Annotated in this window: 57 protein-coding genes (2 of these 57 running past the window's edge); 49 read left to right on the top strand and 8 right to left on the bottom strand. The window is 41.9% G+C overall.

Translation table 11 applies throughout. The annotated features are described in order from the left end of the window. The 11 genes from WDA22_08855 to WDA22_08805 form a co-directional block, all read left to right on the top strand. Positions 1–1,793, top strand: the 3' portion of a protein-coding gene (locus WDA22_08855; GenBank protein MFA5833574.1) for a cytochrome b/b6 domain-containing protein. Its footprint begins 991 nt before the window's first position; the window shows 1,793 of its 2,784 coding nt (coding positions 992–2,784); the start codon falls outside the window, past its left edge; it ends in the stop codon at positions 1,791–1,793. Positions 1,794–1,809: 16 nt separating this feature from the next. After that, a complete protein-coding gene (locus tag WDA22_08850) occupies positions 1,810–3,303 on the top strand; it encodes a NapC/NirT family cytochrome c (GenBank protein MFA5833573.1) in 1,494 nt (497 codons plus the stop codon). A gap of 74 nt (positions 3,304–3,377) precedes the next feature. After that, a complete protein-coding gene (locus WDA22_08845; GenBank protein ID MFA5833572.1) occupies positions 3,378–3,830 on the top strand; it encodes a ubiquinol-cytochrome c reductase iron-sulfur subunit in 453 nt (150 codons plus the stop codon). 17 nt (positions 3,831–3,847) lie between these two features. Continuing rightward, complete coding sequence (locus WDA22_08840) at positions 3,848–4,927, top strand: cytochrome bc complex cytochrome b subunit (GenBank protein MFA5833571.1); 1,080 nt, start codon at positions 3,848–3,850, stop codon at positions 4,925–4,927. Further along, positions 4,924–6,381 (top strand): cytochrome c3 family protein, encoded by a 1,458-nt coding sequence (locus WDA22_08835; GenBank protein MFA5833570.1) that lies wholly within the window; start codon positions 4,924–4,926, stop codon positions 6,379–6,381. The genes WDA22_08840 and WDA22_08835 overlap by 4 nt, the downstream gene beginning before the upstream one ends. A gap of 205 nt (positions 6,382–6,586) precedes the next feature. Continuing rightward, positions 6,587–7,096, top strand: a complete 510-nt coding sequence (locus WDA22_08830) for a cytochrome c family protein (GenBank protein ID MFA5833569.1) — start codon at positions 6,587–6,589, stop codon at positions 7,094–7,096. A gap of 2 nt (positions 7,097–7,098) precedes the next feature. Then, positions 7,099–8,376: a hypothetical protein gene (locus WDA22_08825; protein MFA5833568.1), complete on the top strand. Its 1,278-nt coding sequence runs from the start codon at positions 7,099–7,101 to the stop codon at positions 8,374–8,376. Beyond that, positions 8,376–9,587: a cytochrome c3 family protein gene (locus WDA22_08820; GenBank protein ID MFA5833567.1), complete on the top strand. Its 1,212-nt coding sequence runs from the start codon at positions 8,376–8,378 to the stop codon at positions 9,585–9,587. The genes WDA22_08825 and WDA22_08820 overlap by 1 nt, the downstream gene beginning before the upstream one ends. Next, positions 9,584–10,405 (top strand): CxxxxCH/CxxCH domain-containing protein, encoded by an 822-nt coding sequence (locus WDA22_08815; GenBank protein ID MFA5833566.1) that lies wholly within the window; start codon positions 9,584–9,586, stop codon positions 10,403–10,405. Before WDA22_08820 ends, WDA22_08815 begins: the two co-directional genes overlap by 4 nt. A 365-nt stretch (positions 10,406–10,770) precedes the next feature. Further along, positions 10,771–11,892 (top strand): ammonia-forming cytochrome c nitrite reductase subunit c552, encoded by a 1,122-nt coding sequence (locus tag WDA22_08810; GenBank protein MFA5833565.1) that lies wholly within the window; start codon positions 10,771–10,773, stop codon positions 11,890–11,892. A 138-nt stretch (positions 11,893–12,030) separates the two neighbouring features. Beyond that, a complete protein-coding gene (locus tag WDA22_08805) occupies positions 12,031–13,167 on the top strand; it encodes an alpha/beta hydrolase-fold protein (GenBank protein MFA5833564.1) in 1,137 nt (378 codons plus the stop codon). A gap of 191 nt (positions 13,168–13,358) precedes the next feature. On the opposite strand, the gene purE is transcribed toward WDA22_08805, so the two are convergent. Further along, positions 13,359–13,850: a 5-(carboxyamino)imidazole ribonucleotide mutase gene (purE, locus tag WDA22_08800; GenBank protein MFA5833563.1), complete on the bottom strand. Its 492-nt coding sequence runs from the start codon at positions 13,848–13,850 to the stop codon at positions 13,359–13,361. 70 nt (positions 13,851–13,920) lie between these two features. Continuing rightward, entirely contained in the window at positions 13,921–15,216 is a 1,296-nt protein-coding gene (locus WDA22_08795) for a 5-(carboxyamino)imidazole ribonucleotide synthase (GenBank protein MFA5833562.1), read from the bottom strand. Here WDA22_08795 and WDA22_08790 point away from each other — a divergent pair. Both WDA22_08790 and WDA22_08785 read left to right on the top strand, forming a co-directional pair. Beyond that, entirely contained in the window at positions 15,211–15,897 is a 687-nt protein-coding gene (locus tag WDA22_08790) for a hypothetical protein (GenBank protein MFA5833561.1), read from the top strand. The genes WDA22_08795 and WDA22_08790 overlap by 6 nt on opposite strands. Positions 15,898–15,899: 2 nt before the next feature. Then, a complete protein-coding gene (locus WDA22_08785; GenBank protein MFA5833560.1) occupies positions 15,900–16,511 on the top strand; it encodes a hypothetical protein in 612 nt (203 codons plus the stop codon). On the opposite strand, the gene WDA22_08780 is transcribed toward WDA22_08785, so the two are convergent. After that, positions 16,489–17,763 carry an NAD(P)/FAD-dependent oxidoreductase gene (locus WDA22_08780; protein ID MFA5833559.1) on the bottom strand — a complete coding sequence of 425 codons (1,275 nt, stop codon included), beginning with the start codon at positions 17,761–17,763 and terminating at the stop codon, positions 16,489–16,491. The genes WDA22_08785 and WDA22_08780 overlap by 23 nt on opposite strands. Before the next feature lie 143 nt (positions 17,764–17,906). On the opposite strand from WDA22_08780, the gene WDA22_08775 reads away from it, so the two are divergent. The 15 genes from WDA22_08775 to WDA22_08705 all read left to right on the top strand — a co-directional run bounded on the left by WDA22_08775 (position 17,907) and on the right by WDA22_08705 (position 33,415). After that, positions 17,907–18,749, top strand: a complete 843-nt coding sequence (locus tag WDA22_08775) for an isoprenyl transferase (GenBank protein ID MFA5833558.1) — start codon at positions 17,907–17,909, stop codon at positions 18,747–18,749. Between the two features lie 10 nt (positions 18,750–18,759). Further along, complete coding sequence (bamA, locus tag WDA22_08770; protein ID MFA5833557.1) at positions 18,760–21,132, top strand: outer membrane protein assembly factor BamA; 2,373 nt, start codon at positions 18,760–18,762, stop codon at positions 21,130–21,132. Positions 21,133–21,400: 268 nt separating this feature from the next. Next, positions 21,401–21,916, top strand: a complete 516-nt coding sequence (locus WDA22_08765; protein MFA5833556.1) for an OmpH family outer membrane protein — start codon at positions 21,401–21,403, stop codon at positions 21,914–21,916. Between the two features lie 106 nt (positions 21,917–22,022). Beyond that, on the top strand, positions 22,023–22,535 hold the full coding sequence (locus WDA22_08760) for an OmpH family outer membrane protein (protein MFA5833555.1): 513 nt from the start codon (positions 22,023–22,025) through the stop codon (positions 22,533–22,535). A 40-nt stretch (positions 22,536–22,575) separates the two neighbouring features. Further along, positions 22,576–23,637 (top strand): UDP-3-O-(3-hydroxymyristoyl)glucosamine N-acyltransferase, encoded by a 1,062-nt coding sequence (lpxD, locus tag WDA22_08755; protein MFA5833554.1) that lies wholly within the window; start codon positions 22,576–22,578, stop codon positions 23,635–23,637. Positions 23,638–23,685: 48 nt separating this feature from the next. Further along, a complete protein-coding gene (locus tag WDA22_08750) occupies positions 23,686–25,098 on the top strand; it encodes a bifunctional UDP-3-O-[3-hydroxymyristoyl] N-acetylglucosamine deacetylase/3-hydroxyacyl-ACP dehydratase (protein ID MFA5833553.1) in 1,413 nt (470 codons plus the stop codon). Positions 25,099–25,105: 7 nt separating this feature from the next. After that, positions 25,106–25,912, top strand: a complete 807-nt coding sequence (gene lpxA / locus WDA22_08745; GenBank protein MFA5833552.1) for an acyl-ACP--UDP-N-acetylglucosamine O-acyltransferase — start codon at positions 25,106–25,108, stop codon at positions 25,910–25,912. A gap of 6 nt (positions 25,913–25,918) precedes the next feature. After that, a complete protein-coding gene (locus WDA22_08740) occupies positions 25,919–26,695 on the top strand; it encodes a lipoate--protein ligase family protein (GenBank protein ID MFA5833551.1) in 777 nt (258 codons plus the stop codon). Continuing rightward, positions 26,692–27,510 (top strand): 3-methyl-2-oxobutanoate hydroxymethyltransferase, encoded by an 819-nt coding sequence (panB, locus tag WDA22_08735; protein ID MFA5833550.1) that lies wholly within the window; start codon positions 26,692–26,694, stop codon positions 27,508–27,510. The genes WDA22_08740 and panB overlap by 4 nt, the downstream gene beginning before the upstream one ends. A gap of 165 nt (positions 27,511–27,675) precedes the next feature. Further along, positions 27,676–28,314, top strand: coding sequence for a TetR/AcrR family transcriptional regulator (locus WDA22_08730; GenBank protein ID MFA5833549.1), 639 nt, complete (start codon positions 27,676–27,678; stop codon positions 28,312–28,314). A gap of 10 nt (positions 28,315–28,324) precedes the next feature. Continuing rightward, the gene (locus tag WDA22_08725) at positions 28,325–29,287 is read left to right on the top strand and encodes an efflux RND transporter periplasmic adaptor subunit (GenBank protein MFA5833548.1); all 963 of its coding nucleotides are present in this window, start codon (positions 28,325–28,327) and stop codon (positions 29,285–29,287) included. 19 nt (positions 29,288–29,306) lie between these two features. Then, on the top strand, positions 29,307–30,230 hold the full coding sequence (locus WDA22_08720) for an ABC transporter ATP-binding protein (protein ID MFA5833547.1): 924 nt from the start codon (positions 29,307–29,309) through the stop codon (positions 30,228–30,230). Further along, positions 30,227–31,159, top strand: coding sequence for an ABC transporter ATP-binding protein (locus WDA22_08715; GenBank protein MFA5833546.1), 933 nt, complete (start codon positions 30,227–30,229; stop codon positions 31,157–31,159). Before WDA22_08720 ends, WDA22_08715 begins: the two co-directional genes overlap by 4 nt. Next, positions 31,156–32,289, top strand: coding sequence for an ABC transporter permease (locus WDA22_08710; protein ID MFA5833545.1), 1,134 nt, complete (start codon positions 31,156–31,158; stop codon positions 32,287–32,289). The genes WDA22_08715 and WDA22_08710 overlap by 4 nt, the downstream gene beginning before the upstream one ends. Position 32,290: 1 nt before the next feature. Next, positions 32,291–33,415, top strand: coding sequence for an ABC transporter permease (locus WDA22_08705; protein MFA5833544.1), 1,125 nt, complete (start codon positions 32,291–32,293; stop codon positions 33,413–33,415). Here the strand turns inward: WDA22_08705 and WDA22_08700 are convergent. Then, positions 33,412–36,165 carry a patatin-like phospholipase family protein gene (locus tag WDA22_08700; GenBank protein ID MFA5833543.1) on the bottom strand — a complete coding sequence of 918 codons (2,754 nt, stop codon included), beginning with the start codon at positions 36,163–36,165 and terminating at the stop codon, positions 33,412–33,414. The genes WDA22_08705 and WDA22_08700 overlap by 4 nt on opposite strands. 2 nt (positions 36,166–36,167) lie before the next feature. On the opposite strand from WDA22_08700, the gene WDA22_08695 reads away from it, so the two are divergent. The 9 genes from WDA22_08695 (at position 36,168) to WDA22_08655 (ending at position 45,138) form a co-directional block, all read left to right on the top strand. Next, on the top strand, positions 36,168–36,542 hold the full coding sequence (locus WDA22_08695) for a hypothetical protein (protein ID MFA5833542.1): 375 nt from the start codon (positions 36,168–36,170) through the stop codon (positions 36,540–36,542). 143 nt (positions 36,543–36,685) lie between these two features. Further along, positions 36,686–37,591: an isoaspartyl peptidase/L-asparaginase gene (locus tag WDA22_08690; GenBank protein MFA5833541.1), complete on the top strand. Its 906-nt coding sequence runs from the start codon at positions 36,686–36,688 to the stop codon at positions 37,589–37,591. A gap of 9 nt (positions 37,592–37,600) precedes the next feature. Then, a complete protein-coding gene (locus WDA22_08685; GenBank protein MFA5833540.1) occupies positions 37,601–38,881 on the top strand; it encodes a methyltransferase domain-containing protein in 1,281 nt (426 codons plus the stop codon). Positions 38,882–38,886: 5 nt separating this feature from the next. Next, positions 38,887–39,375 carry a tetratricopeptide repeat protein gene (locus tag WDA22_08680; protein MFA5833539.1) on the top strand — a complete coding sequence of 163 codons (489 nt, stop codon included), beginning with the start codon at positions 38,887–38,889 and terminating at the stop codon, positions 39,373–39,375. Positions 39,376–39,429: 54 nt separating this feature from the next. Next, positions 39,430–40,290, top strand: a complete 861-nt coding sequence (locus WDA22_08675) for a DUF58 domain-containing protein (GenBank protein ID MFA5833538.1) — start codon at positions 39,430–39,432, stop codon at positions 40,288–40,290. 4 nt (positions 40,291–40,294) lie between these two features. After that, positions 40,295–40,828 (top strand): methyltransferase domain-containing protein, encoded by a 534-nt coding sequence (locus WDA22_08670; protein ID MFA5833537.1) that lies wholly within the window; start codon positions 40,295–40,297, stop codon positions 40,826–40,828. A gap of 136 nt (positions 40,829–40,964) precedes the next feature. After that, the gene (gene uvrA / locus WDA22_08665) at positions 40,965–43,862 is read left to right on the top strand and encodes an excinuclease ABC subunit UvrA (protein ID MFA5833536.1); all 2,898 of its coding nucleotides are present in this window, start codon (positions 40,965–40,967) and stop codon (positions 43,860–43,862) included. 24 nt (positions 43,863–43,886) lie between these two features. Continuing rightward, positions 43,887–44,540, top strand: a complete 654-nt coding sequence (locus tag WDA22_08660) for a carbohydrate-binding family 9-like protein (protein ID MFA5833535.1) — start codon at positions 43,887–43,889, stop codon at positions 44,538–44,540. Further along, positions 44,533–45,138, top strand: coding sequence for a hypothetical protein (locus WDA22_08655; GenBank protein MFA5833534.1), 606 nt, complete (start codon positions 44,533–44,535; stop codon positions 45,136–45,138). The genes WDA22_08660 and WDA22_08655 overlap by 8 nt, the downstream gene beginning before the upstream one ends. Here the strand turns inward: WDA22_08655 and WDA22_08650 are convergent. From WDA22_08650 to WDA22_08635, 4 genes are read right to left on the bottom strand one after another with little or no spacing between them, the layout of a single operon-like run. Next, on the bottom strand, positions 45,128–45,730 hold the full coding sequence (locus WDA22_08650; protein ID MFA5833533.1) for a DNA-3-methyladenine glycosylase: 603 nt from the start codon (positions 45,728–45,730) through the stop codon (positions 45,128–45,130). The two genes, WDA22_08655 and WDA22_08650, sit on opposite strands and share 11 nt — an antisense overlap. After that, positions 45,730–46,776 (bottom strand): Holliday junction branch migration DNA helicase RuvB, encoded by a 1,047-nt coding sequence (gene ruvB, locus WDA22_08645; GenBank protein ID MFA5833532.1) that lies wholly within the window; start codon positions 46,774–46,776, stop codon positions 45,730–45,732. The genes WDA22_08650 and ruvB overlap by 1 nt, the downstream gene beginning before the upstream one ends. Then, positions 46,773–47,762, bottom strand: a complete 990-nt coding sequence (gene obgE / locus WDA22_08640; protein MFA5833531.1) for a GTPase ObgE — start codon at positions 47,760–47,762, stop codon at positions 46,773–46,775. Before obgE ends, ruvB begins: the two co-directional genes overlap by 4 nt. A gap of 45 nt (positions 47,763–47,807) precedes the next feature. Further along, positions 47,808–48,875, bottom strand: a complete 1,068-nt coding sequence (locus WDA22_08635) for a hypothetical protein (GenBank protein ID MFA5833530.1) — start codon at positions 48,873–48,875, stop codon at positions 47,808–47,810. A gap of 75 nt (positions 48,876–48,950) precedes the next feature. On the opposite strand from WDA22_08635, the gene WDA22_08630 reads away from it, so the two are divergent. The 12 genes from WDA22_08630 to rimO form a co-directional block, all read left to right on the top strand. Continuing rightward, the gene (locus WDA22_08630) at positions 48,951–49,307 is read left to right on the top strand and encodes a hypothetical protein (GenBank protein ID MFA5833529.1); all 357 of its coding nucleotides are present in this window, start codon (positions 48,951–48,953) and stop codon (positions 49,305–49,307) included. Between the two features lie 310 nt (positions 49,308–49,617). Beyond that, the gene (locus tag WDA22_08625) at positions 49,618–49,905 is read left to right on the top strand and encodes an HU family DNA-binding protein (GenBank protein MFA5833528.1); all 288 of its coding nucleotides are present in this window, start codon (positions 49,618–49,620) and stop codon (positions 49,903–49,905) included. 150 nt (positions 49,906–50,055) lie between these two features. Next, positions 50,056–50,460, top strand: a complete 405-nt coding sequence (locus WDA22_08620) for an FKBP-type peptidyl-prolyl cis-trans isomerase (GenBank protein MFA5833527.1) — start codon at positions 50,056–50,058, stop codon at positions 50,458–50,460. Continuing rightward, positions 50,460–50,714, top strand: a complete 255-nt coding sequence (locus WDA22_08615; GenBank protein ID MFA5833526.1) for a 4Fe-4S binding protein — start codon at positions 50,460–50,462, stop codon at positions 50,712–50,714. The genes WDA22_08620 and WDA22_08615 overlap by 1 nt, the downstream gene beginning before the upstream one ends. Next, positions 50,711–51,880 carry an NAD(P)/FAD-dependent oxidoreductase gene (locus WDA22_08610; GenBank protein ID MFA5833525.1) on the top strand — a complete coding sequence of 390 codons (1,170 nt, stop codon included), beginning with the start codon at positions 50,711–50,713 and terminating at the stop codon, positions 51,878–51,880. The genes WDA22_08615 and WDA22_08610 overlap by 4 nt, the downstream gene beginning before the upstream one ends. Positions 51,881–51,885: 5 nt before the next feature. Next, positions 51,886–52,497, top strand: coding sequence for a M15 family metallopeptidase (locus WDA22_08605; protein MFA5833524.1), 612 nt, complete (start codon positions 51,886–51,888; stop codon positions 52,495–52,497). Further along, positions 52,497–53,525 (top strand): glycosyltransferase family 9 protein, encoded by a 1,029-nt coding sequence (locus WDA22_08600; protein ID MFA5833523.1) that lies wholly within the window; start codon positions 52,497–52,499, stop codon positions 53,523–53,525. The genes WDA22_08605 and WDA22_08600 overlap by 1 nt, the downstream gene beginning before the upstream one ends. Continuing rightward, the gene (locus WDA22_08595) at positions 53,512–54,324 is read left to right on the top strand and encodes a DUF3108 domain-containing protein (protein ID MFA5833522.1); all 813 of its coding nucleotides are present in this window, start codon (positions 53,512–53,514) and stop codon (positions 54,322–54,324) included. The genes WDA22_08600 and WDA22_08595 overlap by 14 nt, the downstream gene beginning before the upstream one ends. Further along, the gene (locus tag WDA22_08590) at positions 54,321–55,262 is read left to right on the top strand and encodes a type II CAAX endopeptidase family protein (GenBank protein MFA5833521.1); all 942 of its coding nucleotides are present in this window, start codon (positions 54,321–54,323) and stop codon (positions 55,260–55,262) included. The genes WDA22_08595 and WDA22_08590 overlap by 4 nt, the downstream gene beginning before the upstream one ends. Beyond that, positions 55,246–55,527, top strand: coding sequence for a hypothetical protein (locus tag WDA22_08585; GenBank protein ID MFA5833520.1), 282 nt, complete (start codon positions 55,246–55,248; stop codon positions 55,525–55,527). Before WDA22_08590 ends, WDA22_08585 begins: the two co-directional genes overlap by 17 nt. Continuing rightward, positions 55,517–56,479: a phosphatidate cytidylyltransferase gene (locus tag WDA22_08580; protein ID MFA5833519.1), complete on the top strand. Its 963-nt coding sequence runs from the start codon at positions 55,517–55,519 to the stop codon at positions 56,477–56,479. Before WDA22_08585 ends, WDA22_08580 begins: the two co-directional genes overlap by 11 nt. Further along, positions 56,479–57,671, top strand: partial view of a 30S ribosomal protein S12 methylthiotransferase RimO gene (gene rimO / locus WDA22_08575; GenBank protein ID MFA5833518.1) — the 5' portion only. It continues 109 nt past the right edge of the window; the window shows 1,193 of its 1,302 coding nt (coding positions 1–1,193); the start codon lies at positions 56,479–56,481; its stop codon lies beyond the right edge, outside the window. The genes WDA22_08580 and rimO overlap by 1 nt, the downstream gene beginning before the upstream one ends.

Here is a 57,671-nt window from a genome sequence, read left to right as displayed (position 1 = left end):
AAAAAGTTGATTGTGCCCAATGCCATACGGAAGTGGGTGACCAATATAAACTGAGTACGCATGGCAAATTTTTTGCAAAAAATGATCAGAATGCTCCAACCTGTAAGGAATGTCACGGAACTCACGGAGTGAAAGGGAAAGCTGATCCATCATCACCGATATTTTCCATTAATGTCCCGACTCTATGCGCACGCTGCCATCAGGAAGGAAAGAAAGCTGCGTTACGCTACAAAGGTGAGCAGCACGACATTATCAATCACTATGCGGAAAGTATTCATGGTAAAGGTTTGGCAAAGAGCGGATTGACCGTCACCGCTAAATGTACAGACTGTCACACGTCACATCGCGAACTACCAAAATCGGATACAACGTCGAGCGTCAACGCTAAAAATCTTCCAACAACCTGTGGCAAATGTCATCACGGCATTGAAGAAAAATTTTCGAAGAGCATACACTCTCGATTGGTTTCCAAATCGGATAAGCCTTTACCTGTTTGTAACGATTGCCATACCGCTCACACCATCAATCGCACTGATGCACAAGGGTTTAAACTTGGAGTAATGACAACCTGCGGAAAATGCCATGATGAGATTACCAAAACATATTTCGAAACATATCATGGGAAGGTGGCGCAACTCGGATATACAAAGACGGCAAAATGTTACGATTGTCATGGTTCGCACGATATTTTGCCGATTGCTAATCCGGAATCACATTTAAGCAGGCAAAATGTAGTGCAGACTTGTCAGAAATGTCATCCCGGTGCAAATAGAAGATTTGCCGGTTATTTAACACACGCTACTCACCACGATCCTGATAAGTATCCAATTCTCTTTTGGGTATTTTGGGCTATGACATCTCTTGTGGTGGGAACATTTGCTATTTTTGGAGTGCATACGCTTTTGTGGCTTCCCCGTGCATGGCAGATGAGGAAAGAGCATATTAAAGTTGAGCAAGAACATGCCAATGAACCACAGTATCAACGCTTCAGCAGATTAAATCGAATCCTGCACATCGTCATGGTTGTCAGTTTCATCTCGCTTGCATTGACCGGAATGACGTTGAAGTTTTCCTATACCGGCTGGGCAAGCATCGTATCAAGATTTTTTGGAGGATTTGAATCAGCCGGTTATGTCCATCGTGTTGCGGCAACATTTCTGGTTGGTATTTTTGTGACGCACATTTATGATTTGTTCCGAAGAAGGAAGAAAGAGTTCGGCACCTGGAAAAATCTTCTCTTTGGAAAAGATTCCCTCATACCGATGAAGAAGGATTTGTTTGATGCAATTGATTCGGTGAAATGGTTCATTGGAAAAGGCCCGCGTCCGCAATACGGCAGATGGACCTATTGGGAAAAGTTCGATTACTTTGCCGTCTTCTGGGGAGTTTTTGTCATCGGTTCGACCGGAGCAACTCTCTGGTTCCCGGAATTCTTTACAAAATTTCTTCCGGGATGGGCGCTGAATGTTGCTACAATTATTCACAGTGATGAAGCGTTACTGGCAACAGGATTCATCTTTACGATCCATTTCTTTAATACGCATCTTCGTCCGGAAAAATTTCCGATGGACATTGTCGTCTTCTCCGGCCGCATGTCGGTGGAAGAATTAAAACGGGACAAACCTGCGGAATATGAGGAGCACGTCAAGAATGGCACGCTCGAACAGCATCTTGTGGAACCGTATCAGCCGATTGTGATTCGTGCCATTAAAGTATTTGGCTGGACAGCCCTCACGTTGGGATTCAGCATTGTCATCTGGATCGTTTATGCTATGATCTTCAATTATCAATAATAAGGGAACGCTACCGATGCGCAGATTTATTCCAAAAGCATTTTTCAATCCGATTAGTATGATCGGAGCTGCTATCGCAGGTATCAGTCTTTTCCTCGACATCTTCCTGTTGGTATTGGATTATGTAGCGGGAGGCGGAAGAGCATACGTTGGTATTATCACGTTCATCATCCTGCCGATGTTCCTTATTCTCGGTCTGGCGATAACGCTCGTCGGCATGATTCGACAATGGTGGCTTCGCAGGCATGCTCGCGGAATCGAATATCATTTCCCCGCAATCAACTTAAATGATCCACATCATCGGACGGTATTTGGATTTGTTGCAATTCTAGGACTGCTCTTTCTTGTATCGCTGGCATTCGGAAGTTTTCAAATGTATGAATATACTGAATCGGTAGAATTTTGCGGATTGACTTGCCATTCAGTGATGAAGCCGGAATATACGGCATATATGTATTCACCTCATGCCCGTGTTTCGTGTGCGGAGTGTCATGTCGGTTCTGGTGCGGACTGGTACGTAAAATCAAAATTGTCTGGCGCATATCAAGTGTATTCGGTGTTATTTAACAAATATAGTCGTCCGATAGAAACTCCGGTTCGCAACCTTCGTCCTGCGCAACAAACGTGCGAACAATGTCACTGGCCGAAACATTTTTTTGCTGAAAAACAGGTAGAGAAAACGTACTTCTTATCGGATGAAAAAAATACCATGTGGTGGATGAATTTGTTATTGAAGATCGGCGGTGGAAATACCGAAACAGGTCCAACGTCCGGTATCCATTGGCATATGAACATCAATAATAAAATCACCTATGCCGCAACCGATAGTCAGCGACAAATTATTCCTGTGGTTCAGGTCTACGAAAAAAGCGGAAAAATTGTCACCTATAAAACAACCGATGAATCGTTCAAGGAAGAACAGTTGACCAACGCGGAAGTACGACAAATGGATTGTATAGATTGTCATAACCGGCCGACTCATATTTATCGAACGCCAAATGAAACGGTGAACGATGCAATGAAACTTGGATGGATCAATCCAAAACTTCCTTCGGCAAAAGCGATCAGTGTTGCAGCGTTGAACGGAACATATTCCACGGAACAGGGAGCAATGGACAGTATTGGAATATTTATTCGCGAACAATATTCTTTACGGTATCCTCTTGCTGCACACTCCATGAAAGCGGATATTGATAGTACGGTCGAACGTGTCAAAAAAATTTATGGCCGTAATTTTTTCCCGGAAATGGGCGTATCATGGAAACATTATCCGAATAATATCGGCCATTTATATTCACCCGGCTGTTTCCGCTGCCACGATGGGAAGCATATTGGCGATAATGGAAAAGTATTGTCTCGCGATTGTAATACGTGCCATGTTATCCTCGCACAAAAATTGGATAAAAAAGAACTTCATGTGTCGCTCCAAGGAGTGGAGTATGAGCATCCCGTCGATATCGGAGACGCATGGAAAGAGATGAACTGCAGCGATTGTCACAGCGCCGAGTAATGAATGATGAACATAGAGATATAGGAGTTTGACCGATTACATAAAACATTCACAATCATTTTCAGAGGAGTGTTATGACGGAACTACCTGATCAGAATACGCAACAAGGCAAACGAGATTTTCTTCGATATTTTCTCTTCGGTGGCGTTGCTGCATGGTTCGCTGCTGTTGTTTACCCAATTGTCTCATACCTCAAACCTCCCAAACAAGCTGAAGTTGTTGTGAAAAGTGTGAAGGCAGGGAAGATAAAAGACTTTGCCAACGATACCGGCACAATTATTAAATTCGGTACAAAACCTGTCCTCCTCGTCCGCAATACCAAAGGGGAATTCAAAGCGTTTTCTGCTACATGCACCCATCTCGATTGCACCGTACAATACCGAAATGATTTCGGATTAATCTGGTGCGCCTGTCATAACGGGAAATATGATTTGAACGGAAGAAATGTTTCCGGCCCGCCTCCTCGACCTCTTGATGTGTATGATGTTGCACTTCAAGGTGACGACGTATTGGTCTATAAATCCTAATCTGAAGGAGGTCGGAAATGAATATGTTCTTTTCAAAAGTATATCAATGGCTCGATGATCGTTTTCAACTCGGTCAAGTAGTTGAATTTATGAACAAGAAGTATGTTCCGATTCACCGCCATTCCGTATGGTATTATTTTGGAGGTGTGTCGCTGTTTCTCTTTATTGTTCAAGTCGTTACAGGTATACTATTATTGATGTATTACAAAAGCGGCGAGGAACAAGCGTTTGAGAGTATTCAATTCATCATGTCGAAAGTTCAATTCGGATGGCTGATCCGCTCCATCCATAGTTGGGCGGCAAATCTGTTTATTCTTGCCGTGATGATTCACATGTTCAGTGTCTATTTTGAACGCGCATACCGAAAGCCGAGAGAGTTAACCTGGTTTTCCGGCATGCTCATGTTGGTCCTTGCTATGACCTTTGGTTTTAGCGGATACCTCCTTCCCTGGAATGAAGTATCGTATTTTGCAACAAAAGTCGGTACGGATATCGCAGGAGTCATGCCCATTATTGGAGAACCGATGTTACAATTCTTACGCGGTGGAGAAGATGTAACAGGAGCGACGCTATCAAGATTTTTCGGATTACATGTTGCAATTCTTCCTGCTGTGTTTAGCGTTATTCTGGGAATACATTTATTGTTTGTTCAGGTTCAAGGAATGAGCACACCGATGCATATGCAGCATCTGAAGGAAGAAGAGATCAAGAAAATGCCCTTCTTCCCAAATTTTGTTTTGCGGGATCTCCTGTTGTGGTTGATTGTCTTAAACGTCCTGGCAATTCTTGCAGTCTATTTTCCGTGGGAACTTGGTAGAAAAGCAGATCCATTTTTGCCGGCACCGGCAGGAATAAAACCGGAATGGTATTTTCTTTTTATGTTTCAAACATTAAAATACATTCCCGGACATGTCCTGTTTATTGACGGGGAATTGTTTGGGATACTCATGTTTGGATTCGGTGGACTTCTGTGGATGACCGTTCCATTTTGGGATAGGGATAGTTCGCATGGAAAAGTAAATAAAAAGGTCAGCTATTTCGGTCTGTTTATTGTGATATTTATTATCACGCTTACAATTGTAGGATGGCTCGCATGAAAAATATTAAAATTCTGTTAGCAAACCTGGTTGTGATCATTATGTGTCAAAGCATCGCGTTTGCAGATGATCAGTGTTATACCTGCCATTCCTCCACCGTAGGAGACGCTCCATCGCAAAAATTCCAAACGGATGTTCATTTTAAAAAAGGAATTTCCTGTGCAGCTTGCCATGGAGGAAATTCGAAGTCCGATGATATGGACATTGCCATGAGTAAAAAAGCAGGGTATACCGGCGTACCGAAAGGAGACGATATCTCTGAGGCATGTGCAACATGCCATGCATCAGCCGAGACCATGAAGAAATACGGTTCTTCGCTTCCTGTAGACCAATGGGATGAGTTACAAAAGAGTGTCCATTCAAAAACTTCTTTTACGGGAAAAGAACATATTGCACAGTGTACAACATGTCACGGTGCTCACGGAATTGTCAGTCCTAAAAATCCTACGTCGCCGGTTTATCCGCTAAATGTGACGAAGTTATGTTCTCAATGTCATTCCGATGCAAAGTTTATGCGTGCCTATAATCCATCGCTGCCCATTGACCAAATGGCAAAATATACGACGAGCGTACATGGTATGAAGCATGCAAAGGGGGATGTCAAAGTTGCTGAATGTGCAAGCTGCCATGGAAGTCACGGGATTCGATCCGTTAATGATACGCGCTCTACAATTTATCCGGCCAATCTCCCGGCGACGTGCGCGAAATGTCATAGTGACAAAGATCGAATGAAGGAATATAAAATTCCTGTCGATCAATTTGAAAAGTATCAAAGGAGCGTCCATGGTAAGGCGTTGATGGTGAAAAAGGATTTATCGGCACCAGCATGCAATGATTGTCACGGGAATCACGGTGCAACACCTCCCGGTGTACAATCAATTTCTAAAGTATGCGGCTCATGTCATGCATTGAATGCAGAATTATTTTCAGCAAGTCCTCACAAAAAAGCATTTGATGAACGAAATCTTCCGGAATGCGAAACATGTCATAGTAACCACGAAATTCTTCATGCCACTGATGAATTGGTCGGCACATCAAGCAAAGCAGTTTGTTCAAAATGCCACAGCGAATCAAAGAACATCAAAGGATTTCAAGTAGCAGGAACTATGCGTATGTTGATTGACAGTTTACATGCTCAGCAGCAGCTTGCAGAAACGTTAATCGTTGATGCAGAACAAAAAGGAATGGAAGTTACTGAAGCAAAGTTCAAGCTTCGGGATGCACATCAAGCCCGCCTCCAATCGCGAACGCTGGTCCATTCATTCAATGAAGCAAAATTCCGTGAAGTGGTGTCCAATGGAATTAATGTGGCAACATTCGTCCAGGGCGAAGCGCAGCAATCAATAGAGGAGTATTATTTCCGGCGAAAAGGGTTAGGAGTTTCGACATTTATCATTACCTTTTTAGTCATTTCACTCTATTTCTATATTCGTAAGATAGAGTCAAAAAAATAACGGTGGTATTTTCACACAGACACATTTATCTGATTTCTTCTTACCTTTGCAAAAGCGGGAGACAATGATTTCGCATCTATGGAAAGAAGTGTAAAAAAATGGTGCAAAAATGATCAATTTTATGTAAAATAACACGGCACATGGTTTGCCGTTATAGTTTCAGTTTTCTTATTCCCCTCACAACTTACTTCAAAGGAGACCTGATATGAAACGATTCACTCTTCTATTATTGATTTTTGCTTTTCCGTTGATCGCTCAAAATAAATTTGTCGGAGTAAACACATGCGCCTGCCACAATCTTCCGAAACAAGGGAAGCAAGTGGAAGTATGGAAAAAATCAAAACATGCAGAAGCATTTACTGTATTGAAGACAGATAAAGCTGCCGAATATGCAAAAGCGAAGAGTATTGCCGGTGCAGCAAGCGAAGCAAAAGAATGTTTGGAATGCCATACTACCGGCTTTGGTGAAGCAGTTGAGAAATCGTTCAAAGCAGAAATGGGTGTACAATGCGAAGCATGTCATGGTGCAGCGTCCGGCTACAAAGCAATTCACAACAAACCGGAAAATAAAGAAAAAGCAATTGCTGCTGGTTTGGTTGTGAAAGTCGAAGAAAAAGTTTGCATTGGCTGCCATACACCGAAAATGCATGCTATTAAAGATTTCGATTTCAAGAAAATGTTCGAAGAAATTAAACATCCGATGCCGAAAGGATAATAATGGTACGCAAAATATACCTCGGTCTTGTCTTGCTCTCGCTGAGCGCTTCGGCGCAGATGACAACGGGACGTTTGACAACATCGTTTTACGGATTTGAAGGCAGAGATACAGCGTTAGCGAAAGTATTGTATCTAAGAGCATACGAGAACGTGTATGTGAATGCGGCAACCGAAAATTATTCGTTCAATATGAATGCAATGGTATCAAATGATTTTGGTGCCACGCTTTCTACGGATCCTGAATTACGAGTGAATTCTTTCCTGATGAAGATAAAAAACATTGGCGGTATTGCAGATCTTACTGTAGGCCGCCAATTTGTTTTTGCAGGCGTTGGCAGCGGATTGATCGACGGTATTTCCGGAACAGCGCGGTTCCTTGATCGGTCATTAGCAGTCACCGGATACGGCGGCTCCAATGTCATCCAATCGCGCGAAATTAGAAAAAGTTATATTGGCTCGAACGGATTATTTGGTGGACAGGTTACCTACGCGCCGATAGAAGAGGGAGTGATCGGAATCAGTTACATGAATAAACGATGGCAGCGAAAGCCATACACGGCGCTTCGTATGGATTCTCTTTTTAATCCTTATGCAATTGTCATTAACAGCAGACCGAACGAAGAGGAACTTGCTTCGGTGGATGTTGAATATGCACATGAGCAAATGTTTTCCGTACAGGCAAAGTCGGATTATGATTTCCACTCAGAAGAGATCGCAAAAATACAGACCTTTGCCCGTGTTGGAGTGATGAAGGAGCTGAATGTCACCGGAGAATATATTTATCGTCAGCCAAGAGTTGCCTATAATTCCATTTTTTCCGTCTTCAATATCAACAGTACTAAAGAGATTGAGGGAGGATTGGAATACCGGCCATTGGCAAAGACATTCATCTTTGCACGTTTTGCTAATGTTGATTATGTTGATGAGAGCAGTCAGCGGTTAGTTGTTGGAGGGACATACGATTTTCTTTCGGCTACCTACACACAAAATTTCGGTTATGCCGGTGAATTGAATGGTGTCTCGGTTCAAGCAGCATATCCAATGATGGAACGAACGTTTACACCTATGTGTGCACTTGGTTTTGCATCATATAAACTTGATAAAACTGCACCGGCCAGCGATGTTGTTAATGGAACACTTGGTGTCAACTATCGTACCGGTCAAACGCTGTCCACAGATTTTCAGCTCCAATGGATGAGCAATCCACAATACAAAAGTGATATGCGCATATTCCTTAAAATTAACTATTGGTTCAGTGAACAGTTGAATTGGTTATGATGAAAAAAAATCTCTTGATAGCGTCAATGGTCTCTGTCGTGATCGCACTCGTGATCTTCGGACGAAGCAGTGCCATTGCAAACGACGATACACAGCCGGACAAGACAAAGATTATGAAATTTTCGCACAGCAAACACGCAGGTGCTGGTGTCGAATGCGCATCTTGTCATACTCCTGAAAAGCTGGCAACAAATGCATCCGAAAAGATGCTTCCCACCCATACGGAATGTCAATCCTGTCACGAACAAGAAGTGAATGAGAAATGCGGATATTGTCATACCGATGAGAATAATCCGGTAGCGCTGCCGAATCCGATTCGTGAAATAATATTTGATCATCAAAAACATGTCAATGATCAAAAAGTAGAATGCATTACCTGCCATGTTGATATGGACAAGACAGATTTTGCTGAAGCAAAAAATCTTCCTTCCATGGCTACATGTAATACCTGCCATAATAATGTGAAAGCAGTGAATCAGTGCGAAGCGTGCCACACAAATCTTACATCGCTTCGTCCGGCGTCACACATGGTATCCAATTTCAAACGCGAACATTCTCGAGTGATGAATGGACGCACATTTGATGCGAACTGTCAAAGCTGTCATACGGAATCATCGTGTATGGAATGTCATGACGGATCAAATCTCACGAAACTTTCTAAGTTTGAAGCAACAGGAATGTTATCTCCGAGAAAGTTTGGAAATGATAAAGCATCTGCATTGTCTGGTCAAAATGTTCATGATTTGAACTATAAATTTACCCATGGAATCGATGCAAAGGGTCGTTCGGCGGATTGTCAAACGTGCCATCGTCAACAAACATTCTGCAGCGACTGTCATATGAATGGAAGTGTTGCACTTGGCGGCGTGTTACCAACAAGCCATGAGCAGGCGGGATTTACAACAATCGGAGTTGGTTCTGGCGGCGGTGTTCATGCAACCTTGGCGAAACGTGACATTCAGCAATGCGCTTCATGTCATGATGCAGAAGGGGGCGATCCAACCTGTATTACGTGTCATACTGATGCCGATGGCGTCAAAGGAACGAATCCCAAAACACACGCAATCGGATTTATGAAAACCATTAGAGGCGATTGGCATGATGATATGGCGGCTAACTGTTTCACCTGTCATACCGATCCCAACGCTAAACCAAACGGAAAAGCCGGCCAGAATTTCTGCGGATACTGTCACGGAGCGAATGTCCAATGAAAAACTTATTTCAATACCTCGTTTTTGTGATGATTGTTCTTGTAATTGCCGGCTGTAGTGAACAGAAAAATAGTACGCCGTTGACGCAGACTCCAGTTTCGGTTCACGGAGTAGGATTTGCAAATCCGTCTTCGTCAAATTTTCACGCAAAATTTATTCAATCCAAAAATTACGACCTCACGTTGTGTCAATCGTGTCATGGCTCAACGTACACCGGCGGCACAACGGGACAATCATGTAACACATGTCATAGCAAACCTAACGGTCCGGAAAATTGCACTACCTGTCATGGTGGTGTAAATGCTGCTCCTCCGAATGATCTTGTCGGAAATAGCTCTCCGACAATTCGCGGAGTTGGTGCACACCAAAAGCATGTGTCGGGGGGTAATCTTGGCGCAGCTGTAGAATGTGCCACGTGCCATACTGTTCCCTCAAGTGTCAAATCCGTAGGACATATTGATGCTTCTGTTCATGCAGAAGTAAAATTTGATTCGATCTCCACGATGTACAGATCCAATGCTGCATATTCTTCGACTGGCAATTCATGTTCCAATACATATTGTCACGGAAATTTTAATGGCGGTAATCAAAATGTGACTATGACATGGACCGATGCAAACAGTTCTGCTGCAGCATGTGGAACATGTCATGGCGACGTAACTAAAACGACGACACAAGAAAAAGCATTTCCAAAAACTGGTCATACGTTTGTTTCAGTAACAGCAGTATGTTCATCTTGTCACAGTTCGGTGTCAATTGTTAATTCAAACCTGACGATCGCCGATCCCGCTAAACATGTGAATGGGAAGATAGATTAACCTATAAATCGAACGACAATGTATTGTGAAAATACAGATGTTTTATTTGAAACAAAAAAGTCCTGTTTTTGTAAACAGGACTTTTTTGTTTCAGAGCAAAACGTACGATTTTAGCTGTAAATAAAGATATTTTTATCTTTTTCCCACTCTCAAATATGCAAATTTGTTTTTAGAATCTATTGCAACCTTAAGAAATTGAATTATGCAATGCTGTAAAATTCAACATTTTCGACACTTATCTTCGGCATATAATTTGCCAATGTATTGTCAGATTTCACCCAGGTTTGACTTATCTCATATTCACTGGTAAGTCAATATTCACTAAAACGAAACAATTTACTTCATCAACGAAAGGAGTTACAACAGTGAAAAATTTCTTAACTGTTATAACCGCAATCGCATTATTTGGACTCATTGCTTGCGAAGGTCCCGCAGGACCGGCAGGTAAAGATGGTGCATCAGGAAAAGAAGGCGCGGCTGGTAAAGATGCCGGATTTGTTTACTTTGAAGGTTTCAAAGAAAACTTAAAGTGCGGCACATGCCACACGCCGGATACGGATACACTGTACCATAAATCAGCTATAACGTTCCAATGGGCAAGTTCTAAACATGCAAATGGCGGAACATCATTTGAAAACAGCACCACGTGTGCAGTTTGCCATACCACTGAAGGATTTGTACAAAGTCAGAATGGTTCAACGGTCACTGTTGCTAATAATTCTACTCCAGTCGGTTGTTTTGCTTGCCACTCACCGCACAAGAATGGCAACTTTGCATTACGTACATCATCACCAGCAACAATATTGTCAAACCTAACAGGCGTTGCAAACTATACGTTTGACTATGGTAAAGGCAATCTCTGCGCACAATGTCACAAACCGCGTTCGCAAGCAGTTATGCTTGATCCCAGCAAATCTACTTCAACCGATGCAGTGAACGATTCAATCCGTATCACTTCTGGTCGCTGGTATTCACATTATGGCGTTCAAACACAGATGTTGATGGGTAAAGGGGGATATGAATGGTCAAATGCTCCGGTAACAGTGTCCAATTCGTTCCATACTACCTCAACCGGTGTGAAGACAGACGGTTGCACAATCTGCCATATGCCGAATGCTCGTGGAGATTATGACGGCGGCCATTCAATGAAATTAGAATCTGATGAAGGCCAAAACCTGAATGGTTGCAAAACCTCAGGATGCCATGCAACAATTACCAGTTTAGATTACAAAGGTGCAATGACAACAACGCATGCAAATCTTGATACGTTGAAAGTTCTTCTTGCAACCGCCGGTTGGTTAGATACACTTACGATGCAGGCTAAAGCGACATCGACCAAACCATTGGTAATTAAACCGTCCCAAAAAGCAGGTGCACTGTGGAACTTCTTCCTCGTTGAACATGACCTTAGTTCAGGTGTTCATAACACAGCATATGCTAACGCATTATTACGCAATTCCATTGCAAAAATGCGTGGTCAGTTCTAATTTTTTCCTCTAGGAAAAAATTAATTTAATACTGCATCAGCTTACGAAAATCCGCCCTATGTCCTGTAGGGCGGATTTTTATTTTTGGATAACGGGAAATATTTTCCTATCATTTCATTGTCACACAGCAAAACATCTATGAGAATATTCGGTTTACTTTTGACGCTGTTTGTTCATCTTGCAATTTCACAAAAGATGAACGTGACGGTTGTTGTTGAGCTGCAAAAAGGTGCAAGGGATTCCACTCAAACAGTGTATATCGTTGGGAACAGATCTGAGATAGGATTTTGGAACCCCGCCGCTGTCGCGTTGAATAAGATTTCCGATTCAATATGGAACATCAAAACATCGATTGACAGTGGAACGGTGTTGCAGTTTAAAATCACTGCCGGTTCATGGGATACAGAAGCAATATTTGACAGCGGCAGAGTTCCGCCGAACACATTAATTGACGTAACGAAAGATACGATAGTGATTCTTCGACCATTATTCTGGAAACGGTATTTACTTCCTAAAAAGCCTGAACAAACAATTCGCGGAAAAGTGGAATACCATCGGCAACTTTCGGGCGATGGACTTAATCATAAACGTGACGTTATTGTCTGGCTTCCACCATCATACGAAAAGAACCCGAAAAAAAATTACCCCGTGCTATACATGCATGATGGACAAAACATCTTTGATCCTTCCACTGCATTTACCGGTTACGATTGGCGTGTAGATGAAGTTGCCGACAGTCTTATAAAATTGAAAAAAATCGAAGAGATCATTATCGTGGGGATCTATAATAGTCCGGACCGGCTACCTGAATATTCGGACACTCCACTTGGTACTGCGTATATGAATTTCGTTATCAATGTCGTAAAACCGATGATCGATTCCACGTACCGGACAAAACCGGGAAAAGAGCACACTGGGATTATCGGCTCATCGTTAGGAGGACTATCATCTCTTTTATTTGTTTGGAAACGTCAAGACGTGTTTGGAATGGCTGGTTGTGTCTCATCGGCATTTTGGTATGATGATGAAAAAACATTGAAAGAGATCAAAGCGTATTCCGGACACAAAAAAAACGTAAAGGTTTATCTCGATTGCGGTGGACGTGAGAAAGAACTTGTGGGCGGGTATAAACGAATGGTGGAAATTCTTAAATCAAAAGGATTCAAAAAAGGAAAGGATCTTGAATATACGCTTGATGCAAAAGGGACACACAATGAATATTATTGGTCAAAACGTGTCTGGCGGCCACTGGTGTTTATGTACGGGAAAAAGTAACTAGAAGTGTTCTCAAAAATACCAAATCATTGTCATTTCGAGATGCGAAGCATCGAGAAATCTCGTTTTTGTCTTCAATTATAAAAACGAGATTCCTCACTTCGTTCGGAATGACAATAAAATTCATTCTTGAGACCGTTTCTAGAGAACTGATACGAGTAATCAGACGAGATCTGAAATCTGACTACTGATTACTCTCTATTCAAATGTTTATTTTTTCCCAACGACTCTTTCTCCAACCTCTTTTTATACTCAATCATCTTCTTCATCAATTTTTTGTCGCTGATGCCAAGCATTTGAACTGCAAGTAATCCTGCGTTTTTTCCACTGCCGATTGCTACTGTTGCCACAGGAACTCCACCGGGCATTTGTGCGATGGAAAGTAGCGAATCCAAACCATTCAATGACTTCGTTTTAATCGGTACACCAATCACCGGCAAGGGAGTGTGTGATGCCGACATTCCCGGCAAATGTGCTGCTCCGCCGGCTCCCGCAATGATGATTTTGATCCCTCGGCGCAATGCTGATGAGGAATAAGAAGCCATAAAATTTGGTGTACGGTGTGCCGAAGTGATTTTCATTTCAAACGCAATTCCGAATTCTTCAAGAATGACTGCTGCTTCCTGCATAGTAGGAAGATCGGAATCACTTCCCATGATTATTCCGACGATTGGTTTTTTCATACGTTAAATTCTTAGGGGTTAATTTTTTGTTCTTTCCGAGTGGATCCGTTTATTCAGTGTCATCAGTGTTTTATAAACTAATCTTCGCTTCAATCGCTGTCGCTTCTTTGAGGATCTTCGCTAAATTATCGCCGACGATAGTGACGTGTCCCATCTTTCTTCCGACTCGCGAACTTTCTTTACCATACACATGCAAATGAGCATTTGGATGCTCCAAGGCCACCCGATACATCTCCTGCGAATGTTGAGGATGCATTTTCCCTAACAGATTGATCATGACAGCGTGTGGTTTTAACATCTCCGTAGAGCCGAGCGGTAATTCCAATACGGATCGAATATGATTCTCAAATTGGGAAGTAACGCATGCTTCAATTGTGTAATGACCTGAATTGTGGGGACGAGGCGCCATTTCATTTACGATAATTGATGAATCATTTCCCAGGAACATTTCCACGCCGAAAATTCCGAATCCTTTGACCGCTTTTACCGAAGCGATGGCTATTTCTTCTGCATGTTGTGCGATATGTTTTGGGATCTGAGCCGGTGCAATCACAGTGTGGCAAATATGATTTTTTTGAATCGTTTGAACAACAGGATATGTTTTAATTTCATGTACCGTTCGTGCCACCATCACCGCCAGTTCCATCGAAAAATCCACAAACGATTCCGCCATTAAATTATTATGGCGGTTGGAGAGATGCTTTACCCCAGCATGGAATTCTTTCTCGTCATGAACAACTGCATTTCCGTATCCATCATATCCCATTTTGCGTGACTTTAAAATGAACGGAACGCCGAGTTTTGCCGAAATCTCTTGAAACGTTTGTTTCTCCCTCACTTCCAGGAATTCAGGAACAGGGATCTTATTCTTTTTGAGAGTTTTTTTCTGAAGCAGTTTATCTTGAATAAGTCCGATTGTTGTGGAAGATGGGAAAACTCTTTTGCCGAGCTGTTCAAAAAACTCAATTCTATGGTGGTCTACAAATTCATTCTCTAAGGTTACAACGTCGCAGTGATGGATGAACGATTTCATCACTAATTCATCATCCACCCAGCCGATCGATTCATTGTGGGTTAATTGACCGGCAGGGGAGCGCATTTCCTTCTCCATGATGGCAACTTCAAAGCCAAGGCGGGATGCAGCCAATGTCGACATCTTTGCCAGTTGGCCGCCGCCAAGTATTCCGATACAGATCTTTTTGAACATGAGGGTAAGGGGTTTCTCAAAAATGAAATGTCGGACTACCTGTGGTCCGACATTATTATCGTTATAAAGATAATGTGAATTGTATGCATTAGCAAGAATTCGTTGATCGGTATTCAATCTTTCGCTATCATTCAAAAAAACGACGGAGAAAATATGCATCCGGACACACCGATGTTTCTTTACTATTCGTTCCTTTGCTTGGTCCTGGTGGTTATTGTTCTTTGTTCCCGCAAATTGAGGAAAACGTTTCCCGAAAAAAATTCGTATGTATACGGATTTACCCTCTGGTTCTTTTTGCAATATGTAGCCGGTTCGTTTGGTTTCTTTGCTGTCGGTCTCGGACAGATCCCTCCGAAAATCATGATCGTTGTTGTCCCAAATTTTCTCTTCATTTTGTATCTAGCTTTCTCTCAAAAAGGAGAGGCAATTGCAAAAGAATTCGATTTGAGATTTCTCACGGTAATGCAATCCTTTAGAATATTTGTTGAATTGATACTCTGGCAGTTAGCAGATCGCCAAATACTTCCAAGTGTCATGAGTTTTGAAGGGAGAAATTTCGATATCCTTGTCGGTATATCGGCTCCAGTCGTTGGGTATCTCTACACAAAAGGGACGATGAATAAATCGGGACTGATACTTTGGAATATGGCAGGGTTAATTCTCGTGACCAATGTTGTTGTACATGGAATTTTAGCCGTTCCAGGTATTGAAGTGATCCAAACCAACATCCCAAACTTCATCATAAGTTATACGCCGTTCAATCTGCTCCCGGGTGTGCTCGTGCCGATTGCATATTTGTTACACGTTTTGTCACTGAAAAAATTATTACATCATTCGTGATTATGGGATTAGAAGCCAAAACAAAAATTACAATTGGAAAAAATTCTATGGAAGGGAAAGTGCTCCTCGAATCAAGCGAGGTGATTATCCACGGCAAGGAACGAATGAGGATTCCGTTCAATCAAATTAAAACGATTGCTGCGGCCGACGGCGTGCTTCGTTTTTCTTTTGGACAAATACCGATCCAAATAGTTCTCGGATTAAAAGCGGAAAAATGGCTGGAGAAGATCAAAAATCCAAAAACGGTATTTGATAAACTCGGTGTGAAGCGAGATGCAAAAATATCTGTCGTTAATGTGACCGACAAATCATTTATTGAAGAATTGAAAAAACGAGTGGTCAACGTTGCGATCGGAAAAACAACTAAAAAATCGGATCTTATTTTTTATGAGGCAAACTCTTCCGATGAAGTACAAAGACTTTCTTCGCTAAAAAAATACCTTACATCAAACGGCGGAATATGGGTTGTATCATTGAAAGGTAAGTCTGCGACGATAAAGGATGTTGAAGTGATGGCTGTCGGTAAAAAATGTGGACTAGTTGATGTGAAGGTCGTTGGATTTTCCGAAACCCATACTGCATTAAAATTTGTTATTCCTGCGACTCATCGATAATAACCGCACTGTTCCCCGCATGGTTTCCAGCTACAACTCCTGTAGAAAATGCTGCTTGCAAATTATAACCTCCCACAGGACCGGCAATATCCAGTATTTCACCGCACAAATAGAGCCCTTTTGCGATTTTGGATTGCATTGTTGTAGGATCAACTTCATTTAAAGCAACACCTCCGGCAGTGACTTCACCGCGATCCAGAGGAATGTCCTTCACTTTCCCAACGGAAAAACGCTTTAGCACTTTTACGATTTCTTTTCGTTCTGCTTTTGAAAGCTGATGTAATTTTTTTGCGAAAGTGATTTTTACTTCGACTAAAATATATTCGGCAAGTTTTTGAGGAACTAACTGTTCGATAAGTGTTAAAATGCTGCGGGAGGGATTGGAAGAGATCTCTCGAATGAATCGCTCATCCATTTGCTCAAGCGTTATCTCGGGATAAAAATCAACACACATTTCCACTTGTTGTCCTAGTTCAAACGCTAGATATGCATTTCTACTTACTTCCAATGTTGCAGGTCCGGAGATGCCAAAGTGTGTGAGAAGAACGTCACCCTTCCATTCTGAAATAATTTTGTTTTGACTGATTGCCATGAGTTTGCAATCGCGGATAGGAGTTCCTTGCCACAACGATGGAGGGGAAGGATGAAGAAGAATTGGGGTAAGTGCAGGACGGATAGGGACAATCGTGTGTCCTAATTTTTCCATCCATCGAAATCCATCACCAGTCGTACCCGTTTTTTGATACGATGAACCCCCGGTTGCAATAATCACTTTTGATGCTTTAATGATCTCTCTATTGGTTTTTATGTTGAATGTTCCATCACTATTCTTAAAAATCTCCTTGGCAGGAGACTGGAGTCGAAGTTCAACATTGACCTTATCCATCATTGCGCGAAGGGCATTCACAACATCTTCCGCATCATGGCTTTTTGGAAATACTTTATTATCCTCTCGCGTATAGGTTTCTACTCCTTCATGATGAAGAAGTTCAAGAAGGTCTTCGTTGGTGAATGTGTGGAATGAGTATTTCAGAAAGCGGGATTCGTTCGTTTGGAACTGCCGCAACATTGATTGGATATCTCTTCCGTTAGTAATATTACATTTACCTCCACCGGAAATAAGGATTTTAATTCCGGGTTTCGTATTTTTTTCCAGCAGGATAATGCGAGCACCCAGAGATGCAGCACGCCATGCTGCAATCATTCCAGCAGCACCTCCGCCAATCACGACAACCGGATATTCAGATTTCATAGTAAATCAATATAGTGAGGAACTTCCCTGCTTCAAAACCGTCTAAATCCGTTGATTATCTCTCTATAAAAGAGTATCTTTACATGGTTTTTGAAACGTACCATGTGGTGCGTCCTTTTTTTAAACAATTTCGGAGTTTTTCCTTGGCTAAAGGTATGGCTCGTCCGGCGAGCCAGGATAAAAAACTGCAAGAACGTCTGCAAAAAAACGGTCACATACCACAACACATTGCTGTGATTATGGATGGGAACGGAAGATGGGCAAAGAAGCGTGCGCTTCCGCGTGTGGCTGGGCATCACGAAGGGGTCAATTCCGTTAGAGATATCGTTGAAACATGCGGTCAACTTGGTGTTAAATATCTTACGTTATATACTTTTTCCACTGAAAATTGGAATCGTCCCAAAGATGAAGTTTCTATATTAATGCGGTTGTTGGTTAGTTCTCTACGTGATGAACGGGACCGACTACATAATAACAATGTGCGTGTAAAAACAATCGGCGATTTTGCATCATTGCCGCAGGATGCTCAAGATGAATTTCTTGATGCAATTGAATTGACGAAGAATAATACCGGCCTGACCCTGATTCTTGCATTAAGCTACAGCGGACGATGGGATATCACGAACAGTGTGCGACGAATAGCGGAACAAGTGAAAGAAGGAAAACTCTCACCGGAATCGATTACTGATGAAGTGGTGGCTCTTAATTTAGCAACGAAAAATATTCCCGACCCGGATCTGTTGATACGGACAAGCGGTGAGCTTCGGATCAGTAATTTTCTTCTTTGGCAGTTAGCATATTCAGAAATGTACGTTACCGAAGTACTATGGCCGGACTTTCGTCGCAATCAGTTATATGCAGCCATCGAGTCGTTTCAAACCCGTGAACGTCGGTTCGGTAAAGTGAGTGAACAAATTGGGGCCCCATCGAAATCTTCTTCTAAAAACTACGTGCGGCGGCTGTTAAAAAGTGTTTCTGGAATCTAATCGAATTACAATGACAATAAAACAAATAAGTATTGCGCTTCTCTGCGTCGTCGGAATGTTGTTTGCACAGCAGGGACCGCAGCAAAAACAGTATAAAATTCTCGGTATCAGTGTAGCGGGCAATAAGCTTGCGGAACCGGCGGCCATCATAGGAAATTCAGGTTTGAAAATCGGCGATGAAATTACGATTCCCGGCGAACAAACCCGAAATTCGATTCTGCGGTTATGGAATCTGAAAATTTTTGCCAATGTCGATATCCAGTCTGAGAATATCGTCAATGACGGAGTATATCTGTTGATTGTGGTGGAAGAATTTCCGCGCTTAGAAAAAGTGGAATATGTCGGCAACGAAGAACTTGATGCAGATGATCTTGATAAAAAGATTAATCTCACCAAAGGTCAGATTATTTCCCCGCAAGAAATCAATAAAGTCTCCAAGATTATTAAAAAAGCATACGAGGAGGAGGGATATTTACATGCAAAGGTCGATGGAGAACTGATCGATGCAACAGATTCCATATCAAAAGGTCGAAAGATTTTGAAGTTGACAATAACGGAAGGAAGCGATGCCCGTGTTCGTGAGGTACAATTTTTCGGTAATAAACATTTTGACGACAGCGATCTTGAAAGCGAACTGCCGGATGTGCACACAACAGCATGGTGGAAATTTTGGCGCACTGGAAAATTAGAGAAGAAAAAATACGAGGAAGCGAAGAAAAAGCTTGTTGATTTTTATAAGAAGAATGGTTTCCGTGATGCTGAATTGATCTCCGATTCTGTTTCGTTCAGCGACGATAAGGAAGATATCATTTTGAAATTATTCGTTTTTGAAGGCCCGCAATATAAGATTCGCAACATTAAATGGGATGGGAACACTGTTTTTAAGACCGAAGCGTTGGATCAACGTCTCGGTTTTCAGTCCGGCGAAGTATACGACATGGAAAAGTTTGAACAGAATCTTCGTGGAAACCAAGACCAATCAGATGTTGCATCTCTCTATTTTGACAATGGGTATTTGACCGTTCAAATCGAACCGGAAGAACAAAAAGTTAGTGAGAATGAAATTGATATCACAATTCGTGTTCGGGAGCGTAACCAATTTAAGATCTCCGGGGTCGAAATCCGCGGAAATTCGAAAACACAGGAGAGGGTGATACGCCGCGAACTGTACGTTCGTCCGGGAGATTATTTCAGCCGTTCGAATATCATCCGCAGTATCCGTCAATTATCGGTTCTGAACTATTTTAATCCGGAAAAAATAAAACCGGACACGAAATTTGTTGATGACAAGAATGTTGATATTGTGTTGGATGTAGAAGAAAAATCGAGCGATACATTTAATGCCTCCGTCGGTTACAGTGGCGCATTTGGAGCTACCGGTGCTTTGGGTTTAACCTTCAATAATTTCGATATTACTGAACCGTTCTCGGGCGGCGGCGGACAAGTACTCAATTTCGATTGGCAGTTTGGTGAAGGGTCGCGGTACAGAACATTTTCAGTATCATTCCGCGAACCGTGGGTGTATGATACACCGACCTCGTTTGGTTTCAGTTTGTACGACACCAAGCAAGACTATTATTATTCTATCCATCAGCGCGGCGGAACGATCAGTGTAGGACGTCGATTCAAATTTCCGGATGACTATTTTAGTGCCACTTGGACTTTCCGCTTCCAAAAACTGGATGTGTTTAATGTCGGCTCATCATATTTTTATCAAGAAGGAACGTCGAGTCAGTTTAGTATTTCGCAGGTTATTCAGCGCAACAGTGTGAATAGTCCGTTGTTCCCCACACAGGGAAGCAATATTTCACTCTTTACGGAAATTGCAGGATCGCCGATCCTTCCAGGAACTGCGCAGTACAACAAACATATTTTTTCTGCTGATTGGTATATCCCCGTGTTTAATAGTTCACGCGTAGCATTGTTTTTTGGTTCGCAATACGGAGCCATCTTTCCTTACAAGAAAAATTCCTATATTCCGTATATCGAAACATTCTACATGGGCGGAACGGGACTTGGACAGATTGCGACCACACCGTTACGCGGGTACGAAGATCGAAGTATTGGTCCTGTGAATGTGAATGGACAGTACATTCCGGCACATGCAATGGCCAAGCACACGGTAGAGCTGCGATTTAATGTTGCTCTTAACCCAATTCCGATTTACTTTCTTGCGTTTGCGGAAGCTGGCAACACCTGGGAGAATTTGGCAAAGTCCGAAATGTTCGATCTGAAACGTTCTGCTGGATTGGGAGCTCGCTTGTTGATCAATCCAATCGGACTGTTGGGATTTGATTACGGTTACGGTTATGATAATATCTCAGCAGGAATTAAAAGTCCTGCAGGGTGGAAATTCCACTTCCAGTTTGGAAGAGGATTCTAGAAGCCATCTCAAAAACACAAAACAACGGTCATTCTGAATCCCGATGCAATCCTGAGCGGAGCGAAGGATATTGGGATGAAGAATCTGAAAATAGTATCAGATTTGCCGACATGCTTTTTAACGCACGGCACCCCGAACAACGGGGCTTCGCTGCGCTTAGTATAAAAACATCCAAGGCTTGCTCAGAATGGCAATAGTTTCATTTTTGATATGGGTTCTAAAAAGTTTTGTTTTAATTAATTCATTTTTATCAATCAAAGAGGTTATCGTGAAAAAGTTTTTCTTTGTACTATTCGTGTTTGCTACGGCACTGTTTGCTCAACAACAGTCGGTTTTGAAAATTGGTTATGTGAATTCCGAAACAATCATTAAAGATTTGCCGGAAGCAAAAGATTCACAAGCAAAATTAGAATCGATTCTTAAAGGATGGCAGGAAGAGATCGAAAAACGCGGGCAGGCTCTTCAGGCGAAATATGAAGAATACCAAAAGCAATCCAATATGTTGAACGAATCGTCAAAACAAGCAAAACAAAAAGAACTTGTTGAGGACGAACAGAAATTGAATCAATACCGCCAGGAAAAACAGCAGGAACTTGCCGTTCAACGCGAAAAAATTATGAAACCGATCCAGGAAAAAGTATTCAAAGCGATCGAAAAAGTAGCCAAAGATAAAAAATTATCTTTCGTATTCGATAGAGCGACAGAAGTTCCGGTGTTATATGCAGACCCGCAATATGACTATACGCCTGACGTTCTCATCTTTTTAAAACGCGGCGGAAAGTAATTTTTCTTGAATTTTATGTTCCGGCATTTGAAGGAGCTCCCGTTGGAAAAGTTGATATCCATGTACATTCGCTACTAAACTCGGGATAAACATAAAAAGGATCGATATGAAAAAGACTGTTTTGTTGTTTGGATTGCTTAGCATGGCAATTTTTTCAAATGCACAGACAAAGATCGCGTTTATTAATTCTTCTACGGTGATGGAACAGCTGCCTGAAGCACAGGATGCGCAGAAGCAGATTGACGGTCTTGCTCAACAATGGCAGACGGAACTGACTCAGATGGCTTCTGATATGCAGAAGAAAGTTGAGGATTATGACAAACGTAAATTGATCATGTCCGACAAACGCAGAGCGGAAGTAGAGAAAGAGCTGCAGGATCTTGATAAAAAGATCGTCGATTTCAGAAATCAAAAGTTCGGAACAAGCGGAGAAATGTTCACGAAGCAGAACGAACTGATGAAACCGATTCAGGAAAAGATCTTTAAAGCAGTAAAAGACGTTGCGGACGAAGAATCGTATGATTATGTCGTGGACAGAAGTAATTCCACGATGCTTCTCTTTGCGAATGCAAAGCACGATCTAACCCAAAAAGTGATTTCAAAATTACTTCAAAAATAAATAAGCGAGTCCTGATGTTTCGGGACTCGTTTTTATTTGCATGATAACAGTCAACGAAATAGCAAAACTCCTGGATGGCGAAGTTGTTGGTGATGGAACAATACGGATATCCGGTGTTGCAAAGGTGGAAGAAGCCCGATCCGGAATGCTGGCATTCATCGCTCATCCAAAGTACGAGAAGTTTGCAGAAATGACTACTGCATCATGTATTCTTGTCAACCGCAGTTTTGATCCTGCCAAGTTTTCAAAAGTACCACCCTCATTGATTAAACTGGATGATCCGTATTCATCATTTGTTATCGCGATCGAAAAATTTGCTCCCGCAAAAATCGATGTACCCAACGGCATTCATTCCACAGTAGTTATTCATCCTTCTGCATCGGTGGGAAAGAATTGTTCCATTGGCCCGTATGTCGTGATCGGTGAGAATAGTGTCATCGGAAACAGTGTGACAATTCATCCGCATGTTGTTATCGGTAGAGATGTAAAGATTGGTGACAACTGTTTATTCTATCCTCATGTTACTATCCGCGAAGAATGCATCATTGGGAATCGAGTCATCATTCAACCTGGAGCAGTGATTGGAGGCGATGGATTTGGTTTTGCACCGAAAAGAGATAAGACGTATCAAAAGATTCCTCAGCTGGGAATTGTTGTGCTGGAAGATGATGTGGAGGTCCAGGCAAATACGTGTATCGATCGCGCAACGCTTGGTGAGACTCGCATTAAACGAGGAACAAAGCTGGATAATTTGGTTCAAATAGCTCACAATGTTATTGTCGGAGAAGATACGGTGATTGCCGGTTCTTCAGGCGTTGCAGGGAGTACAAAAATCGGAAATAGAAATATGATCGGCGGCGCTGTAGCAATTACGGGACATGTGTTCACAGCAGATGATGTAAAGGTCGCCGGCGGATCAATAGCAACTCGCGCGTTAGATGAACCGGGTGAAACATATTCCGGTTATCCGGCAAAGGAAGCGTCAAAATGGAGAAAGATTGAAGCAGCATCTCGTTCGCTACCGGAAATTCTTGTAGAAATTCGGGAATTGAAACAAAAAATCAATTCCTTGGAAAATGAAATGGCAAAACGTAATACGTAAATTGATTTGTCGGTTTAATGCCGTCAAGATTTAATTGCAGGAGGTTCGATGTTAGTTCAGCAACGCACAATTAAAAAACCTGTTTCCATGTCTGGTGTTGGACTGCATACCGGAACGCAGTGCACAATGACATTCCGACCCGCTCCCGAAAATTATGGAATTCGTTTCCGCCGTGTGGATATTGGCGGATCCCCAGAAATACCGGCGGATGTTGACCATGTTGTTGATGTAGCGCGCGGCACAACGCTTGGTATTGGAGATGTCCGCGTTCACACAACGGAACATGTGCTTGCTGCAATTGTTGGATTGCTGATTGATAATATCATTATTGATATCGACGGAATTGAACCACCTATCGGAGATGGGAGTGCAAAACCGTACGTTGATGTGCTGCAAGAGGCCGGTTTTGATATGCAGGATGCTCCGAAAGATTATCTTGTTATTGACCAGATGGTCGAATATAAAGATGAGAAGCGCGGAGTGCACATTGTTGCGTTACCGACGGATGATTTTCGTATGACGGTGATGGTTGATTATAACAATCCGGCACTGGGAAGTCAGCACACGGGTATTTTCGATCTGGAAAAGGAATTCGTACCGGAATTTTCGATGTGCCGAACATTTTGTTTCCTTCACGAGGTGGAACAATTGCGTGAAGCTGGATTGATTAAAGGGGGCTCATTAGATAATGCAATCGTCATTGCAGACAGAGACCTTCCTGATGAGGAGTTGCGTCGAGTTGCGGATAAACTGGGAATTAAAGAATCGATTTTTTTAGGTGGACACGGGCAACCGATTAACAACAAAGCGCTCCGCTTTAAGAATGAACCGGCGCGTCATAAACTGCTCGATATGGTCGGCGATCTTGCGTTAATCGGTGTACCGCTAAAAGCACACATTCTTGCCGCTCGACCTGGTCATGCTGCGAATGTTGAATTTGCGAAGATTGTCCGCAAACTTTATCAACAGAAGAAAATTGTTAAAAAATATCAGCACGAGAAAAAACACGGGATCATTTTTGATGTGGCCGCATTGCAGAGAATACTTCCGCATCGGTATCCATTCCTGCTTGTCGATAAAATTGTTGAATTTAAATTGAATGAGCGATGTGTCGGTGTAAAAAGTGTGACAATGAACGAGCAGTTCTTTCAAGGACATTTTCCCGGAGCACCAGTGATGCCCGGCGTGTTGATTATTGAAGGGATGGCACAGACGGGAGGAATATTGTTACTGGATGGTTCGGATACGAACGATCGGCTTGTATTGTTCATGGGAATCAACAATGCAAAATTCAGAAGACAGGTTGTTCCCGGTGATCAATTAGTGTATGAATTAACCATGGTCAACCGCAGAAGCAAAGTCTGCACAATGCGCGGTGAAGCGTATGTGGACGGACAACTTGTCTGCGAAGCTGAAATGATGGCGACAATAGTCGATCGTCCAAAAATCCCACAATCCTAATATTTTTATGGCGACTCAAATTCATTCTACCGCAATCGTCAGCAGTAAGGCAGAACTTGCTTCCGGGGTGATTGTCGATCCTTATGCAATCATTGAAGACGATGTCATTATTGGGGAAGGAACGTACATCGGACCGCACACTCTTATCGCTAACGGCGCCCGTATCGGAAAAAACTGCAAGATCCATAATGGAGCAGTTGTGTCGACGGCTCCACAAGATCTTTCGTACAAGAATGAGCCGACATTCTTTGAAATGGGTGACAACACTACCATTCGCGAATTCTGCACTCTCAATCGCGGCACTACAAAACAACATTTGAAATCGTCTGTTGGAAGTAATTGTTTATTAATGGCGTATGTTCATGTAGCGCATGATTGTGTTATCGGCAACAATGTTATCATCGCTAATTCCGTTCAAATGGCTGGTCACATTACTATTCAGGATTCAGCCATTATCGGCGGTCTCACTGCCATTCACCAATTCGTGAATATCGGCGAACACACGATGGTAGGGGGACACTTCCGAGTTCCAAAGGATATTCCTCCGTACATCATTGCAGGTGGCTGGCCGGTCACGTTTGAACGATTGAATATTATCGGGTTGCGGCGCAGGGGATTTACGAGAGAAGCAATCGACTCATTGAATGAAGCGTATCGAATTTTATTCCTTTCAAAATTGAATGTGAGTCAGGGAGTGGAAAAAATAAAATCGTCGATGACTGTTATTCCCGAAGTGCAAAAAGTATTAGACTTTATCGCTGCTTCAAAACGCGGTATTATTACCGCTCGCCGTCATTCTTCAGATGATGAATAGTCGATAATGAACAATTCATCCCACCAGCATTGGCAATGTATCAATTCCGGTCTACATTCCGGTCAGTACAATATGGATTTTGATGTTGAGCTTACCTCTCGTTTACAGCGGGGTGAAATTCTGCCGACGCTCCGATTATATGGTTGGAAACCGTGGGCAGTCTCTCTCGGGTATAACCAATCGGAAAACGATATCAACGGAAAGAAATGTGCGGAATATGGATTCGATATTGTTCGTCGGCCCACAGGAGGAAGAGCGATACTCCATGCAAATGAGCTGACCTATTCTGTGGTGATGTTTGCGGATGGGAAAGGGATCACAGAAACGTATTCACTCATTAGTAAAGCGTTGGTTGCCGGATTATCGAAGATCTGTCGTGATGTGTCGTACGAAACCTCACAACCAAATTTTCAGTCGCTCTATAAGAAACAAGAATCGATTCCCTGTTTTTCCGCTTCTGCCCGATATGAAGTTCAGATCAATGGAAAAAAATTGGTTGGAAGCGCACAGAGAAGGTTTTCAACTCCTGGTCTTCGCGAAATTGTTCTGCAGCATGGTTCAATATTGCTGGGAACAGAGCATAAGCTTCTTGCAGAAATATTAAATGTAGAGAGTAATGAAGTAAAAGAAAAGATTGTACACGATATCGAATCAAAAACAATTGACCTCTCTTCCGCAGTCAACAGGACTATTACATTTGAGGAAGCGGCATCCGTACTGCGCAGCGGTTTTGAAGAAACAATGAACATTCACTTTGAGAATCAATTTGAGGCGAGCGTATGAGCACACAATCTTCCGACTATAAACGCATTACAACAAAGACCGTTCTTGCGATGAAACAAAAAGGAGAGAAGGTAGCAATGCTCACAGCGTATGATTATACGACGGCGCGTTTGCTTGATGATGCAGGAATTGACATTATTCTTGTCGGAGATTCCGTTGCGAATGTGTTTCAGGGATTGGAAACGACCATACCGGTAACGCTGGATGAAATAATCTATCATACTAAAGTTGTACGCCGTGCTGTACGACGTGCGATGCTCGTTGCGGATATGCCGTTTATGTCGTATCAAGTGGACATTAAAGAAGCTGTTCGAAATTGCGGACGCTTGCTGAAAGAATCGGGCGCGGAAGCGGTGAAGATGGAAGGTGGTAAACGAATTATTCCTTTGGTAGAACAGCTTGTGGATATTGGAATTCCTGTTATGGGCCATCTTGGACTTACGCCGCAATCGATCTACAAATTTGGTACATATGAAGTCCGCGCAAAAGAGACAGCCGAGGCGAAACAATTGATTGAAGATGCAAAGCTGCTTGACAAAGCTGGGGTCTTTGGCATAGTTCTCGAAAAGATTCCTGATGCACTTGCTGCAAAAGTGACAAACTCCATCTCATGCTCAACTATCGGCATTGGCGCAGGTGTCGGTTGTGACGGTCAAGTCCTCGTCACAAATGATATGCTTGGAATGAATGAGCAATTCAAACCAAGATTTGTCCGGCAATACGCAAATCTCTCTGAAACAATCCGATCAGCGTTCAAATCATATATTTCTGACGTAAAATCAGCTAAATTCCCTTCAAAAAAAGAGAGTTATTAAAAGTTTGGTGACCCTAAATTTTTTCTTGACAACATAATCTCTTTTTCCTATTTTGGAAACGGAAAATACGATTAAAGTTTCCATGTAGTTTGTCTATGAAAGCATCGGTTTTTTGTATGTAAATCTGGAAACTGTAAATAACTTAAAAGTTTTCCAAAGAATATTATGATACCACAAATAGTACAACCAAAAGAGAATGAGCCCAAAGAAAGAATTTTGGAAATAGCAAAAGATCGTTTTTTTCTAAAAGGCTTTAACAAGGTGACGCTTGATGAATTGTCTGGAGACCTAGGCATCAGTAAAAAAACGATGTACAAATTTTTCCCCAGCAAAGAAGAACTGGTAAAAGCGGTCGTTTGGATGATGATGCGGAGGGTTGAATCCGAAGTCCGAAGAATTACTGAACAGGAAAAACCGTTTGTGCATCGTTTGGCTGATCTGATTTTATTCATTGGGAAAACTGTCGGCCGATTGAGCAAATCATTTCAGCAGGATATGAAACGGTTCGCCCCTGTTATTTGGGTGGAGGTAGAAAAATTTCGCCAGGAAAAAATTGTCGGTAAAGTAGTCGAAATGATCAGGCAAGCAAAAAAAGAAAATGTGTTTCGCAAGGATATCAATGATGAAGTAATTGTGATGATGCTGACGGCCTGTTTCCAGAATATCTTAACGCCGGATGTATTGGCAGAACATGCGTTCTCACCAAAAGAGGCAATGCATACTATCTTTCATGTGATTTTTGAAGGTGCGTTGACAGAGGATGCACGAAAAGAATTTTTGAATTATGAAATTACCATACTGTAATGAGGACACTATGTTAAACATGATACGCTCCATTCTTTTTATCGCTTTGTTGAATTTCATAATTCCCGGATGCGGAAATAACAAAGGAGTAATCGAATCAAGCGGAATATTGGAATCTGTTGAGGTGAATGTCTCTTCGAGAGTAGCAGGACAGTTGCTGCACCTGAGAGTTCAAGAAGGTGCAAATGTGATTAAAGGGGATACGTTGGCAATCATTGATAATGAAACACAACAATTACAATTGCAGCAGGCACAAGCGGGTATTGATCTGGCAGAAGCACAGTTTCAGTTGTTGAAGAACGGTGCCCGTCGAGAAGATCTGCAGTCCGCTGAAGAAACCGTACGGCAAACCGAATCCGGCTTTCGAAGCGCAAAATCTGATTTCGAAAGGATCAAAGAATTGTTTTCTTCGAATGCAGTATCAAAGAAACAGTATGAGGACGCCGAATCACGTTTTACCATAACCCAAGCACAGTATAATTCTGCAAAACAGAATTTTCAAAAACTTCAACGATTCGCACGCACGGAAGAGTTAAACGCCGCCAAGGCGCGAGTGGATCAGGCTAAAGCTCAGGCAAACCTGATTAAAAAACAGATCGCTGATTCCTATATCATTGCTCCGGTTTCTGGAACCATTACATATAAACCGGTGGAAGAGGGTGAACTAATCGGAACGGGGACAATCATCGTACGAATATCCCGTTTGGAAAAAATGGAATTAATGATCTACATCAATGAAACAGAATTGGGAAAAGTAAAGATAGGTTCGACAGCCAATGTTGTTATCGATACGTTCCCCGATAAGAAATATCCCGCAACCGTTGTGTATGTTTCCCCGGTTGCTGAGTTTACTCCACGAAATGTCCAGACGAAAGATGAACGGACAAAACTAGTGTTTGGTGTGAAACTGGAAGTGGAAAATGCGAATGGTGAATTGAAATCCGGAATGCCGGCTGATGCGATATTGAATTGATGGTATTGATAACGAACTGATGACTAATGCTTTAACCATAACGTCTGTTTCGAAGAAATTCGATTCCATTACGGCAGTGGACGAACTTTCATTATCCGTTGAGAAAGGCGAGATGTTCGCGCTGGTCGGTCCGGACGGTTCAGGAAAGACAACAACGATCCGAATGCTGTGTGGGATTGTTACGCCGACTAGCGGAGAGCTGAAGATTCTGGGCTTTGATGTTCAGAATCAGAAGGATGAAATCAAAAAACATATTGGATATCTTTCCCAACGTTTTTCCCTCTATGGTGATTTGACGATTGATGAGAATATTGAATTTTTCGCTGAGATCCATGGAGTGTATAGCTATAAAGATCGACGAAATGAACTTCTTGAATTTACACGGTTAACTTCGTTCCGTGACCGACTGGCAGAAAAACTTTCCGGCGGTATGAAACAGAAACTGGCACTTGCCTGCACATTGATACATACACCCGATATCATTTTCCTTGATGAACCGACCACCGGTGTTGATCCGGTCTCTCGTCGCGATTTCTGGAAGGTTCTTTCTGCACTTTTAAAAACCGGCATTACCATTATCATGACGACGCCATATCTGGATGAAGCGGAACGTTGCAGCCGAGTTGCATTGATGGATAAAGGGAAGATTCTGATGGCAGATACGCCGGCAAATCTGAAAAAAGTAATGACTGGTGAAGTTGTAGAGATCGTCTGTTCAGATATCAGGAGATCATTTGCATTGATGAAGCATCATCCATCCGTCATAGAAGTGCAGGCGTTTGGCGACAGATTGAATATTGTCGTTCCCTCTTCGAGTGCAGTAATGCCGGAACTTCTTGCTCATTTGAAACAGCATACCATTGAAGTGTCCGATTGGCGGGCGGTGAAACCATCCCTGGAAAATGTTTTTATATCGCTGCTCACTGAGAGGAAAGTGGGATGAATACTATCGAAGTTGATCAATTAACGAAGCGCTTCGGTAAATTCACTGCAGTTGATCGCATCAATTTTGATGTGAAGGAAGGGGAGATCTTCGGATTTCTCGGGGCGAATGGTGCCGGGAAATCGACAACCATCCGTATGTTATGCGGATTGCTCTCGTCCACCGAGGGGACGGCTCGTGTCGGCGGATTCGACATCAATAAAGAATCTCATCTCGTGAAGAAGCACATCGGTTATATGTCTCAGCGATTCTCTCTGTACGAGGATCTAACGGTTGAAGAGAATATCGACTTCTTCGGTCGTGTGTATGGTCTTTCTGATGCACAGCTGAAAGAACGGAAGGAGTGGGTGCTGGAGATTGCGAACCTGCATGGTCGCGAAGGAAGTATCACCGGTACGTTGAGCGGTGGATGGAAACAGCGCCTTGCGCTCGGATGCGCTGTGCTGCATCGTCCACGGATCGTCTTCCTGGATGAACCGACCAGCGGTGTCGATCCGGTAATGCGGAGACGATTCTGGGAATTGATCAATGATCTTTCCGCTGAAGGAGTAACCGTGCTGGTGACGACACATTTTTTGGAAGAGGCGGAATACTGCAATGATATTATCCTGATTAATGCCGGGAAGATCATCGCCGGTGGAAGTCCGAAGGAATTGAAACAGAACTATATCAAACATCCCATCCTGGAAGTGCAATGTTCCAATGTGGTTGAAGCGTTGGAGAAGATCGAAGGGAAGTCATGGGCTGTGGAGACATCCATCTTCGGTACGAGTATTCACGTGAATGTTGAGGATGAAGTGTCGGCAAAGGAGCAGATCCGATCTCTACTCTCCCAGTCTCAGATTGACTTATACAGTATTGATCGTATCACGCCGTCACTGGAAGATGTTTTTATTTATTTGCTTGAACATGGCGGGGAGAAGCAATGAACATGTTTCGGCAAATACGTCCGATTATCAGGAAAGAGTTTCGTCAGATCAGACGGGACAAGAAAGTGCTGGCAGTTTTGATCATTGTTCCGGCGTTCATGTTATTGCTGAATGGGTATGCACTGAACTTTGATGTCCGTAACATTACGATGGCAGTCTACGATGCAGAAAAAAGTTCACAAAGCCGCGAATTGGTTAATAGCTTCATCACTGCCGGGTATTTTGAATATACAGAACATCTGACCAATTATGCTTCTGCGCAGCAGATGATCGATGAAGGAAAAGTGAAATTGGTTCTCGTCATCCCGCCAGATTTTTCCCGCGATAATATTTCCGGACGCCAATCGTCCATTCAGCTGCTTGTGGATGGTATGGATGCCAATGCTGCAACGACTATTGTCGGTTACGCACAGGCAGTGACTCTGCAGTATTCCCAGAAAATCATTTTACAAAATCTTTCCAAGATAGGGAGAAAAAGTTACATACCGGTCAATTATGAAGCGCGCATCTGGTATAATCCGGAAATGAAAAGTGCAAAATTTCTTGTTCCCGGATTGATCGCTTATATACTGGCTATTACCGCTGTGATCGCAACGGCATTGTCCATCGTGAAAGAAAAAGAGCGGAACACAATTGAGCAGATCGATGTGTCGCCAATCAAGCCGTTAAATCTGATCTTGGGAAAAATGTTCCCCTATGCAATTATTTCACTTATTGCTGCGGCACTTGTTCTTCTTTCAGGCTACATTCTCTTCGATGTCGCTGTGAAAGGAAGTATACTGTTGTTATTCCTTGCAACATTTTTCTTCATCATTGCGGCGCTGGGACAAGGATTGCTGGTTTCAACGATTGCAGACAGCCAGCAGGTAGCATTTCAAATTGCGGCGGTCATTTCAATTTTGCCGACGATGATTCTTTCCGGTTTCATGTTTCCGATCAAAAGTATGCCGCTTTTCCTTCAAATCCTTTCCAATATGACACCCGCCAAGTTTTACCTTGTCATTATGCGCGGCATTGTACTGAAAGGAGTCGGCATTGAAGCGTTTTGGGATCAGTTGATCTACTTGTCGATTTATATTCTCATTATTGTGTCGATCAGCGTGAAACGGTTTAAACATCATACGGTGTAATATGAATCTCCTTCGGTTGAAAGCTCTGATCCAAAAGGAATTCGCGCAGTTTTTTAAAGATAAAAAACTGTTGCCACTCGTTTTTGTTGCGCCGATCCTTCAGTTGATATTCCTTGGTTATGCAGCTTCGTTGGATGTGAAAAATATTGCATTCGTTCTCTGTGATCTGGATAAATCGAGTGAGAGCAGAAAACTTGTCGAGGCATTTACAAATTCCGGATACTTCTCCATGGAATATTCCACGGAAGATTATTCCGATGTGCAGAAGTATCTGGACAACAGTCAAGCAGGAATGGCCCTTGTTATTCCTCCAAGATTCGGCGACAAAATTGTACGAAGAGAACCTGTTGATGTGCAGATACTATTTGATGGAAGTGAAGGGAATTCGACCGCCATTGCATCGAGTTATGCGATGCAGATCATCAACCGATACTCTCAGCAGATTCTATTGAATATCGTTGGCGATGTACGAAAGCTTGGGGGGATCTCGACCGAAACGCGTGCCTGGTACAATCCAACTCTGATCAGCAGATTATTCATGGTTCCCGGTGTTCTGGTGCTTCTTCTGCTCGTCACAACAACCGTGCTCACCGCTATGGCAATTGTGAAAGAAAAGGAAATAGGAACATTGGAGCAGCTTCTTGTTACACCACTTCGGCCGGTAGAGTTGATTATTGGAAAGCTGATTCCGTTCACATTGATCGGTCTGATAGTCGTCACGGTAGCGTTACTGGTGATGGTATTCGGATTCTCCATTCCGATACGGGGGAGCGTGGTACTATTGTATCTGTTTACGGTGGGATTTCTGATGACGTCGCTCGGTCTTGGACTTTTTGTCTCCACCACAGCTAAAACTCAACAGCAGGCGATGATGGTTGGGCTATTCTTCGTGTTGCTTCCAATGATGTATATTTCCGGATTTGTCTTTCCTATAGAGAATATGCCGTCGATCCTGCAATGGTTTGCGGCGATGGTTCCGATGAAGTATTATCTAATTGCTATTCGTTCGATTATCTTAAAAGGTGTAGGGCTTTCGGAACTGTGGTTTGAAGCAACGATGTTGTTCGTCATGGGAATTATGATACTAACGGCAAGCGTGCTGCGGTTCAAGGAGAAGATCGATTAGAGTATGGGATAACCCAAGGAGATATATGCAACAATCGGACCCAATGTCAGTGGCTGGTCGAGTAAATCTCTTCTGACATAGAAACTTCTCCCAAGGGAAAAATTAACTGGTCCGGCCGGTGTATCGAGTGACAAAATAACTCCGATACCGTGATGGAAGTCTCTAATACGCATATCTTCCCGCTGGGGCCAAATACTCCCAAGATCGTATCGCACCCGAAAATAGGTATCCCAAATTACTTGAAAAGGGAACCGAGTACGAAATTCAAGACTTGTCAGAAAAATCTGACGTCCCCGTGAATCATATTCTCGCAATCCAAAGAAAGAATCCTCACCACCTAAAGAGAATTGCTGAGTCAGCGGAAGTGTTTGATCACCAAAGCCGACAATGAGTTTCGGATGGACAGTAAAGATGCTGTATGATGTATTTGTTTCATACGCAAAATAGATTTTGGAATATCCTACGTCTCCGACAACGCCTTTGAGTGTTGATGTGGCTGTTTCCCAAGAAAAATTAGTTAATGAACCTTTCCGGGCAAATGGATATTGGTCGCGGGAATCGATAGTTGATGAGATTCTAAATGCCTGAAGGGTGAATTCTTCCGGATTATATCCTGTACCGGAAATAAACTTTACTTCATCAGATTCGAGTCGATATTCTATGGTAAATATTCCAAACCGTTCAACCTGCTGACCTAATTGGAATGAAACGCCATAGAGAATTTGTCGGTATTCACCGTTGCGCGAGCGGACGAATCGCGTTTGATTATTTTTTAATGGATCGGTGAAATAGGAGTAAATATCCCGAAGGTCGTAATAAGCGTCAAGATTAAGAGTAAAGTGGGTGTTGAATATTCTATTTGCCTGGAAGTCGAAGAGATATTTTCTATTCCTGAGTCCTCCCGCAAAACTTGCACCGATTTCGGTTGCCGTCCCTAAGAGATTCTCATTCCTAAATTCAAGAGATGGCTGAACATTTCTCTCATTATCAATTCTAAATCCAAGCCTTGATACATCAGTCGGTTTTTCTTCCATTTGGATTGTAATGACAGGAAGTCCCTCTTCGTATCCGACATCCATCAAAACTTGCTCAAAGAGATTGGTACCGTACAAACTGAGAAGAGCCCTTCGCCCTTTTTCCACGGTAAAAATATTCCCATCGCGAAATCCCAATTCACGCCAGATCACCCAATCACGGGAAGTTTCCTTTCCCTTCAAATATATTTTATGAATAATTCCTTCGTTAATTAAAAGAGTGAGTTTGCCGGAGAGCGTATCGAATGCCATTGTTTGAATTCGCGCCAATGAGTAGCCATTCTCGCGATATTTGGATAACAATTGTTCGAAAGCAATTTCCATCTTTGGGAAATTGAACGGACTATTCAAAAGTGGTTCCAGGGGAGCAATGAGTTCATCTGTTTCAACAAGCGTATTTCCTGAAATCTCTATAGCACGAAAGATCGGATTTTGAATTGTATAGATTTGTAAATCTGCAGAGCTATCGCTTATCGATACTTCACCAAAAGTCTGTTGATACCAGCCGGTGTTATACAGATTCGAAATAATCTCGCGCAGCGCCGGGATAGATACACTTGAGTTCGTCTTCAAAGTTGAAAGTATCATAGTATCCGATGATACTATATTCGAGGTAACATTTCTGATGGTGAAGGAGAAATTGGAGAGTGGTGACGCATCCATCAAGGCGGCTCGTTCCTTGCTATAGATGCTGTCTTTAAGATCTTTCATTTTATTTTTGGTCGCAAATCTTCCCTGCTGCTGTACGAACGTAAGTTTTGAAAAATCAACGGAAGGATAAAAACCAAGATCTGGTGTGATGACAATTGTAGCACTGTCTAATGCCTGTTTATTTTTTTGCTGAGCCATAATATTGACGATCTGGTCTGCTACTTCCCATGCATTATTCAATTGTGTGGCAGTTCGTAAAGGGCTGACGGCGTTAACGGCAATGATAATATCCGCCCCAAGTTTTTTTGCTACTTCAACAGGAATGTTTGAAAGTAATCCTCCATCCGTTAATTCCAGTGTGTCCTTTTTTAAAGGATTGTACAACAATGGGATTGAAATACTTGCTCGTAATGCTTCAGAAAGGTTTCCCGAACTGAACACAATTTGTTTTCCCGAGATTAAATCCGTTGATACACATCGGAATGGGATTTTCAGATCGTCAAAAGTCGCTACAGGATGATACAAGCTTTGCAGTGTCAATTGATTGATAAAGTTTGTCAATCGCTGTCCGCTGGAAACGGCTGAAGGCAATACCGGATTCAATCCGTCAAAGCGAAGCGTCAATCGCTTTCGATCCGCTGCAACCTTATGGGATAGATATAAGTCTTCCCGTTCGTTATCTTGTGTAAGAGAGAGGACGTAATTCCAATCGGTAGAATCAACAAGTCGTTCAAGTTCTGCGGTCGTATATCCTGAGGCATATAATCCGCCGATGATTCCGCCAATACTTGTCCCGACAATGTAATCTATCGGAATATGATTCGCTTCGAGTTCTTTTATGACTCCGATATGAGCAATGCCTCTTGCACCTCCGCCGCTTAACACTAGGCAGACTGTTGGGCGTTTTATTTTTTTATATTTTATGGTAAATGAAGAATCAGCGGGTTTGTCAGAAAATACCGGTGTAATGATCAATTTTTTTTCTTGGGGAAAAGCGAACATTACAACAAAGAGGGTAAAAAGAGAGAGTTTTGCAGTGATATTTAAAAAAACACTTTTTAGCATAGTTGATTATTCAACATACACAAATTTTAAAAAAAATGCCCGCTTTTTCAGCAAACCGTTTATCATGTACGGATAGTATAGTTGATGATGTTTGTCACACATTCTTCAGCAATAAAGAGTTTATTAAGGTCATCACTAACAACTTATGGGGTGCTATGGATAATTCTGATACTCATGCTGCAAAAAAGAAACGTACGTATATTTTGTTTTTTAATGTCGCTGTAATGATTTCCAGTTTTATGATTGCTCTTATCGCGTTACCGTATGAAATGTTCTTTGTTGTTGCGGTGATTATTCTGTTTGCATTACGTGACATTGAAAAGGATATAACAAAATTTGGTACGAAACATTCACCAACTTTAACAAATATGAAATAGAACACTACGATGGTTCTCTAGAAAAGACAGCAGGTGCTGTCTTTTCTTGTTTTAAACCGTCATCAGAACATTTTTCCATAGGACTAAAATGTTTTATTAATTAACTTTCTCAAACAAATTTTAGTATAACTACTCTTACGATTATGATTTCGTTCATTGTCCATGGCGGGGCTTGGAATATTCCGGATGACATGGTTCATGCGCATCGGATGGGAGTTTCGAACGCTCTTGAAATAGGCTGGAGTATCTTGTCCAAAGGAGGGGATGGTGTTGATGCTGTTGAACAAGCGGTGAAATCCATGGAAGATGACCCAACATTTGATGCTGGAAGAGGTTCATTTGTGAATGCCCTTGGTGAAATTGAGCTTGATGCCAGTATCATGAATGGAAGTGATCTTCGGTGTGGAGCGGTTGCGGCAGTGCAAAACATCCGAAACCCGATCTCCCTGGCGCGGCTGGTGATGGAAAAAAGTGAACATGTGTTGCTCTCCGGAATTGGAGCAGTCCGTTTTGCGAACGAGAACGGGATGCTGCAATGTAAAAATGACGATCTTCTAGTCGGCAGGGAATTACAACGATGGAAAGAGCTGCAATCCAAAACTTCCTTTGCGACAAAAGATGCTTTCACATCAAACCTTCCGTCAGATACTGTTGGAGCGATTGCATTTGATAAAAATGGAAATATCGTTGCCGGAACGTCTACCGGAGGAACGCCGAACAAGTATCCCGGTCGTGTTGGTGATTCGCCGTTGATTGGCTGTGGAACATATGCAGACTCTCAAATAGGCGGCGTATCATGTACTGGATGGGGAGAGGCGATTATGAAAGTAGTTCTCGCTAAAACAATTATTGATCAGATGGAAATGAATGGGGCAAATGGCGATGCTGCAGCACAATTCGGTATTGATCGCCTTGCAAAAAAAGCTGCCGGCTATGGTGGGGTTATTGTCCTAGATAAGTATGGAAATCCGTCAGTCTGTTTTAACACACCTCGTATGGCTCGTGCATACCGAACTTCCGAAATGCAATCCAATGTCATCGAGGTATAATTCGTCATTATGAAACTTTCTTCACTCATCGGTCATGTAACCGAGTTATATTCCGATATTTTACATTCGCCAAAACCAGCAGATCGGTTGATGGACCAATTCTTTCGTGAAAGAAAATATCTGGGTTCCAAAGACCGCCGGTTTATTTCCGAGTCACTCTATGGCATGCTCCGCCACAAAAAAAGAATCGAGTGGAGTCTCTCTCTTCTTGAACAAAAGAATACTCCACTGTACGTTTGTGTTTCATATTTACTGCTCGATCATAAAATGTCTGTGGAAAATGTTTCCGGTGAAATGGATATTCCTTTAGACGTGTTGAGACAAATCGATCAGCGCATTAATATTGAACCAGTGTTACATTCTGAGATCGAAACATTCGCTACAAAATTCTCATTTCAAGAATGGATGATTGCAGAATGGGAGACCAATATTGGAAAAAATGAAATTCCTCCATTATGTGCTACCCTCAATCAACAAGCTCCTATCACGCTTCGCGTCAATACGATTAAAATATCAAGAGATGAGTGTCGTCAAAAATTGTTGCAGGAAGGTATTGAAACCGATATTGCTGTACTTTCTCCATACGGTCTGCATTTGAAAAAACGGACAAATGTTTTTCAACTTCAGGCGTTTAAGGATGGATTGTTTGAAGTACAGGATGAAGGGAGTCAATTACTTGCGTTACTTGTTGATCCAAAACCGAAATCAAAAGTGATTGATGCTTGCGCCGGTGCGGGTGGAAAAGCTCTTGCCATGGCTTCTATCATGAACAATCGGGGAGAGATTTTTGCTTTGGATGTACATTCTTTTCGATTGGAAGAACTTCATAAACGGATCAGAAGGAGCGGTGTCGACTCAATTCGGACAAGGGTCATTCAAGCAGACGAAACAATTAAAGAATTTGTGGAATCGGCAGATTATGTATTGGTTGATGCGCCATGTACCGGTACCGGGACGATTCGTCGTAATCCTGGAATGAAATGGAGCGTTTCCCAACTGATGGTGGATGAATTACAGCAGAAACAATATTCCATTCTTACATTGAATTCACAGTATGTAAAACCAGGGGGACGATTAATCTATGCAACGTGCTCATTGATCCAAAGTGAAAATCAGGGAGTGGTGGAAAAATTCTTATCTCTGCATCCGCAATTTGAGCTTGTCGAACCTTCATCTATTTTATCCCGGTATCAACTTGCACATGTGGCAAACAAAAAATATTTTCAATTACTGCCTCATCAGCACAATACGGATGGATTTTTTGCAGCGGTGATGAGATATAAAAATTGATGTATATGAAATTTACCTTATTCATTATCATATCCTTCTATGCGGGTTGTTCTTCCCTTTCGGATGAGGAGCTGTGGAAAATGGTGGAACAAGCGAAAGCAAACAAGAATTGGGATTCAACACTGCAAGTATCGCAACGGATTTTGCAGGAATATCCAGATGGTAAATTTGGTGGATGGGCGCAGTTTGCTATTGCCGAAAGTTATCGCTTTAAGAACCAGCCGCGCGAAGCGTTAAATAACTATAAAATATTTGTGGATCGCTTTCCCACGATGCAGCCAGCCGCACTGTCTCTGTTTCTCATAGGCTATATTTATGGGAACAACTTAAATATGAATGACAGTGCAAAAATTTATTATGAACAATTTTTGACTCAGTATCCCAATCACGATTTGGTTCCATCGGTGAAATTGGAATTAGAATCTCTGGGGAAATCGCCACAGGAAGTACTGGAGCAGACAACAAAACAACAACGATCGGTAACTCGAAAATAATTGAAAACCCAGCTTAAATATCTACAACCAGATGTTGTTTCGAAACTCTCAACCATGGAATTACGGGCTCGACTTGTTGTGGAAGGTTTCATTACGGGACTACACCAAAGTCCGTATCATGGATTCAGCGTTGAATTTGCGGAACACCGTCAATATATGCCCGGTGACGAGATACGCAGGATCGATTGGCGCGTCTACGGCAAGACCGATAGATTCTATGTGAAACAGTTCGAAGAGGAAACGAACCTTAAATCGTATCTTGTGATTGACACCAGTGCGTCCATGAAGTTTGCGTCGGAATTACCAAAATCAAAAGAACAACGGATCTCGAAGATAGAATATGCTTCGTATATTGCTGCATCATTATCGTATTTAATGATTCAACAACGAGACGCTGTTGGTCTTACGTTGTTTGATGCTGCCGTTCATACCACAATTCCTCCGCACGCGACAAAACAACATTTACGCAGAGTGTTAATCGAACTGGAGAAGATTCAGACGGGTGCCGAAACCAATTCCGCTGCCGCACTCCATCTGGTGGCAGAACGAATTTCACGCCGAGGACTCGTGATCATTCTCAGCGATTTGTTTGATGATCCAACAAAAGTGATTGCAGCGCTGAAACATTTTCGGCATAATAATCATGAAGTGTTGGTGATGCATGTTTTGGATCCGCTGGAACGGAGTTTTGCCTTTGGTCAAGATGCAGTGTTTAAGGATGTGGAAACGGGGGAGAGACTGACAACGCAGCCGTATCATATTCAGAAAGCGTATCAGGAAGCAATGAAGGAATTTATTGAACGGTACAAACGCGAATGCCGGGAAAATTCCATCGATTATCTTCTTCTCGACACGGAAACTCCGTTTGATGTGGCACTATTGAACTATCTCAACAAAAGGCAGCGCATTGGATAATCCGTTGAAAAAAATTCTTGATGTTGGCTGCGGGAAACGAAAACGAAGCAATGCTATCGGTATCGACATCAATCCTCGTTCGGACGCAGATTTGTTGCACGATCTTAACCAATTTCCCTATCCGTTTACCGACAATCACTTTGATGAAATCTACGCAGATAACATTCTGGAACATCTGGATGATGTCCTGAAAGTGATGATTGAATTTCATCGCATCACGAAATCCGACGGATTCATAGAAATTACGGTTCCGTTTTATCCTCATCGAAATGCTAATACCGATCCGACTCATAAACATTTTTTTGGAGTCCACTCGTTTGATTATTTTGTCTCAGGAACGGACCATGGTAATTTTCAATATTCCCCTATTCAATTTGCCATGCTCTCTATTGAATTCGATAAAGGATTGGTGAAACGTCACCTTTTTGACAGGATCCTTGCACGATTTGCAAATAGGAATATGGATATGTACGAGAACAGAATGGCGAACATTTTTCCGTTGAGTCAACTGACGTTCCGTTTACAACCGGTGAAGTAAAGTTTTCCTTCACCAATCTTTGCCTCTGCATAGAACTTTCAGTATCTTACCATTTGAATTTTCCCGAATTATTTCTGCACGAAAAATTGAACACTAAGATGTAGTTTACCTTAGAGGTGGCTGCATCTTCATTATTATGAAAAAAGTAAAATCAACAGCTGTTTCTCCCGCGAATACTGAGCATAATATGCTGATTATCAAGGGGGCGCGGGAGCATAATCTTAAAAATATCGATGTAGAAATTCCGCGGGACAAACTCGTTGTTATCACCGGTCTTTCCGGTTCCGGAAAATCATCGCTCGCGTTTGACACCATCTATGCGGAAGGCCAACGACGTTATGTGGAATCTCTTTCAGCATACGCTCGTCAATTTCTTGGACTCATGGAACGTCCTGACGTTGACTATATCGAAGGACTATCTCCTGCAATTTCCATTGAACAAAAAACTGTCAGCACAAATCCCCGATCAACAGTTGGAACGGTAACAGAAGTGTACGACTTTTTGCGTTTGCTGTATGCTCGCGTAGGGACTCAATTTTGTGTCAATGATGGTTCGCGTGTGCAAAAACAGAGTGTCGATCAGATCATCGACGCCATTATGAAAATCCCGCAAGGGACCAAGATTCAAATCCTCGCTCCGATTGTTAAGGGGAGAAAAGGCCATTATCGTGAATTATTCGAAAAGATTTTGAAAGATGGATTCCTTCGTGTGAGAGTCGATAATGAAGTACTGGAAATATCAAAGGGACTCAAACTCGATCGTTACAAAATCCACAATATTGAAGTGGTTGTTGACCGGATTCAGATCAAAAAAGAAAGCCGCACGCGCATTGCGGATTCGGTAGAAGTAGCGTTACAATTTGGCGAAGGGGTATTGATTGTTAACGATGGAAAACAGGATATTCTTTTTAGTAAAAAATATTCGTGCCCGGCCTGCGGGACGAGTTACGAAGAACCGGCCCCAAATTCTTTTTCTTTCAACACAACAAGTGGTGCTTGTTCAGTGTGCGAAGGTTTAGGTGAGAAAAAAGATTTTGATCTTTCACTTATTATTCCAAATCCAAATCTTTCCATTCTACAGGAAGGGATAGCTCCGCTGGGCAAACCTCGTGCAACATGGTTTTATGCACAAGTAAGGGCAGTTTTGCGGCGGTACAAGCTGGATTACAATACTCCTATAAGAGATTTCCCCAAGACTGCCTTAGACGAACTTCTCTATGGTACCAATGGTGAAAAGATTGAAGTGGAATACACCTATGCCGGAGGACGAACGACAACATATAAACATCGGTATGACGGTGTGATGAAAATGTTGCAGGAATATTATAACGATACGGCATCGCTGAAAATTCGGGAGTGGGTGGAGAGTTACATGAGCACAAAATTGTGTCCGGTGTGTGAAGGGGGAAGATTACGAAAAGAGAATCTTGCCATTCAACTAGAAGACGCTAATGGAGGAGAGCGGCATAAAATTTCTACTGTAGTGAAACATTCGTTAATTGAAGCACAAAAATTTTTCACAACACTCACATTTTCCAATAGACAAATGGAGATTGCCCGCCCAATATTAAAAGAGATCAATCAACGACTGGGGTTTATGGTGGATGTTGGTCTTGGATATTTAACGTTGGATCGTGCAGCTCGAACATTATCGGGAGGTGAAGCGCAGAGAATACGACTTGCCACGCAGATTGGTTCTCAGCTTGTTGGAGTTTTGTATATCCTTGACGAACCGAGCATTGGTTTGCACCAGCGTGATAATACAAAGCTGATCAATTCGTTAAAGAATCTTCGCGATCTTGGCAATACGGTGCTTGTCGTTGAGCATGACAAAGAGATGATGGAAAATTCGGATTTCATAGTCGATCTGGGACCAAGAGCGGGCGAACATGGAGGGGAGCTGGTAGCAGCAGGGTCTCCCGAAGAATTTAAAAATGGATTGTCAAAAACAGTTGGTGATCGGTCTTCAACGATTGAATACCTTACAGGAAAAAAGAATATTGAAATTCCTGCAACTCGTAGGAAAGGAAATGGAAAATATCTTTCCATTAAAAGTGCCACCGGCAATAATCTTCAAAATGTTGACCTCCATATTCCGCTTGGTATTTTTACCTGTGTTACCGGAGTCAGCGGCTCGGGGAAATCGACTCTCATCAATGAAACGCTTTATCCAATTCTTTCCCAAAAATTTTATAAAACAAAAATCTCCGTCTATCCATACAAATCAATTGAAGGAATTGAACTGATCGACAAAGTGATCGATATCGATCAATCGCCAATTGGAAGAACGCCGCGCTCTAATCCCGCAACCTACACGGGATTGTTTACGTTTATTCGCGATCTCTTTGCGCAATTACCCGAATCGAAAATTCGTGGTTATAAATCGGGCAGATTCAGTTTTAATGTGAAGGGTGGTCGTTGCGAAGCATGCGAAGGTGACGGAGTGAAAAAGATCGAAATGAACTTTCTACCCGATGTGTACGTGATATGCGATGTTTGCCGTGGTAAACGATATAACAGAGAAACACTGGAAGTTCTCTATAAAGGGAAGTCGATATCCGATGTTCTTGAAATGACTGTGGAAGAGGCCTTAGGTTTCTTCAGTGAAATGCCGGTGATGAATAGAAAGATTCAAACATTGTTTGATGTTGGTTTGGGATATATTCATCTCGGACAGCAAGCAACAACTCTTTCAGGAGGCGAAGCGCAGCGTGTGAAGCTCTCTACGGAGTTATCAAAAGTTGGAACGGGAAACACGTTGTATATTTTGGATGAACCAACAACCGGTTTACATTTTGATGATGTGAAAATGCTCCTTGAAGTGCTCAACAAACTTGTGGATAAGGGAAATACCGTTGTTGTTATTGAACATAATCTTGATGTGATCAAAACTGCGGACTGGATTATAGATCTCGGGCCCGAAGGAGGTTCTGGTGGTGGAAAGATTATTGCAGAGGGAACTCCTGAACATGTGGCCGATTTGAAAGATTCTTACACCGGGCTCTACTTGCGCAAAGAACTTTTCCCGAATTAACATCGTTATAGTAAAGAATTAAATATGTCATCAGAAAAAATAATTCATTGCCACCGTTCCGATTTTATTTCGATTGATGAGATCGATGAATCCTCATTTGCTCATATCGATGTCAGCGAACCACTGAATCTTGCCGATGGTTCAGAACCTCCTCAATCTATTGCTACGCGAGTTGGTATGGAGTGGAATGACAATTCATTGTTAGTCTATTTTCGCGGAAGGTTCGAGGAACTTCGTTGTGCTTCTGCGGAAGAAAATCACAATAACAATACCAAAACAGATCGGCTGTGGGAATTATCTGATGTCTATGAAGTATTTATTGGTGTAAATGCTAAAGACACAAAGCGATATAAAGAATTTCAAGTCTCACCGGACTCGCGTTGGATGGATAGCGATGTGAATAGACAAGTAGGAGTCTCGAACCATTATTGGTATTCCGGAATGCGCTGTCGGTCTATTATTGATAATGATTTGAAGATATGGACTTCCATTTTGGAGCTTCCCTGGAATTGTTTTGGGATGAATAAGCGAAACGAAGATATCTGGAATATAAATTTTTATCGGGCTTCAGGAAAACATCACGGTGATGAATTACTGGCATGGTCAGCCACTGGCTACGGAGAAAAATGCTTCCATCGTCCGGAACATTTTGGAACGATTGAATTTTCGCATGAATAAATACATCATTTTAATAATCTTGATCACACTGAACACCTCTGTTCAAGCACAGGATTCCACACGAGTGAATGAGTCAACAACGCAAGAGAACATTGCGTTGTTGACAATAACAGGCATTATGATTCCCATGGCCATTGCCGGGACCATCATCAGTGTTTTACCTCCTAGTGTTAGTATCGTAACGAATAATGGGAACAATTACGGCGCATTGAATTTTGAAAGTGGAATAGGGTTCGGAGAAAAACGTGAAACAGGTGTTTTTTCGGATTGGAGAATGGGAATAAGCTATTCGTATGTTATATCATCTCATATACGGAATATCTTCCGAGCTGAACTGAAAAAAGATTTTCATTTCGATTTTGTAGACCGCAGAAAGATTTTTCTGGCTGGATTTCATCTTAGTGCAGGACTCCTTACCGATTTTCCGAATGACGGGTATACACTCGGAGCAGGTGCATGGGTTAAATCTCCATGGTTAGGATATTTTGGATTTTTCCCTCAACACACCTTCGGCGCAACCTATCGATACAATAAATACTTCAAAGCGAAAGAGTTTCATGAAGTATCGCTTGGTATTACATCGGCATTTACTTTTTAGAGACCCAGGCATTACCCTTAATATAAAACCGCAGATTCTCTTCCTTAGCCACGCTGATCCCAATCCTTTTTGTTATGACAATGTCTGATTGCGGGATATTTTTTTCGTTCGAAATATAGATGTCATCACCGGTGAGATCTATTCCTGAATGTTTCGTTGTCAATCCAAACGCTTGAGCTAATTTTGCAGGGCCATTAGTCAATCTATGTAGTTGATCATCACCTAAAAGGTGACGGCCAACTTTAAGCTTTCGATTTTTTATCATAATGTCTAGCCCTTCGATTGGTTCTACAGCACGAATCAATACCGCTTCGCCAATTCCTTTTTTATAGGTCACAACATTAGCACAGTAATGCATTCCATAAGTAAAATAGACATAGAGAAATCCACCTTCACCAAACATCACTTTTGTCCGTTCCGTTATACCTCGAAAGGAATGAGACGCAGGATCATCAAACAGATAAGCCTCAGTTTCAACGATGGTCGCAGTAAGAGTTTTCTTCCCGAGGTTTCGGACAAGGGTTTTTCCGAGGAGTTCTTTTGCAACAGTGCTGGTGTCACGGATATAAAATCGACGGGGGAGTTTCCGCATTAAAAGAGGGAATCTTGTTTTGGAGAAGTTTTTTGTTTACCGAAATGCTTATAGGCTAATTCCGTTGCTTCTCTGCCGCGTGGAGTGCGTTGGAGGAATCCTTCCAAAATCAAATATGGCTCATAGACTTCTTCAATTGTGCCTGGTTCTTCTCCTACGGCAACAGCAAGCGTGGAAATGCCGACTGGCCCACCCTTGTATTTTTCGATAATCGTGCGAAGAAGTCGCTTGTCCATATCGTCCAGACCGTGTTCATCAACTTCAAGGGCTTTTAATGCATATTGTGCCACATCTTTGGTGATGATCCCTTTATGATGCGAAAGTTTTACATCGGCTTCAGCAAAATCTCGACACCGTTTTAATAAACGATTTGAGATACGTGGTGTTCCGCGAGATCGTTTAGCGATCTCCATGGCGCCATCCTTGTCGATTTCGATGCCAAGAATTGTTGCGGATCGAACAATGATTGTGAAGAGCACTTCTGGTGTGTAATAATCCAACCGATTGGTGATACCGAATCGTGCACGAAGGGGAGAGGTAAGCAACCCGGCGCGTGTTGTGGCACCAACAAGAGTAAATTTGGGAAGCGACAATTGAATGCTGCGCGCGCTCGGCCCGGAATCGATCATGATATCCAATCGAAAATCTTCCATTGCTGAATAGAGATATTCCTCCACGACAGCATTCACACGATGGATTTCGTCAATAAAGAGCACATCACCTTCGCTGAGATTCGTAAGGATACCGGCAAGGTCAGCCGGTTTATCAAGCACAGGACCGGAAGTGATCTTAATGTCCGTTCCCATTTCGTTCGCAATAATAAACGAGAGTGTCGTTTTGCCGAGTCCCGGAGGTCCGGTCAGAAGAACGTGATCAAGCGATTCCCCCCGTTTTTTTGCAGCGGCGATAAAGATCTTCAGATTATCAACAATCTTTTGTTGTCCCGAAAAATCGTCGAACGCAGAGGGGCGGAGTGTGTTTTCAAATTCTTTTTCAGAATTGACAGGTTCAGTTGCGGTATGTTCAGACTTTCGACTTTGCTTCATCTTCCTTTTAAGACTAATTTCCACATTGCTTCAACAAGGTCAGAGATCCCATCATTGGTTGCAGCGGAGATAAAATGAACAGTAACACTTTTTGGAAATTTTAATTTCTTTAATTCTTTCCGTAATTCATCATCTGCAATATCCAACTTCGTAATGGCTATGATACTTTTCTTCTTGGGAAGGTCTTTGCTAAATGCTTTTAATTCATGTGTTAGCACTTTATAGTCATGCTTAATATCTTCGCTTGTGCAATCGATTAAATAGAGCAATGCTTTTGTCCGCTCAATATGTTTTAAGAATTGAATTCCCAATCCTTTCCCTTCATGGGCGCCTTCAATCAATCCCGGAATATCGGCAACAACAAAACTTTTGCCCTCTTGAAAATAAACCATTCCCAAATTTGGGACAAGTGTTGTAAAAGGGTAATCAGCAATCTTTGGCTTTGCAGCGGAGATCGTTGAAATCAACGTGGATTTTCCCGCATTCGGAAATCCGACAAGGCCGATATCAGCGAGGAGTTTCATCTCTAGTTCAAGATGATATTCTTCACCCGGATCACCCGGAGTGCAAACACGCGGAGCTTGGTTTGTAGGGGAGCGGAACACCCAGTTTCCTTTTCCGCCTCTTCCTCCTTTTGCAATCACAAATTCTTCGCCATCTTCGGTTATGTCCACGATCAGCTCACCGGTTTCCGCATTACGGATTAACGTACCAACCGGGATTTTTACAACGATTGGTTCTGCTGAACGTCCTTCTTTATTTGAACCTTCACCCACATTTCCATTTTTGGCAACAAATTTTTTATGATATCGAAAGTCGAGAAGTGTATTGATGTTTTTGTCAGCTCGGATAATCACATCGCCTCCGACACCTCCATTGCCTCCATCCGGACCCCCTTTGGGGATGAATTTTTCTCGGCGCCAGTGGATGATACCGTCGCCCCCTTTGCCTGATTTAACGTAGATCTTTGCTGAGTCTATAAACATATAAATATCTATTGTGATCGGAGCATGCTCCGATCCGCTTCTTTCTTATTGTGATTCTCGGTTTATGAAGTATGATTGAAGGGCATTCGTCAGAATGATCGCATCGCGGGAAAACGGGTCGACATCGTTCATTGTAAAATAGTGATCGAGCGACAGCCCGGCATCATCCCATGTTGCGGATGAAAGGATCTTTTCCATTGTTACAATATACTTCGATTCATCATCACCAAACAAGGATTTAATGATGGAAACTTTATCTTTGTCGGTTATAGGAAGAGAAATGAAATTTTTTCGCTGAGGCTGACGGACTTGGGAAACTTCATCAGCTATGGAAAAACTCTTTTGAGTGAACGAATCTTTTAATGCTTCGATCAATTCGTCATAAAGCAGAGATTGTTTACCCTGTTCACGAAGTTTCAGCAGATGCTGTGAAACGGCATTGAGTTTTTTATCTTCAAAGAAATAGATTAATGCCCGTGTCGGGAGGTCGCCACGTCCGCCATTTAATGAGTTTTGATGGACAAATCCAATAAACTCAAATAAGGGTACAGTCATTTTTGCCATATCATCTGCGGAATGAGTGTTGACAATTTCAGCATCAATCCTTCGTAACAATCGTACTGCTTCATCTCTATCAATATCCGTTCTTTTTTTGCCGATAAGATGTTTTTCTAAAATAGACCAGTAATAAGGATAATCAGCGCAAAAACGGAACTTCAGTGATAGTTCTTTCAGACTCAATCCATTTTTTTCTTCAAATAAATAACTCTCCAATGTCCATTGTGGACGACAGAGATAATTGAAAAGAAAATGTACGCATTTATCAAGCGTTTTAAGAAATTCTTCGCGGGGAAAAGAATAATGGTACGTGAGCAAAATATCCATTTGCTCCAGTAAAAGCCTGACATCATCCTGTTGATAATTGAATTTTGATGAGCGGTGTTCTGTCTGTTTTTCCTTGTATAATAGCCATTCCACCTCACCCCGAAAGAAACTTTTAATATTGGCAGGAATGTTAGATTCTAAAATAGTTTTTAATGCAATTGAATCAGTATTTCCAATCGTATTATTGACTGTTATTTTCTGGATATTCTCTAGCTCTTGTTCAAACATAAGTTTTGTCGTAGGTTTCAAACAAATTATCGTTAAATTCCCTTGTAATCAATACATCATTTTGAAAGGTTAAAAATGCTACACACAACTCTCTACACACTTCACGTTTTGGGAATGATTTTAATCATTACCATCGCATTTTACATATGGATAAATAAAAATATTGTTGATGGTGTAAGAAAAAAATTATCATTGCTTCTCATGTCTTCTGCACACACACAATTATTGACAGGTTTTGCTTTGTTTTTTCTTTTGATGCCTGATGTTAATCACATGAAAATTGGCATTAAAATGTTGCTTGCAATTGATGTTGCAGTGATTGCAACAGTCTTCCGGAAAAAAATTGCCAAAAACGAAACTCCAAATCCTTCATTAATCGTCATCGTTCTCTTGTCTGCAATGGTAACTGCAATTGTTGCATTTATCTTCTAAATCGAAAAAATCCTGTTTTTAGGCGCAGAATGTAAAAATATTTTTTTTCAGTATTTTCTCTTTTTGCGCCTTGTATCTAAATCACATTTCTGGAAAAATAATTCGAAATTTGCAAAATTTCGCCACATTATTTCTCATTTCAAAATCCTCAATGTTTTGGCCTACTTTTTGACGTGCATCGAAAAACCCCAATAAAATAAGATTTTTTTGAATGAGTATTGACACTCCATAATGAAAACTATATATTTACACCAGTTCATTAGAGGGTTACACTAAACAACATTTCCAATTCACTAATAAAGGAGTTCATATGGGAAAAGCAATGTCAAAATCGCAAATCGCGAGCCATTTTGCAGATAAATTTGGAATGAAAAAGAAAGCAGTAACAGAATTTTTTGAAGAATTGTCAACATTAGCATACAAAGAGGCAGCAAACCAATTCACAATTCCTGGTATTGGAAAATTAGTTCTTGTAGATCGCAAAGCTCGTATTGGCCGTAATCCGGCAACAGGCGAAACAATTCAAATTCCTGCAAAGAAAGTCGTGAAATTTAAAGTTGCAAAAGCAGCAAAAGATGCAATCCTTGGTAAAAAGTAATATATAGGATTATAGAGTTTTTTTAACTCCATTCAGATTCTGAATGGAGTTTTTATTTTATCTCATTCGAATGAATCAAACGTGAATTTCCGCGAAAAATTTTGGAAGTCGGAATTCTTTTCGTTATTTTGAATTTAATTTGGGTGTGAAATGCAAAAAAGTCTCATATTTTTTACTCTTTTACTTACCCTTCTTATTTCATCCTGCGGAAGAAAAATTTTTATGACAAAATCAGGCGTTAACGTTGAAGTAATTACTGAAGGAAAAGGGACATCACCAAAAGAAGGTCAAATGGTGACTGTTCATTATACAGGTTGGCTGACGGACAGCACAAAATTTGACAGCTCGGTAGATAGAGGTCAACCGTTTAAATATCAATTTGGTGTCGGACAAGTTATTCAAGGATGGGATGACGGTGTTTCCACAATGAAATTGGGTGGAAAGAGCAGATTCACTATTCCTCCGGAACTTGGTTATGGAAGACAGGGAGCCGGGGGAGTGATTCCTCCGAATGCAACGCTGATATTTGAAGTAGAATTATTAGGAATTCAATAATGCCTCAGACTCATTTAATGATCCATATTGTACCGGGTAAGTGCGATTACTGTGGTTGCTGTGTGGGTGTTTGTCCGGAAGATGCGATCGAATTGATGGAATCGAAAATTGCAATCATCGAAGATCGCTGCACCAATTGCCGAAAATGTGTGTGGGCATGTCCTTGGGAAGTAATAGAATTTCATCGCGATGGCGTTGGACAACTTCCCAAGCAGACTCCACAAATGATTAATGATGCGGTGGCTTTTTCATGATAAAATTTGATTACGATATTATTGTTGTTGGTGCGGGTCCGGCAGGTTCAACCGCTGCTCGGTATGCGGCAGCAGGCGGAGCAAAAGTATTGATGCTGGAAAAAGATCGTGATGTTGGTTATCCGGTACGGTGCGGCGAAGCTGTGAGCCATGAAGGGGTTTCGCAATTTATCAAACCGGATTCGAAATGGATCGCTTCGACAGTGACAAAATTTCGATTGGTTGCACCGAATGGAAACAGTGTTGTTCCAAAACTTGACGGTGCGGGTTATGTTCTTGAGCGACGAATTTTTGATTATGAACTGGCAAAGTTAGCGGCGAATGAAGGGGTGGAAGTAATCACGAAAGCATATGTTTACGATCTGCTTCGTGAAGACGGAAAAATTGTCGGCGTCAAGACACTGATCAAAGATCAAAAAATGGATATTCGTGCAAAGATTGTTATCGCTGCGGATGGAGTTGAATCGCGTGTGGGGAAATGGGCAGGTATTGATACGACATGTCACATCAGAGATATGGAAAGCTGCGCTCAGATGACTCTCTCGGGGATTGAAGTGGAAGAAGATGTGCTTGATTTTTATTTCGGTGACAATGTTTCTCCCGGTGGATACCTCTGGGTATTTCCGAAAGGAAAAGATACGGCAAATGTTGGACTTGGTCTCTCAGTTGAAGCGGCAAAGAAAAAATCTGCAATAAAATTTTTGCATGAATTCGTCGAACGAAAATATCCCCAAGCTGCTATGCTGACCCATATTGCAGGAGGTGTGCCGTGCGCAAAGACGAATCCTGTGATCGTAAAAGATAATGTTCTTCTTGTTGGAGATGCCGCGCATCAGGTCAATCCGGTTTCCGGTGGCGGTATCATTTCTGGAATGATCGGTGGAATGATAGGCGGACAGGTCGCTGCTGAATCGATTCTGAACGGTGAAGTGAAACACCTTCTTGAATATGATAAACGATGGAATAAGCGCCTCGGGTGGAGACATGATGTGTTCTATAATATCCGAAACGCCATCGGATCGTTGAATGACGCGAAATACAATAACATTTGTGATAGTGCTTTAAAACTTCCGGTCGAAAAACGGACACTGGGTGGAATATTCCGCACAGCGCTTTGGAACCAACCTTCAATGATCATTGATGTAGCGAAAGTGTTTGTTTCCTAAAATCTATGAAACAATCACTTTGTGTTTGGATATCATTCGTGTGCATCAGTTGTGGATCAACCGAACCGATAAAAAATCCCCGTCTCGAAATTGTTGATCTTCTCTCGATAGATTCATCTTTTGTTCTTGATATTCGGTATGCAACGGATAATAATTTTACCAAGAGAGTGTTGTATCCTGCAGCAAAAGCGAAGTTGAGGCGAGAAGCGGCGGAAAGTCTCGCATCCGTCCAGCGGGAACTGAAATCAAAAAATCTCGGCCTAAAAATTTATGACGGATATCGTCCTTTATCCATACAATGGAAACTGTGGGAAGTTGTTCCCAACGAAGATTTCGTCGCCAATCCCAAAAAAGGATCAAAACATAATCGCGGTGCAGCAGTGGATTTGACGATCGTCGATTCTCTCGGCAGTGAATTGGAAATGCCTACCGGATATGATGATTTTACAGAAAAAGCATCGCACGATTTTTTGAATATTTCCGAATCTGCATTACAAAACCGCGCTCTGTTAAAAGATGTCATGACCCGGCATGGATTTTTACCAATTAAGAGTGAATGGTGGCATTATGATTTTCACGGCTGGGAGCAATTTGATATTATGGATGAACCACTCTGATGTCCACACACAGTGATTCGGTCAAGAAAATTCTTGTCGTGCGCACGGATCGTATAGGCGATGTTGTTCTTTCGCTTCCGATGCTTCCGCTTCTTAAAAAAAAATATCCCAACGCAGCAATTTCCGTTATGGTTCGTCCCTACACGAAAGAACTTGTTGAAAACCATTCGTGTGTGAACGAAGTGATCTTATGGGATGAAACAAAAAGCATTTCAGAATATGTTGCGTTGCTGAAAGTGAAGCGTTTTGATATTGCTCTATTGCCATACCCGCGTTTTAATCTTGCGTTGATTACATTCTTGTCCGGCATTCCGTTGCGGGCGGGAACGGGATATCGATGGTATTCGTTCTTATTCAACAAACGAAATTACGAGCATCGAAAAGATGCAAAGCGGCATGAAGTAGATTATAATTTGAATCTTTTAGGTATGCTGGGGATTGAATCCTCAACTACACCGCAATTCGAATTTCCAATTTCAGACGCCATTCAAAAAAAAGTAAGCGGCATTATCGCGGCAGATGGTATTAAAGACTTTATCGTTTTGCATGCTGGGAGCGGTGGTTCTGCCAGAGACTGGAGTATTGAAAAATTTGCTCAATTAGGCGATGCGATTCAGCAAAAATTTGGGCTCAGAGTTGTACTGACTGGTGGAAAGAACGAAATGGATTTGGTGCAATCGCTTGTCAGCAAAATGAACAGTGAACCAATTAATTATGTTGGGAAGTTTTCGCTTCAGGAATTAGGAGCATTGTTTAGTACGGCGAGCGTATTTGTTTCAAATTCAACGGGACCGCTTCACATTGCATCGATTGTAGGAACGCCGGTCGTCGCTTTTTATCCACCGATTATTCAATGTAGTCCTCAACGCTGGGGACCGTATACTGAAAAAAAGAGAGTTTTCACAGCGAATAACGAACAGTGTCACTTATGCAAAGGGGGACAGTGCCGATCGAATGTGTGCATGGATCAGATCAGTGTCGATCAGGTCATTACCGGGATTAAAGAATTATTACATGAAAATAAATAATATTAAAAAAATATATATTGGGTTATTGTTTCATTCTCTGAAAAAGGTCATAGCAGCATCATTATTTTTTTCACTTATTAGTTTTTCACAAAAAGCGGACAATCAAAAAGCGTTCACGGTCGGCGAAAAATTATTGTTTGATGTAAACTATGGCATCATCACCGCCGGATATGCCGAAATGTCCATTCCGCAAATGGAGTCTGTTCTGGGGAACAGTGCGTACAAAGTCCAGTTTACTGTCCGTTCAACGCCGACATTTGATTTCTTTTTTGAAGTACGCGACCGCTATGAAACGTATCTCGATTCTACGGGAATATTTCCATGGCGATTTGAACAGCATATCAAAGAAGGAAAGTTCAAACGGGATTATACCGCGATCTTTGATCAGAAAAATCAAAAGGCGAAAACAGACGAAGGAGATTTTGATATCCCCATCTACGTGCATGATATTATGTCCGCTTTTTATTATGCGAGAACGATAGATTATACGAACTTCAAAATCGGTCAACGAGTTCATCTGCAAAATTTTTTCAAAGGGAAAACAAATCCTCTCGACATTAAATATCTCGGCAAACAAAAAATTACAGTGGATGCCGGCACATTCAATTGCATTATTGTTGAACCGCTGGTGAAAGAAGGGGGATTGTTCAAAAGTGAAGGACGAATATTAATCTGGCTTTCGGATGACGAGCGAAAAATTCCGGTGAAGGTCAATACGAAGGTGGTCATTGGTTCCATCGATGCGGAATTAAAAGAATATTCCGGACTAAACGGAGAACTGAAAGCAAAAGTACGATGAACAACATCACGGTCCAAAATGAATCCGAGATTTATCAGTCGCAACAGACGAAATACAAACCTGTTGGATTTGCGATTGTTTCGTTGATCGGTTTGTTTTTCCTCTATCAATTGGTTGGCGGAGGAATAACATTATTGGTTCTTGGCGGTCAGGTGACAATGGACAATGTGTTAGCCGCGCGTCTTGCAACAATGATCTCCCAGGTGTTGTTTCTGCTGATCCCGACAATTCTCCTTGCAAAACGTCAACACGGAAAATTATCAGAAGTATTCCGATGGAGAATACCGTCATTCAGTGAAGGATTTCTTGCCGTGCTTGGAATGATCGCCTTAATGCAGATCGGTGAAATGTATCTCTTCTTTCAAAACAAAATTCCGATCCCGGAGCAATTGCTGCCGATGATTGAAGCGATGAAACGGGCAATTGAAGAAGCATTTAAAATATTAATCAACGCGCAATCGCTGCCGGAACTGCTGTTCGTTGTTCTTGTTGCAGCGGTGACCCCAGCACTGTGTGAAGAGTTGATGTTTCGCGGGTTGATTCAAAAAAATTTTTCGATTGGCTATGGAAACACAAAAGGATACATCATTACCGGAACGATTTTTGCGATGTATCATATGAATCCTTTTTGGCTTCTTCCGCTCATTGCATTAGGAGTCTATTTCAGTTTTCTGCAATATCGTTCACAGACATTGATACTACCAATCATCGTTCATCTGATCAACAATTCTGCAGCAACAATCGGAATGTATGTCTATGGCAATGGCGATTCAACGACACCGACCATGTTCATGGGAGAACAGTCAGAACCTTCCACTGCCATGGTTCTTGGAACTGGGATGTTCTTCAGTATTATTTTTTTCCTGGTGATTGTTCAGTACATTAAAGTTACCAACAACGTGCAGCATAGATTACAAATAGATGAGCAAACAATCTGACAGCAAAACAATGAATGGCGCATTACATTCCAAAAATTTGGACGGCTATACTCATATGTTGTCCACTCCGACAATTTTTGCGATGGATCTTGTCGGAAAAAATTTACAGATGAACGGTGTTGATGCCGTATGGTTTTATTCTGATCCAATCGAAGGCATGGATGAACTATCATCACTGTACGTAAAAACAGAACAAAAGGAGAACGCACTTTCTATTCTCACTTCATTGGACCTCACCGATTTTACAACGTCTCATGGCAAATAAATTTACTAATCTCGGATCCAGAGTAGCTGTGGCCCTCGTTGCTATTCCATTTATTCTTTTTGCAAGTTACCAGGGAGGATTGTTGTTTGTTCTTTTTGTCCTTATGATCGGTATCGCGGCATTAATCGAATTTTTTACGATGGCAAAAGGAAAAGGATCGAATCCCCAAACGGCGGTTGCGATTATCGGACTTTCGGCGCTGCATCTTTCATTCTTTCATGAACAGATTCAAAACTTCATTCTTCCTTTTTTTATTAACAGTGGAGGAATTTCGTTATTGATGAAATTGCAATTGTTTTTAACTTCTCTGTTCCTATTTCTAACGCTGGTTATGCTTGTTGAGCTCTTTCGGAACAAAGGATCGGTATTTTTGAATGCAGGATTTACGATCTTTGGTGTAATGTATGTCGGTCTATTTCTAGCATCATTAACCGGTATTCGCGAGCTCTATGGAGCCGAATTTCCATATCATCTTGCCATTCAATTTTTCCCCAATTCCTCATCCTTAACGGATGAAACGATTCATGCAACGACATACGCTTGGGGTGGATTGACGATTATTTCCATTCTCGTCTCTATTTGGATGTGTGATACCATGGCATATTTTGGCGGATTATCTATGGGCAAACACAAATTATTCCCTCGTGTCAGTCCAAATAAAAGCTGGGAAGGGGCAGTGTGGGGATTTTTTGGAGCTGTGATTACGATGATGATATTTCAATATTATTTTCTTCCATATTTGAAATTACACCAGGCAATCATCATTGGAGTGATCATCGGAGTGTTTGGACAGATCGGTGATTTGATAGAATCACTATTAAAGCGTGATGCCGGAGTAAAAGATTCTTCGGGATTGATTCCCGGTCACGGCGGCGTCTTCGATCGTTTTGACAGTTTAATATTTGTCTCCCCAATGTTGTATCTGTATATAGATTTTGTCATTCTTTCATAATGAATACCAAACAACAAAAAATAAATATCATTACGCTTGGCTGTGCAAAGAACACCGTCGATTCCGAAGCGCTGTATAGTCAACTTCTTCACAATGAATTTTCGTTGACGGAGAAGATTGAAGAGGCAGATATTGCCATTATCAATACATGCGGATTTATCGATGCAGCGAAACGCCAATCAGTTGATACAATTCTTGCTGCTGTGGAACGCAAAACCTCAGGACAATTAAGCAAAGTGTATGTAATGGGCTGTCTTGTGGAGCGCTATAAGAACGATCTGCAGAAAGAGATTCCGGAGATTGATAATTTTTTTGGGACAAATGAACTTCCGAATATTCTTGAAGCATTGGGTGGAAAATATAAATATGAATTGCTCGGTGAGCGTGCGGTATCCACACCAAAGTATTTTTCCTATTTGAAAATATCGGAAGGATGTGACAATCCTTGTTCATTCTGTGCGATCCCGATTATGCGGGGAAAACATAAAACAAAACCGGTGGAACAGGTGATGGATGAGACGATGCGCTTAGTTGAGAAGGGTGTGAAAGAACTCATCGTGATCGGTCAAGACACAACATATTACGGTCTTGATATTTATGGTGAACGAAAGCTCGCATCGCTACTTACATCACTTTCATTCGTGCAAGGTCTTGAGTGGATACGCTTGATGTATGCGTTCCCGTCAAAATTTCCTTTGGATATATTACAATCGTTTAGTGACAATCCAAAAATCTGTCGCTACATTGATATGCCCATTCAACATGCAGCGGATAATGTTTTAAAATCGATGCGGCGCGGTATTACGCGACGGACCACAGAAAATTTGATCTCGACCATAAGAACAGCTGTGCCTGATATTGCGTTACGTACGACTTTGATTGTTGGGTACCCGAATGAGACCGAAGCGGATGTAGAAGAACTGGTGCAATTTATCAAAGAGGTGAAATTCGACAGACTTGGTGTATTCACCTATTCTCAGGAAGATGATACGACAGCGTATGGACTCGGCGATCCGATTCCGGAAGAGGAGAAGGAACGTCGTAAAGAATATGTTATGGAAATTCAGCGCGCGATCTCTCTTGAAAAGAATGAATCAAGAATCGGGAAACAGGCTCGGGCAGTGATCGAACGGATTGAAGAAGGGAATCTTGTGGGACGAACTGAATGGGATGCTCCGGAGATTGACAATGA

Source organism: Bacteroidota bacterium, assembly GCA_041658205.1.
Taxonomy (GTDB): domain Bacteria; phylum Bacteroidota; class Ignavibacteria; order UBA10030; family UBA8401; genus UBA8401.
The sequence above is the reverse complement of the archived record's forward strand: the minus strand, read 5'-3'. Positions and strand labels throughout refer to the sequence as shown.

What these genes read in the sequence shown, in the direction of transcription:
- WDA22_08750 (MFA5833553.1), top strand. Translation starts at nt 23,686, where the DNA reads ATGTTAGTTCAGCAACGCACAATTAAAAAACCTGTTTCCATGTCTGGT.
- ruvB (MFA5833532.1), bottom strand. Translation starts at nt 46,776, where the DNA reads ATGAAGCAAAGTCGAAAGTCTGAACATACCGCAACTGAACCTGTCAAT.
- WDA22_08740 (MFA5833551.1), top strand. Translation starts at nt 25,919, where the DNA reads ATGAACAATTCATCCCACCAGCATTGGCAATGTATCAATTCCGGTCTA.
- lpxA (MFA5833552.1), top strand. Translation starts at nt 25,106, where the DNA reads ATGGCGACTCAAATTCATTCTACCGCAATCGTCAGCAGTAAGGCAGAA.
- WDA22_08605 (MFA5833524.1), top strand. Translation starts at nt 51,886, where the DNA reads ATGAAACAATCACTTTGTGTTTGGATATCATTCGTGTGCATCAGTTGT.
- WDA22_08760 (MFA5833555.1), top strand. Translation starts at nt 22,023, where the DNA reads ATGAAAAAGACTGTTTTGTTGTTTGGATTGCTTAGCATGGCAATTTTT.
- WDA22_08785 (MFA5833560.1), top strand. Translation starts at nt 15,900, where the DNA reads ATGGGATTAGAAGCCAAAACAAAAATTACAATTGGAAAAAATTCTATG.
- WDA22_08630 (MFA5833529.1), top strand. Translation starts at nt 48,951, where the DNA reads ATGCTACACACAACTCTCTACACACTTCACGTTTTGGGAATGATTTTA.
- bamA (MFA5833557.1), top strand. Translation starts at nt 18,760, where the DNA reads ATGACAATAAAACAAATAAGTATTGCGCTTCTCTGCGTCGTCGGAATG.
- uvrA (MFA5833536.1), top strand. Translation starts at nt 40,965, where the DNA reads ATGAAAAAAGTAAAATCAACAGCTGTTTCTCCCGCGAATACTGAGCAT.
- WDA22_08675 (MFA5833538.1), top strand. Translation starts at nt 39,430, where the DNA reads ATGGAATTACGGGCTCGACTTGTTGTGGAAGGTTTCATTACGGGACTA.
- WDA22_08720 (MFA5833547.1), top strand. Translation starts at nt 29,307, where the DNA reads ATGACTAATGCTTTAACCATAACGTCTGTTTCGAAGAAATTCGATTCC.
- WDA22_08780 (MFA5833559.1), bottom strand. Translation starts at nt 17,763, where the DNA reads ATGAAATCTGAATATCCGGTTGTCGTGATTGGCGGAGGTGCTGCTGGA.
- WDA22_08715 (MFA5833546.1), top strand. Translation starts at nt 30,227, where the DNA reads ATGAATACTATCGAAGTTGATCAATTAACGAAGCGCTTCGGTAAATTC.
- WDA22_08710 (MFA5833545.1), top strand. Translation starts at nt 31,156, where the DNA reads ATGAACATGTTTCGGCAAATACGTCCGATTATCAGGAAAGAGTTTCGT.
- WDA22_08615 (MFA5833526.1), top strand. Translation starts at nt 50,460, where the DNA reads ATGCCTCAGACTCATTTAATGATCCATATTGTACCGGGTAAGTGCGAT.
- WDA22_08610 (MFA5833525.1), top strand. Translation starts at nt 50,711, where the DNA reads ATGATAAAATTTGATTACGATATTATTGTTGTTGGTGCGGGTCCGGCA.
- WDA22_08655 (MFA5833534.1), top strand. Translation starts at nt 44,533, where the DNA reads ATGAATAAATACATCATTTTAATAATCTTGATCACACTGAACACCTCT.
- WDA22_08850 (MFA5833573.1), top strand. Translation starts at nt 1,810, where the DNA reads ATGCGCAGATTTATTCCAAAAGCATTTTTCAATCCGATTAGTATGATC.
- WDA22_08580 (MFA5833519.1), top strand. Translation starts at nt 55,517, where the DNA reads ATGGCAAATAAATTTACTAATCTCGGATCCAGAGTAGCTGTGGCCCTC.
- WDA22_08825 (MFA5833568.1), top strand. Translation starts at nt 7,099, where the DNA reads ATGGTACGCAAAATATACCTCGGTCTTGTCTTGCTCTCGCTGAGCGCT.
- WDA22_08635 (MFA5833530.1), bottom strand. Translation starts at nt 48,875, where the DNA reads ATGTTTGAACAAGAGCTAGAGAATATCCAGAAAATAACAGTCAATAAT.
- WDA22_08685 (MFA5833540.1), top strand. Translation starts at nt 37,601, where the DNA reads ATGAAACTTTCTTCACTCATCGGTCATGTAACCGAGTTATATTCCGAT.
- WDA22_08840 (MFA5833571.1), top strand. Translation starts at nt 3,848, where the DNA reads ATGAATATGTTCTTTTCAAAAGTATATCAATGGCTCGATGATCGTTTT.
- lpxD (MFA5833554.1), top strand. Translation starts at nt 22,576, where the DNA reads ATGATAACAGTCAACGAAATAGCAAAACTCCTGGATGGCGAAGTTGTT.
- WDA22_08845 (MFA5833572.1), top strand. Translation starts at nt 3,378, where the DNA reads ATGACGGAACTACCTGATCAGAATACGCAACAAGGCAAACGAGATTTT.
- WDA22_08585 (MFA5833520.1), top strand. Translation starts at nt 55,246, where the DNA reads ATGAGCAAACAATCTGACAGCAAAACAATGAATGGCGCATTACATTCC.
- WDA22_08815 (MFA5833566.1), top strand. Translation starts at nt 9,584, where the DNA reads ATGAAAAACTTATTTCAATACCTCGTTTTTGTGATGATTGTTCTTGTA.
- WDA22_08660 (MFA5833535.1), top strand. Translation starts at nt 43,887, where the DNA reads ATGTCATCAGAAAAAATAATTCATTGCCACCGTTCCGATTTTATTTCG.
- WDA22_08595 (MFA5833522.1), top strand. Translation starts at nt 53,512, where the DNA reads ATGAAAATAAATAATATTAAAAAAATATATATTGGGTTATTGTTTCAT.
- WDA22_08730 (MFA5833549.1), top strand. Translation starts at nt 27,676, where the DNA reads ATGATACCACAAATAGTACAACCAAAAGAGAATGAGCCCAAAGAAAGA.
- WDA22_08805 (MFA5833564.1), top strand. Translation starts at nt 12,031, where the DNA reads ATGAGAATATTCGGTTTACTTTTGACGCTGTTTGTTCATCTTGCAATT.
- WDA22_08620 (MFA5833527.1), top strand. Translation starts at nt 50,056, where the DNA reads ATGCAAAAAAGTCTCATATTTTTTACTCTTTTACTTACCCTTCTTATT.
- WDA22_08820 (MFA5833567.1), top strand. Translation starts at nt 8,376, where the DNA reads ATGAAAAAAAATCTCTTGATAGCGTCAATGGTCTCTGTCGTGATCGCA.
- WDA22_08600 (MFA5833523.1), top strand. Translation starts at nt 52,497, where the DNA reads ATGTCCACACACAGTGATTCGGTCAAGAAAATTCTTGTCGTGCGCACG.
- WDA22_08700 (MFA5833543.1), bottom strand. Translation starts at nt 36,165, where the DNA reads ATGCTAAAAAGTGTTTTTTTAAATATCACTGCAAAACTCTCTCTTTTT.
- WDA22_08680 (MFA5833539.1), top strand. Translation starts at nt 38,887, where the DNA reads ATGAAATTTACCTTATTCATTATCATATCCTTCTATGCGGGTTGTTCT.
- WDA22_08625 (MFA5833528.1), top strand. Translation starts at nt 49,618, where the DNA reads ATGGGAAAAGCAATGTCAAAATCGCAAATCGCGAGCCATTTTGCAGAT.
- WDA22_08705 (MFA5833544.1), top strand. Translation starts at nt 32,291, where the DNA reads ATGAATCTCCTTCGGTTGAAAGCTCTGATCCAAAAGGAATTCGCGCAG.
- WDA22_08795 (MFA5833562.1), bottom strand. Translation starts at nt 15,216, where the DNA reads ATGCATATTTTCTCCGTCGTTTTTTTGAATGATAGCGAAAGATTGAAT.
- panB (MFA5833550.1), top strand. Translation starts at nt 26,692, where the DNA reads ATGAGCACACAATCTTCCGACTATAAACGCATTACAACAAAGACCGTT.
- WDA22_08590 (MFA5833521.1), top strand. Translation starts at nt 54,321, where the DNA reads ATGAACAACATCACGGTCCAAAATGAATCCGAGATTTATCAGTCGCAA.
- purE (MFA5833563.1), bottom strand. Translation starts at nt 13,850, where the DNA reads ATGAAAAAACCAATCGTCGGAATAATCATGGGAAGTGATTCCGATCTT.
- WDA22_08725 (MFA5833548.1), top strand. Translation starts at nt 28,325, where the DNA reads ATGTTAAACATGATACGCTCCATTCTTTTTATCGCTTTGTTGAATTTC.
- WDA22_08835 (MFA5833570.1), top strand. Translation starts at nt 4,924, where the DNA reads ATGAAAAATATTAAAATTCTGTTAGCAAACCTGGTTGTGATCATTATG.
- obgE (MFA5833531.1), bottom strand. Translation starts at nt 47,762, where the DNA reads ATGTTTATAGACTCAGCAAAGATCTACGTTAAATCAGGCAAAGGGGGC.
- WDA22_08790 (MFA5833561.1), top strand. Translation starts at nt 15,211, where the DNA reads ATGCATCCGGACACACCGATGTTTCTTTACTATTCGTTCCTTTGCTTG.
- WDA22_08830 (MFA5833569.1), top strand. Translation starts at nt 6,587, where the DNA reads ATGAAACGATTCACTCTTCTATTATTGATTTTTGCTTTTCCGTTGATC.
- WDA22_08650 (MFA5833533.1), bottom strand. Translation starts at nt 45,730, where the DNA reads ATGCGGAAACTCCCCCGTCGATTTTATATCCGTGACACCAGCACTGTT.
- WDA22_08690 (MFA5833541.1), top strand. Translation starts at nt 36,686, where the DNA reads ATGATTTCGTTCATTGTCCATGGCGGGGCTTGGAATATTCCGGATGAC.